The following is a 55,397-nucleotide window of genomic DNA, read 5'->3' on the forward strand; positions in this document are numbered from 1 at the left end:
GTTGCCGATCGATCGACAACACATGCGCACCGCCGCTGTACAACAATATTCTTGCGCGTGGCGATGGTCAAAAACTCCACTCACACGCAGCCTTCTGACCCAGCCATGCCCTTTGTGTCCTACGCCCAGAACTTTGAAGACGTGATGCTCTGGCGCGCGCTTGGCCAGGTCGAACGAGGCTTCTACATCGACGTCGGGGCGCAGTCTGCGGATCTGGATTCGGTCACGCGCGCGTTCAGTGAAAGAGGTTGGCGCGGCATCAACATCGAGCCGCATCCTCTCTACTTTGCTCAGTTGTCGGAACGGCGCCCGCTCGACATAAACCTCTGTACTGCGGTTGGTGACCGTACCGGCTCCCTGACCATGAACTTTGTCGAGGCCACTGGATTGTCCACTGCCGACGATCGGATCGCGGCCGGTCACGTGGCCGCTGGCTATACGTTGAACCGCGCGGAGGTAGGCCTTACCACGTTGGCCGCTCTCTGGAAGGAGCATGTCCCGCCACAGCAAGCGGTTCATTTCCTCAAGGTGGATGTCGAAGGATTTGAAGCGGCCGTACTGGCGGGCAACGACTGGGCCTGCAATCGACCCTGGATCGTGGTTGTAGAAGCCACCCTTCCGAACTCTCGGACGGAGAGCCATGCCGAATGGGAGGGCGCGCTTTTGAATGCGGGCTACGGGCATGTCTATTCAGACGGTCTGAATCGCTTCTATGTCGCTCAGGAGCATGCGGAGCTGTGTAGCGCATTTAGATATCCGCCGAACGTTTTTGACGGTTTCGTCGCCGCCGATCTGGAGGCCTCCCAGCAACGGGCGAGCGTGTTCGAGGCGCAATTGATCGAGTTCAAACAACGCACGGCGCTGGCTGAAAGCGAACTGGCGGAGGCTCGGGTGCGCATCGCCTTCACCGAGAGGGCATTGATCGAATCCCGACAACGTATTGAATTGTCGGAGGCGAGCGCTATTGAAGCGAGAGCACGCGAACGGCAAACGCGGGTGCAGAGCAATGCTGAAGCAAACGAATTGCGGAGAGCGATCAGCGTACGAGACAAGCTGGTTGTCGAGGTGAATCATCGGGCGGACGAGGTGGCCCGGCAGTACCACGCCTTACTGGCATCCAGCTCTTGGCGCGTCACGGCGCCTTTGCGCAAGGTGGTTGCAGCGGTTCCCAGCACAGCTTGGCGTCATGCACGTCGAGCAGCAAAAGCCGCTTGGTGGCTCATCACACCTTGGCATCTGCCGGCGCGCTTGCGTTTCATTCGCGAGCGAGATGAAATGATGCGGCCAGCTCACGATGGCAGCGATTTCAGGGCCTCGTCGAACCTTGACATTGCGGCCGATCAAGCAGTGCTGCAGGCTGCTGACCACTTGCGCGACGCAATACCGTGGCCTCCACAGTCTTCGCAAACCATCGTCGACAAGTGGTCGGCGGCGCGATTTTGCATTGACACGCTGCGGACTCGAGCCGATGTGCGCGCCCGGTTTCCCAAGGCACTTTCTGAGCCTGAGGCCAGTGGTTTTGCGCGGTGGCTGGTCGGCGATGACAGCAATCAACTGAATCTCTCGACGCGCGCGAAAACGGAGTTGCGAGAAGTTCTTTGCCAGGACATCGCTGCGTCGGCACGGCAGATGTTCCTGTTCCGTGCTGATGTCAGGGCTGCCCTTCCGCATGGACTGACGCCGCCCGGGCAGGCCGAGCTGTTCACATGGTTCATGCGCGACGGAGGGCGCGAGCTTAATTTGAAGGCTGAGGAGGTTGTTTGGTTATTTATACAGGCCACCGAAAACCCGGCCTTGGAACTGGTTCGGGCGTTCTTGTTTACCCCTGAATGGCAAAAAACCCACCCGGACGGGCTCACTGTGTTTGGGCGTAAAGCCTTCTCCGACTGGTTTGCATCGAACTATCAAGTTGCGCCGGCGAAATGGCTGGAGCCTTCCACTTGGCCCGTCGACATCTCGGCGGCGCGTCAATTGCGTGAGGCGTACTATGCTCGAGAGGAATGGCAAAGGCGACAGCCAGGCGCATTTGATAGCGTCTCAACGGCCATGTCCTTGCTCTCCTGGTTGCAATCCGGCGACGTTGCGTTGACGGAGGAAGCTCGGGCCTGGTGCGCCGCGCTCGACGTCCAGAGGGTCGCCGAGGAACTGGCCTCGTTGGGCGTCAACATGATCGGCCATTTCTGCTGCCCTTCGGGTGTCCGTGCGTCGGCGGAGGCACTGGCCGAAGGCATGGAAGAGCTGGGGGTCCAAACTTCGTTGCGCGATTTGAGAACGGACATCAAGGACGAACCGAATCACGTTCGCTTCCAGGGGTTGGAGGACTTCGATGCAACCATCATCCATACCCAGCCCGAGCCTTTTTTTAGCGACGCGTACGCGCGCTGTGATCTTCAAGAGCGATCGCCCAAAACTTATCGGATTGCGTACTGGTATTGGGAGTTTGACACTGTGCCGGAGAGTTGGATCGGGCATGCGGCGGGCGTCGATGAAGTCTGGGCTGCCACGGAGTTCGTCGCAAAAGGTTTGCGCGAGAGGCTCTCTGTTCCTGTCAAGACCTTGTTTCCTGGCGTGCGGCTAGGCACCTACACGCGTCGGGAACGGAAGTACTTCGGCATCCCGGACAACACCTTCATATTCCTGTTCAACTTTCATATGAACAGCGTCATGGAGCGAAAAAATCCGCTCGGACTGATTCGGGCCTTCAAGCAGGCCTTTCGGCCAGACGAGCCAGTATTGCTGGTGATAAAGACGATGTTCGGCCACCATCATCCGGCTCAGATGGATGCGTTGCTCGAGGCAGCAGCTGATTGCAACGTGCAAGTCATCGATCAGACGTATGACGCGGACGAGGTGCTATCGCTCACCGATGTTTGCGATGCTTACGTCTCGCTCCATCGAAGCGAAGGCCTCGGCCTCACTATGGCGGAGGCAATGCTGCTGGGCAAGCCGGTCATAGCGACGAACTATTCCGGTAACGTCGATTTCATGAACGACTCCAACAGCTTGCTGGTCCCCTATGAACTGGTCAAATTGGGCCAGGCGCTGCCCCCCTACGATGCCGCTCTGATGTGGGCGGAGCCCTCGATCGAGCAGGCGGCAGCCCTGATGCGCCGCGTCTTCGACGAGCCCGCTTGGGCTCGCGAACTCGGCGCACGAGCCAAGGCAAGTGCGGAAGCGAGCCTGTCCGTGCATGCTGCTGGCAGGAAGGTTGCACAACGGCTGGCGGAAATCAAAGCGCAAAGGGTCGCCGTGATCCACGCCTGACAGAAGGCAGCGACTCGGATCCTTGCTGACGTAGGCGTGCGTCCTTGTCCTGCTACTGTTGTCGTTGTAACCAACTTGAATTTGATGATGAGTGAGTCGAACCCGCGCTTGGCGCTAGATATGTATGTGCTGGCGCAAGGGGTCAAAACCGGCGTCTATCGCGTCTGTGACGAGTTGTTTCCCTTGCTTGCGCATTCACACAGATTCAGGCCCAGGCTTTTCTATCGCCCCGGGGATGAAGCACGCGCGGCCGAATACGTTCTCGAAAAGCGCTTGCCTGCGCAGCAGCACGCTTCCCTCGACGCGGAGCCTTCCCAGGACGCCGACATTCTCTTGTCTCCATTCGGCGTCGCGCCTCGGAAGTGGCTGCTCGATCCGCGACTGCTGCACGCCCATATCGTCTACGACCTCATCGGCATCAATCGACCCGACTTCTTCTCGCCCGAGGCTGCAGCAGAGGTTCGCAGCATTGTTGACAGTCTGGATGAGCACACCGTCATCTTCTCTATTTCGGAATTCACGAAAAGGGATCTGCTGGCCTGTAGGCCGGATCTGAGCCCGAGGCAGGTCACTGTCATCCCTCTCGCAGCCGGTCCTTCCTTCAGACCCTGCGACGACGCAAACACGAAGAGCAGGGTGCGCGAAAAGTATGGAATTCCTCCGCAGGTTCCATTCGTTCTCAGCCTGGCCACTCTTGAGATACGCAAGAACCTCGACCAGGTCGTCAATGCCTTCGTGTCGTATCTGGAGCAGACTGAATCGAGCCCGTTGCACCTCGTGCTCTCCGGTATGTCCGGCTGGAAATTGGAGCAGTTGCAGGGTGCTCTGGCGGCGGCTGGGCGGTGGCGACATCGCATCGTACTCACCGGCTTCGTCGAGGACGAGGATCTGTCGGCGCTCTACAGCGACGCGTTGTGCTTCGTCTATCTGTCTCGGTACGAAGGTTTCGGCCTGCCGCCTCTGGAGGCGATGGCTTGCGGCACGCCCGTTGTTTGCGCTGACAACTCGTCGCTTCCCGAAGTCGTCGGCGAGGCGGGGCTGCTGCTGGACGCCGATGACGTGCAGGGCGTGGCGGACGCGATACGGAAGATCTCCGCGTCGGAAGAGTTTCGGAGGGAGCTTTCGCTTGCCGGCGTCGAGAGGGCCCGGCTGTTCAGCTGGGAGCGTTGCGCGGAGATCGTTGGCGAGACGCTTTGTTCCGCCTATGCGCGCCATGCGGAGCGCCCTGTAGATCGCCGACCACGCAAGCTGGCTCCGGGCACTCTGGCTGCGAAGTACGCTCGCCCCGATGGCATCGTCGAAGCCAACTTCCTCGACTATCAGAACGGCAGCCATGGTCCACGCTTCCCGCTGCACGAGAGCCGCCGTCCGCAAACACATCGCGCTGGTTGGCCTTACTGGACCGACGCCCTGCCTGCCAATAGTTCGAGACTGGAAGAAGGCGGCTTGCGAACGAGAGGACGCTTCAAGACAGGCACCGCCTCCATGCCTCTAGTGACATATGTCACCGTGGTCCGCAACAACACGGCGACCTTGTCACGAACGATCGAAAGCGTCCAGAACCAAACCTATCCGAATGTAGAGCATGTTGTGCTCGACGGTGCCTCTACGGATGGGACCCTTGACCTGATCCGACAGTACGCGGACAGGATCGACTACTACGCTTCGGAACGTGACAAGGGTCTTTATGACGCGGTGAACAAGGCCATACCGCTCGCAAGAGGTCAGCTTATCTGCGTTCTCAATTCGGACGATTGGCTCCAACCGGACGCCGCTGAAATTGCTGTGCACCGGATGGGAGATTGCGGGGGATCTGCGATCTTGTTGACGGCTGCAAATGTTGTGCAAGGAGGCCGGGTGGTTCAGGAGTGGTATCCGGCATTCGTCCACCCGGGCTGCTACTTCATGTGTGCCAACGACTGTCACAATGGAATCTATGCGACTCGGGCGGCCTACGAAAGTTCAGGCCCTTACGATGACTCGTACAAGATCGTCGCCGACTTCAAATGGATCATGACTTGTCTCGAGGCTGCCGTGACCTTCACGTACACGAGAGAAGTGTCTGTCAACTATTCGCTCGGAGGCACTTCCGGTGACGTACGCCAGCACAGCATGGAGTGCATGCGGGTGGTCGGCGAACGCTTTCCCTTTCTGACGCCGACCGACATCTCCGGGCTCTATCATTGCTTCTTCCTGTTTGCCGGCGCGGCAAACCTGCCCGATCACCCGGCGAACCGCACTGAGTTTTTGCGAGATGTATTTGCAAGGCACTCGTCGAATCCCGATTTCCTTAGTGCGCTCAGTTGGGCTTCCATCGAAAAGCTTCAGCATCCCGCCGATAACCAGCCTATCGCACTTCCCCCAGGCAAAGCGCACATCCCGCCGGTCAACGCATCCGCCAAAGAGGCCGTGAAGGCGGCGCCGGGCAGATATCCGGGCGCATACACAGTCGTTCAACGCCTTTACTCATCGATGCTGAAAAGATAACGCTGTGGCAAGAATCGCATACCTGGATCATTCCTTTCATCGAACTACCAAATCCACGGCTTTCCTGCCTGAGATCCTGAGCCGGCACGGTCACAGTGTCGACTTCTTCTGGGACGACGCGTGGCAGGGCGGCACCCCGGTCGCATGGGCAGACGTCCGATCACATGACGTTGTGATCATGTTCCAGTCCTTCTGCTTGTCAGACCGTCAGCATTTTCGCGAATCACATCCGAATGTCGTGTACATCCCGATGCTCGATCAATTCGGCATCTGGCAAGGCCCTATCTTCAATTTGTCTGCGTTCTGGGAGCCGTTCCAGGGATCCAAGGTATTGAATTTCTCGAGCGCGGTGCACAGCATGACGACAGGCTTCGGCATCGTGAGCCACTTTGCCCGCTACTATCAGCCCGTCACGAAACTGTTGCCGCCGCCCCCGCAAGGTCTGCACGGGTTTTTCTGGCTGCGTCGTGAACTGCAGCTCCCTTGGCGAGTGATCCGAAAGCTTATCGAAAACACGAAATTCGATAGCTTCCATATCCACCTCGCAACCGACCCGGGTACGGTTGCGCCTGAACTCCCCTCGGCGGATGACATCGCCAGGCACAACATCACGACTTCCACGTGGTTCGAGAACAAGGCCGACCTGAACGCGTTGATGGAGCGCGCGAACGTCTACTTTGCACCTCGACTGGAGGAAGGGATTGGGCAGTCCTTCCTCGAGGCAATGTGTCGCGGCCAGTGCGTTGTAGCGCCCAATCAAGGGACCATGAACGAGTACATCGTGCCTGGCGTCAACGGATTGCTCTATGACAACCACAACCCGCGGCCGCTCGATTTTTCTGATGTGGGCAGGTTAGGAGCTCGGGCGAGGGAAGGCGCTTTGGTGGGCCGTGCTCTTTGGGAGCAAGCTGAGCAAGACCTCGTGCGCTTCATTCTTGCGCCGAGCGAGGCACTTTATGTTGGCAAGTATCAGCACGCCCTTTGGAGTGCGGACGCTTCGCCGCATTCCGATGCGACTCTCGCGCCTGTTGCGACGTCAGTCCAGCCCCAGGCGCCTGCCGGTACAGGGTTGCGTCGTTTTGCGCAGCGCTACGCGGTCTTCAGAACGACTCGGTTCATCTGGTATCCGATGATCAAGCTGGCCCGCCAGATCATGGGGCGTTGATCAGCTTGGTGCGCAACTTTTCATCGCATTCATTGCGAAGTTATTGAGGTTCTAGATGGAAACAAAGAAAGTATTCGTCGCTGGCCATCGCGGCCTCGTCGGTTCGGCAATGCTGCAGGCATTGAAGGGGCAGTCGGGCTATGAGGTTCTCACGCGCAGCCATGATGAACTGAACCTCGAGGACCGCGACGCCACGCGGGCCTTCTTTCTCGAGCACCGCCCGGATCACGTCGTCATGTGCGCGGCCAAGGTGGGCGGGATCCTCGCGAACTCCAATTTCCCGGTCGACTTTCTGCACAACAACCTGCGTATCCAGCTCAACGTCTTCGATGCGGCTCACGAGTCCGGCATCGATCGCATGCTCTTCCTCGGCTCCTCGTGCATCTATCCGCGGGACTGTCCCCAGCCGATCAAGGAGGAGTACCTGCTGACCGGTCCGCTGGAGGCCACCAACCGCCCCTACGCGCTGGCCAAGATCTCGGGTGTGGAATCGTGCTGGGCCTTCAATCGCCAGTACGGCACGCGCTATCTCGCTGCGATGCCGACCAACATGTACGGCCCTGGCGACAACTACCACCCCGAGCATTCGCATGTGCTGCCGGCGCTGATCCGCCGATTTCACGAAGCCAAGGTCAGGGCCGATCCCGCGGTGGTCGTCTGGGGCTCCGGCACGCCGCGCAGGGAGTTCATGTACTCGTCCGACCTCGGTGAAGCCATCCTGTTTCTCCTCGACCTTCCCGATGAATGCTTCGCCGCGCTCACTCACCCGGAGGTGACGCCCTTGATCAATATCGGCGTGGGCGAGGACGTGACCATCCGTGAGGTCGCCGAACTCGTGAAGGCAACGGTAGGCTACGAGGGCGAGCTCAAGCTCGACGCCAGCAAGCCCGACGGAACGCCGCGAAAGCTGCTGGATGTGGGCCGGCTCTCCGCGCTGGGGTGGAAAGCCCGTACCCCGCTCGGCCTCGGCCTCAAGAACGCCTACCAGGACTTTCTCCAACGCCATGTCTGAATACTTGCTGAGACGTTATGCGAGGCGCGTCGCCAAGGGCGCCTGGTGGCTTGCCACGCCCTGGCTCATGCGCGAGCGGCTGGAGTTCCTGCGCCGGCGCGCGGCCGAGCAGGCGCGTGCGACCCTGTTCACGGCCTTGGTCGAAGCCGAGCGAGATCGACTCGCATTGCGTGAGCGCGGAATGCCGGTGCCGGCCGTTGCGCCGCTCGACCTGTTCGACGATGCCGCCGTGAGCGAGGCCGCGGGCTTGCCGCACAGCGGCATTCTGTGGCCCGCCGTCGCGCCTCAAGACGTGGCGGACCGCGGCTCGGCCGCGCGATTCCTGATCGACCTGTGGCGCAAGCGCGCCGATCTTCGTGCGCGCTTCCCGCTGGCGCTCGAAAGCGGGCGCCACGGCGGGCTCGCGCAATGGTTGCAGAACGAAGGCGCTGCCGAGTTGCACCTGGGCGATCCGGCCCTGCAGCTGGTGCTCGACGCGCTGGATGCCGGCATCGCCGATCCCGCTCGGCAGGCTCTTCTCACGAACAAGCTGTTGTGGCCCTTGTCGCCGCATGGCTTGACGCCGGCGGGCATGCCCGGCCTCTTTCGATGGCTCATGCAATACGGCGCGAGCGAATCCAGCTTGCCGCAGGAGGCGCTCTGGTGGCTCTTCCTGCAGGCGGCCCAGAACCCCGCGCGCGAGCTCATGCTGGCCTACGCGTTCACACCCGCGTGGCAAGAACTGCATCCCGACGGGCTCACCGTCTTCGGCCGCGAGGCCTTCTGCGCCTGGTTCGCCGCCGAGTACGGCGCGTCGGGCCGCTGGGTGGATCCGTCGACCTGGCCGAACTGGGAAAGGCCGGCCTTGCAGATTCGGAGTGGCTACTGGGCCCGCAGCGCGTGGCGCGCCGCGCATCCCGACGCGCTGGCCGACGAGGAGCATGCGCGCGCGCTGCTGGCCTGGCTGTCGACCCCCGCGGCCGGCCTGCCCGAAACGGCGCGCGCCTGGTGCAGCCGGCTCGATGCGGCATCCGTCGCTCGCGAGGTCGCGCAGCCGGGCGTCAACATGATCGGCCACTTCTGCTACGCGTCCGGTCTGCGCGTCTCCGCCGAATCCATGATCGAGGCCATGGGGCGTGTCGGCGTTTCAGCGTCGCAGCGCGATGTGTGGACCGATGCCAAGGACGATCCTCACCATGCGGACTTCCGCGGCATGGAGTACTACGACGTCACCATCGTCCACACGCAGCCTGAGCCCTTCTTCGACGAGGCTTACCAGCGCACGCATCTGTTCGAACGCAGCCCTCGCAGCTACCGCATCGGCTATTGGTATTGGGAATTCGACTCCATCCCCGATGCATGGGTGAAGCATGCCGAGAAGGTCGATGAGGTCTGGGCCGCCACCGAATTTGTCGCCAAAGGCTTGCGTGAAAAGCTTTCTGTCCCCGTCCGTACGCTGTTCCCCGGCGTCAAGCTGGCGCCCTATGAGCGGCGGAGCAAGTCCTACTTCGGACTGAGCGAGGAGTCGTTCACCTTCCTTTTCACGTTCCACATGATGAGCGTGATGGAGCGCAAGAACCCGTTGGGCCTGATTCGTGCGTTCAAGGAAGCGTTTCGCGAGCGTGATGCCGTTCAGCTCGTCCTCAAGACCTCCTTCGGCGATCGGCATCCGGCCCAGATCCAGGAACTGCGCGACGCTGCCGCCGGCGCCAACATCACGGTCATCGACCAGGTCTACAGCCCCGACGAGGTGCTGTCGCTCATGGACGCCTGCGATGCCTATGTGTCGCTCCACCGCAGCGAGGGCCTGGGCCTCACGATGGCCGAGGCGATGCTCATGGGCAAGCCGGTGATCGCCACCAACTTCTCAGGCAACGTCGATTTCATGGACGAGAGCAACAGCCTGCTCGTGCCCTACAAGCTGGTGAAGCTCGGCAAGCCGATCCCACCCTATGACGCCAAGCTCGAATGGGCTGAACCCTCCATCGAGCATGCGGCGCAGCTCATGCGGCGCGTCTACGACAACCAGCAATGGGCGCGCGAGGTCGGGGCGCGCGGCAAGGCGAGCGCCGAAGCCAATCTGTCGCTGGATGCGGCGGGCCGAAGAATCGCCGCCCGCCTCGAGGAGATCAAAGCGCTGCGGCGAGCGGCAGGCTGATCTCTTCGGTCTTCGCGACCTCGACGATCCGCCCGTGCTCCAGGTGGATCACCCGGTTGCATTCCTTGGCGATCAGGTCGGGCGAATGCAAAAGGCCAGTCACATGAGCGTGCCGATCGGACAAGTGCCACGGTACTCGCCCAGTTCGCTGGCACGCTGGGGGGCTCGACACGCCTCGTAACAGGTCGCGAGCAGGCAAAATCCCTACCCTTCGACTTGTTCATGCTGCTCTCGTGCTCATCGGAGGCCGTCGCGCATACCAAAGCAAACATGCCTTTCGTTTCCCACGCTCAAAACTTCGAAGACGTCATGCTCTGGCGTGCGCTCGGCCACGTACAGAACGGCTTTTATGTCGACGTCGGCGCCTGGTCGCCCGATCTGCACTCGGTGACCAAGGCTTTCAGCGAGAGAGGATGGCGGGGCATCAACATCGAGCCCAACCCCTACTACTTCGCTCAGCTTGTCGAGAAAAGGCCGTTCGACATCAATCTTGCGGTTGCCGTCGGCGATCGCGTCGGCAACGTCTCGATGAATTTCATCGAAGATACCGGCCTTTCCACCGCGGACTCAAGGATTGCTGAGGCGCATGTTGCGGCGGGATGGGCGGCAAGACAAGAACAGGTCAGGATGACGACCTTGGCAGCAATTTGGAGCAAGCACGTTCCAGCTGCGCAGCCGGTGCATTTTCTGAAGGTAGACGTCGAGGGCCTGGAGAAAGCTGCACTTGTGGGGAATGACTGGCAGCTCAATCGGCCGTGGATCGTCGTCGTCGAAGCGACGCGTCCCCTGTCGCAAATCGCGAACCACGACGAATGGGAGCATGTGTTGCGTAGCGCCCGGTACGCACATTGCTACTCCGACGGCCTCAATCGCTACTATGTCGCGGCGGAGCACGCGGATTTGCAGAAGGCATTTAGGTTTCCGCCAAATGTCTTCGACGGCTTTGTGCTTGCGGAGATTGTTCATCAAACTTCGCGTGCGGAGGCTGCCGAAGCTAAGGTACGCAGGGCGGATGCCGCATCGGGACAAGTCGGGTACCAACGGGTTCATTCCGATGATCGACTTTCGCAGATCGAGGCGCAATTGGCCCAGGCGCTGCAAGCGTTGGAAACCGCTGAAAGCCGGCGCATCGACGCGCAACGACACGCCAGCGAGACGCTCCACCTTGCGAAGGCACAGACGGCCAACCGGCGCGCCGAGACGGCAGGAGCCACTGCATCTCTCGCGCCATCATCCATACGGCGATACGGAAGACGTGTGCTTAAGGCCGCATGGTGGGCCGTAACACCCTGGCGCCTCCCACAGCGGCTGCGCTTCATCCGCGACAGGAGCGCTGCGATGGAGCTGGCTCTGCCGAAACAGTCTTTGCCAAAGCAGGGCCCGGTCTCGTCGGGCCTGCCACCTCCGCCAACGGGGCCGTACGCGCTATGGGTCTCTGGCGTCGAGAGTCGTTCTCCTCTGGTCGGGTTGCCCATCGGGGACGCTCCCCTTGTGAGCTTTCTGATCTGTGGTGCTGGGGATCGTGCGAACCTGCTCAGGACGCTGAAATCCATCCATGAACAACCGCATAGCGCTTGGGAAGTAGTGCTCTGTGCGACGGCTGAAGACTTCACGGCAAATGACGCCTTGATGATCGATTCACGGGTGTTGGTCGCGAAAACGGGGGAGGGCGACAAGCCCTCCCACTTGCACGCTGCTCTGGAGATGGCGCGCGGACAGTTTGTCGCCGTACTAGATTGCGGAGACGTGCTTGCTCCGTACGCGCTGAATGAATTCTCGGTGGCATTGGAGCGTCTTCCGGAGGCTGACCTCTTCTACAGTGATGAGGACGAGCGATCGAATGCCGGATTTCGCAATGCGCCTCATTTCAAGCCATCGTGGTCACCCGATCTTCTGTATGCCTTCAACTACTTTGGTCGACTGACGATATTGCGGCGGACGCTTGTTCTTGCGGCAGGTGGGATCGACACGAGCACCGGAGCGGCCGTCGAGTGGGACCTCAATCTGCGAGTCAGTGATCTGGCTCAGCAAATTCAGCGAATCCCCAAGGTCTTGTGTCATAGAAAACCGGGTAGCGACCGAGAACGTCCCGCTGCCTCTACGCGCGAGGCTGCCGACCATCGTGGAGTCATCGAAAAGTATTGGCGTGCGCATGAGTTTCCGGCGATGGCTGCAACGCAGCCCGATGGGACTCAGCGCACAACATGGACGATCGAAAAGTTGCCCCTGGTATCCGTCGTCATCCCGACCAAGGACAAGGTGCAACTGCTACGAATGTGCATCGACGGGTTGCTGCTCGGCACCGACTATGCCAACAAGGAAATCGTTATCGTCGATACGGGCTCTACGGAAGCGGAGACCTTGGCGTACTTCAGTGAACTGGGCGCGCATCCTGAGGTTCGCATCGTTCGATTCGAGAAAAAATTCAACTACTCGGCGGCGTGCAACTATGGTGCCTCATGCTCGCGCGGTCAGATGCTTTTGTTCTTGAACAATGACATCGAGGTGATCTCTCGCGATTGGCTGCAGGAGATGGTGCGTTTCGCGATGCGCCCCGGCGTCGGAGTGGTCGGCACCAAGCTGGTTTACCCGTCGCGCGAGTTGCAACATGGTGGCGTGGGCGTTGGTCCTCATCTCTGCGCATTGATGTATCGGAGTGCCCCCGAACACGAATGGGACGTGTTTGGCTCGCCGGACCATCCACGCAACTGGCTCGCGATCATGGGTGCTTGCCAGCTTGTCCGTCGTGATGCCTTCGAACGGGTAGGGGGCTTCGATGAGTCATATCTCGTCGCAATGAGTGATGTCGCCCTGTGCCTGCAGATTTGGCGAGCAGGGTATCGAACCGCATATGCGCCGAGTGCGTGCCTGGTACATCACGAAGGAGCCACGCGCGGAAACACGAATCCGGTTGAGGACGTGCGGCGCATAGCAGACGACATTCGCCTGTTGGGCATTGATGAAGATCCTTACCTGCACCCCGAACTGGACGGCAACTCTGCAATCCCGGCCTTGAGGGGGCGTGGTGTTCCTAGCGTGCGCGATGTACTGAGAAAGCGCGTTGACGAGGATGGTTCGTTTCCGGCGCCGGTAGTGCAGCTTGATCTCGCTGATGACAGTGCTTGCCTTAAGGTCACGGAGTTGCCGCGAGAGCTGGTGTTTTGGTCTCCTCAGCCTGCACATCGCGTTTGCGACAAATGGTCCGCCGCACGTTGGGTTCTCGATCTTCTCCGTACGCGCAAGGACATACGAGAGCGGTTCCCCAAAGCGCTCTCCGACGGCGCGGCGGGAGACTTTGCACGCTGGCTGACGAGTGAGGCTCAAGCGCATCTTGGCGTGTCCGAGACTCTCGCCGATGCCTTGGAACAACTCTTTTCCGAAGATATCTCGGCCAACGCAAGACAGACCTTCCTCTTTCGAGCAGATGTCCGAGAGCTGATGCCCCATGGCTTGACGCCAACCGGCCGCCTCGGGCTGTTTCGATGGTTTATGCAGAACGGCCGCAGCGAGGCTGGATTGCGCCTCGAGGAAATATGGTGGTTGTTCTGGCGGGCGGCTGAAAGTCCGGCCCACGAGTTGGTGCGCGCCTATCTTTTTACCCCTGCGTGGCAAAGGCTCTATCCGGATGCCATGACGGTGTTCGGCCGCCAGGCTTTTGCGGCCTGGTTTGCTGCGACATACCGCGCAAAGGGAGACTGGATCGAGCCCTCTCAATGGTCTCTGGAGGTGTTGCCTGCAAGCCAACTGCGCTTTGCTTACCATGCCAGAGAGCACTGGCGAACGCGGCATCCGCAAGCACTCGAAGACGTCGACAACGCCGTCATGTTGATTGACTGGCTGCAGTCGGATGACGCAATGCAATCTGCTGAGGTCAGAGCCTGGTGCGCCGAGCTTGACAAGCATGCGGTCGCTGCCAAGCTAGTTGCGCCGGGCGCGAACGTGATAGGGCACTTCTGCTATCCGTCGGGTCTTCGGGTGTCTGTCGAAGCGCTGGTCGAAGGACTCCAGCGAGCAGGGAACGCTGTCTCGTTGCGAGATCTGCGCACCGACAAGAAGGATGACCCTAATCACGCGGCTTTCGATGGGCTCGAGGATTTTGATGCCACGATCATCCATACCCAGCCCGAACCTTTCTTCGATCAGGTCTATGAGCGGGCCGATCTCGCTGCACGTTCGCCCCGCACCTACCGGATTGCCTATTGGTACTGGGAATTTGATTCGATTCCCGACTCCTGGGTAGCGCAAGCCGCGAAGGTCGACGAAGTATGGACTGCGACGAATTTCGTTGCCAAGGGCTTGCGCGATCGCCTGCGCATTCCGGTCCGCACGCTGTTCCCCGGCGTCAAGCTGGCGCCCTATGAGCGGCGGAGCAAGTCCTACTTCGGACTGAGCGAGGAGTCGTTCACGTTCCTGTTCACGTTCCACATGATGAGCGTGATGGAGCGCAAGAACCCGCTCGGCCTGGTCCGCGCCTTCAAGGCCGCGTTCGGCGCCGACGAGAACGTGCGCCTGGTCCTCAAGACCTCCTTCGGCGATCGGCATCCGGCCCAGATCCAGGAACTGCGCGACGCTGCCGCCGGCGCCAACATCACGGTCATCGACCAGGTCTACAGCCCCGACGAGGTGCTGTCGCTCATGGACGCCTGCGATGCCTATGTGTCGCTCCACCGCAGCGAGGGCCTGGGCCTCACGATGGCCGAGGCGATGCTCATGGGCAAGCCGGTGATCGCCACCAACTTCTCAGGCAACGTCGATTTCATGGACGAGAGCAACAGCCTGCTCGTGCCCTACAAGCTGGTGAAGCTCGGCAAGCCGATCCCACCCTATGACGCCAAGCTCGAATGGGCTGAACCCTCCATCGAGCATGCGGCGCAGCTCATGCGGCGCGTCTACGACAACCAGCAATGGGCGCGCGAGGTCGGGGCGCGCGGCAAGGCGAGCGCCGAAGCCAATCTGTCGCTGGATGCGGCGGGCCGAAGAATCGCCGCCCGCCTCGAGGAGATCAAAGCGCTGCGGCGAGCGGCAGGCTGATCTCTTCGGTCTTCGCGACCTCGACGATCCGCCCGTGCTCCAGGTGGATCACCCGGTTGCATTCCTTGGCGATCAGGTCGGGCGAATGCGAGGCCAGCACCAGGATGCCCGACTTGGACACCACGTCCTTCATCCGCTGCTCCGCCTTCTCGGTGAACTCGGCGTCGCCGACCGACAGCCACTCGTCCATCAGCAGGATATCGGCCTCGACGCTGGTCGAGATCGAAAAGGCCAGCCGCATCAGCATGCCGGTGGAATAGGTGCGCACCGGCATGTTGACGTACTCGCCCAGTCCGCTGAATTCGCAGATTTCGGGCGTGAGCGCGTCGATCTGCTTCTTGCTCATACCCATCACGAGCCCGCGCAGCATGATGTTCTCGATGCCCGTCGCATCGTGCTCGATGCCCAATGCCGGGTCGATCAGGCTGGAGACGGAGCCCTGGCGGACGAATTCGCCCGAGGAAGGCTCGTAGACGCCGGCCAGCGCGCGCAGCAGCGTCGACTTGCCCGCACCGTTGTGGCCGACGAGACCGAGGCGGTCGCCGCTCTTCAACTCGAGGTTGATGTTGCTCAGCGCCTGCACCACGTTGACGCCGGTCTCCTTGCCGAAGCGGCCGCCGGTCACGGATGCGGCGAGGGTCTTCTTCAGCGAGGCGGCCCCGGCCCCATAGATCGGGAAGTTGACCGAGACGTTCTTGAGGGAAATGAAAGCCATGGTTCCTTACAGCCAGTAGACGACGCGACGGCGGTACTTCGCGAAAAGCAGGGCCGAAGCGAGCACGCTCAGCGCCGTCCACCCCAGGATGCCCCACCAGTTGTGGGCGCCGGAGACGCCACCCATCAGGGGCGTACGCAGCAGATCAAGCATTTGCGCGAATGGATTCCACAGGATGTACTGGGCACGATCGGGCAGGCTTTCGGGCAGCCAGAAAACGGGCGTCAGGAACATCAGCATCTGCATCACGCTGGTGACGATCTGGGTCACGTCGCGAAAGCGCGTGCAGACCAGCCCGAGCGCCATGCCCAGCGCCTGGGCGTTGATCAGCGTCAGAAGGAAGGCGGGCACGAAGAGCAGCGCAGACCACGAGAGCGAGACGCCGGCCCACAGCGCCACCGGCACGTAGAGCACGATGTGGTGTGAGAACTGGATGAGGTTGCGCGCCATGCTCCGCCAGACGAACAGGCTGATCGGGAAGTAGCCCTGCTTGAGATAGTTGCTCGATCCGATGAAGGCGTTGCACGAGTCGGTCACCATGCTGGAGAAGAAGCCCCAGAAGATGATGCCCAGCGCCAGGTGAGGAAAGAACTTCGACAGCTCGTGGCCGAACAGCGAACTGTACAGCGGCCCCATGCCGCCGATCATGGCGCCCATGCTGAGGGTCAGCCACAAGGGTCCAAGCATCGAGCGCCGGTAGCGCAGCACGATGTCGAACCAGGCCAGCGTCCACCAGATGTCGGTCCGGCGGGTGCCCTCCCACCAGTCGGCCCACGCGTTGCGATGAAGATTGGAATGTGCCTGGCTCATACGCGTCCGTAGGTGTCCACCAGGCGCACGATGTCGTCTTCGCCGAGGTAGCTACCGCACTGGACTTCGATGAGAACCAGTTCGTCCTGTCCGATATTCGTCAATCGATGCTTCTCCTTGAGCGGGATGTAGCGGTACTCGCCGGGCAAGGTCTTGTGCTCCACATCGCCGATCTGGACGATCGCCGTGCCTTGCACGACAACCCAGTGCTCCGCGCGCTGGTGGTGGTACTGCAGCGAGAGCGCCTCGCCCGGCTTCACCGTGATGCGCTTGACCTTGTAGCCGTCTTCTTCCTTGAGCGAGGCGTAGGTGCCCCAGGGGCGGTGGACGACCGCAGGCAGATTCACCGTCTCATGCTTGCGCGCCTTGAGGATGTCGACCACCTTCTTGACCTGTTGCGCGCTGTCCTTGTGGGCTACCAGCAGCGCATCGGGCGTGTCGACGATCACCAAGTCGCGCAGGCCCAGGGCCGCCACGATCTTGGGTCCGTGGCTCTCGACCTGGATGTGGGTACCCGTGGTGTCCACGGCCACCACGTGGTCGTCCGGGAAGGTGTTGCCGCTGGCGTCCGAGATCTGAGCCTTGGCGACGGCGGGCCAGGAGCCCACGTCGCTCCAGGCGAACCGGGCCGGCACCACGCGCACGTTGTCGGCGTGTTCCATCACCGCGTAGTCGATGCTGATGTCGGGCTGCAGACCGAAGGCGTGCAAGTCGAAGCTGATCGCCTCGCCCTTGGTCTGCGCCGAGTCCATCGCATGGCGCGCTGCCCTCAGCACCTCCGGCGCATGCAGCTCCATCGCCGAGATGATCGCGGCCGCGGTGAAGCAGAACATGCCGCTGTTCCAGTAGTAGCGGCCCGTCGCCAGATACTCCTGCGCGGTAGGCAGATCCGGTTTCTCGACGAAGCGCTTGACCGGCTGGCTGTCGCGCGAGACGCGATCGACTTCCACATAGCCGAAGCCCGTCTCCGGCGCGGTCGGCGAAATTCCGAACAGCACCAGCGCCCCCTCCTGGGCCAGCCGGAACGCCTCGCTAGCGCTGGCGACGAAGGCTTCGACGTCCGGCACCAGATGATCGGCCGAGAGCACCAGCATCACGGTGTCGCCGCTGAACTGACGCTCGCACTGCAAGGCCGCCAGCGCGATGGCCGGCGCCGTATTGCGGCCCTTGGGTTCGAGCAGAAACGTGGCCGTGGGCGGATCGCTCATCTGGCGCAGCACGTCCTTGGTCAGGAACTGATGGTCCTTGTTGGTCACCACCATCAGGTCGCCCGTGCCGCAGGCCTGCCCTCTTTCGATGGCCTGCTGGAGCAGGGTCGAGTCGCCGAGCTTCATGAAGGGCTTGGGGAATGCCTGGCGTGACGCGGGCCACAGCCTCGATCCGGCGCCACCTGAGAGCACCACTGAAAGCAATCGCATGCCTTTTCCTTAGTTCTGAGAGCGACCGGCGATTTTACCGACCGGACCGGAGGTCGATGACCGGACCGGAGCAATGGCGCAAACCTTTAAGATGCGGCCCTCATCCGGTTTCGCCTTGATTTCAGTCGCTCTCTGCACCCACAACGGCGCTCGCTTCATCGGCGAACAGATACGCAGCATTTGTCTTCAGACGCTGCCGCCGGGGGAGATCGTCCTCTCGGACGACGCCTCGACGGACGACGGCATCGAGGTCGCGCGTGCGGCGCTTCGAGAATGCGAGCGGGCAAAGCCGGGCCTTTCGATCGATCTGCGCGTCATCGAGAATTTGCCGCCGCTGCGGGTGACCAAGAACTTCGAACAGGCCGCCCTGGCGTGCAAGGGCGACCTGATTGCGCTCTGCGATCAAGACGACGTGTGGCACCCCGATCGGCTGGCGCGCATCGCGGCCGAGTTCGAGCGGCGCCCGGAGCTGCTGTTGCTGCACACCGATGCGCGGCTGGTGGGGGCGGCGCGGCAGGACCTTGGGGGGTCGCTGTTCCACGCGCTCGAGGTCAAGCCCTTCGAACTCGATTGGATTCACGGCGGCCGCGCATTCGACGTCTTTCTGCGTCGCAACCTGGTCACCGGTGCAACGACGGTGTTCCGCCGGTCGCTGCTGGCGCAGGCGGCGCCGTTTCCTGTCGAATGGCTGCACGACGAATGGCTCGCGATCATCGCCGCGGCCATCGGTCGTGTCGACGTGCTCGAAGACGAGCTGATCGACTATCGGCAGCACGAAAGCAACCAGATCGGCGCGCAGCGCGACTCGTTCCGGCGCAAGGTGCAGAAGGCACTTGCTTCGCGAGGCGACACGCACGTCAAGCGCGCCTTCAAGGCGGAGCTTCTTCTCGCGCGGCTGCTCGCCCTCGGCGACCTGGTCGCGGCCGAAACCATCGGCAAGGTTCGAGACAAGCTGGAGCACCAGCGCTTTCGCGCCGCATTGCCGCCCAGGCGCGTGACCCGCGTCGTGCCGGTGCTCCGCGAGGCGCTGAAGGGCCGTTACCAGAAATTCGGACGCGGCGTGCGCGGCGTGGTGCGCGATCTGTTCGAGTCGGTGTAGTCGACAGATGACCCGCGCTTCATCATTCGCCGCGCAAGCGCACCGCATCTGGCGTCTGGTGCGCGTCCTTCCCGCTGCGGTCTACAAGGGCGGGGGCGTGGGAGGCATGCTGGGCCGCTCCTGGCTGATCTTCCGGCGCTCCGGTTTTCAGGGCCTGAAAACCTCGTTCGGCATCCTGCTGCGCGGCGAAGGGCCGCCGCGCATGGTCGATGCCGGCACGCTCGATCGCAAGCACTACAGCGAGTGGGTGAAGCGCTACGACACGCTGACCGATGCGCTTCGTGACGCGATGAGGCGACGCGTCGCCGCCATGGACAGGCCGCCCTTGATATCCGTGGTCATGCCCGCCTACGACACCGATGGAGCCTGGCTGCGGGAGGCGATCGAATCGGTGCGCCGGCAGATCTATCCGCATTGGGAGCTGTGCATTGCCGACGATGCATCTCCGACGGAAGCGACGCGGGCGGTACTGGCGGAATACGCTGCGCTCGATCCGCGCATCAAGGTCGTGTTCCGGCCGCAGAACGGGCACATCGCTGCCGCTTCGAACAGCGCGCTCGAGCTGGCCAGCGGATCGTGGGTCGCGCTCATGGACCACGACGACCTGATTCCCGAGCATGCCTTGTTCTGGCTGGCCGATGCGATCGATCGCCATCCCGATGCGCGCCTGATCTATTCCGACGAAGACAAGATCGACAGCCAGGGCGTGCGCTCCGCGCCCTACTTCAAACCCGACTGGAACTTCGATCTTTTCCGATCGCAGAACATGTTCTCGCATCTGGGGGCCTTCACGACCGACCTGGTCCGCAGCGCAGGCGGTTTCAGGCTCGGCATGGAAGGCGCGCAGGACTATGACCTCGTCTTGCGCTGCATCGAGCGCGTGGCGCCCGGGCAGGTGCATCACATTCCGCGGGTGCTCTATCACTGGCGTGTGCATGCGGCGAGCACGGCAGCATCGACGGAGGTCAAGCCTTACGCACAGCAGGCCGGCGAGCGCGCATTGAACGAGCACCTCGCCCGCACCCACGTGCGCGGACGCGTGGAGGCCACCGCCGACGGCTATCGCGTGCACTACGCGTTGCCCGACCCGCCGCCGCTGGTGTCGCTTGTGATTCCGACGCGGAACGCAGCCGGGCTGGTGCGCCAGTGCATCGAGAGCATTCAGCAGAAGACGAGGTATCCGCGCTACGAGATCATCCTGGTCGACAACGGGTCGGACGATCCGGGAGCGCTGGACTACTTCCGTCGATTGGGCGAGCAGTCCGGCATCCGTGTCGTCCGGGACGACAGGCCGTTCAACTTTTCGGCGCTCAACAACGCGGCGGTCGAACTGGCGAACGGCGAACTTGTCGCCTTGATCAACAACGACATCGAGGTGATATCGCCCGACTGGCTGTCCGAGATGGCCGGCATCGCCTTGCAGCCCGGTGTGGGCGCCGTGGGCGCGCGCCTCTGGTATCCGGACATGACGCTTCAGCATGGCGGCGTGATCCTTGGCATCGGCGGTATCGCAGGGCACTCGCACAAGCGGCTGCAGGCCGGCGATCACGGCTATTTCCAGCGGGCTGTCCTGACCCAGTCGTTTTCCGTGGTGACGGCGGCATGCCTGGTGGTGCGCAAGAAGACCTACAAGGAAGTGGGCGGTCTCGACGACGAACACCTGCAGGTCGCATTCAACGACGTCGACTTCTGTCTGCGCTTGCGCGAGGCGGGCTATCGCAACGTGTGGACGCCGTATGCGGAGTTGTTCCATCACGAATCCGCCACGCGGGGGGACGACGTCGCACCGGCAAGGAAGGCCCGCTACGACCGGGAGCGGCAATACATGCTCGGGCGCTGGGGCGCGGCGCTGAAGGAAGACCCTGCCTACAGCCCGAACCTCACGCTCGATTTCGAGGATTTCAGCTACGCGTGGCCGCCGCGCCTGCCGCCGCTCGCATAGCGCGCGTTCCGCACGCGCGGCGGTCAGGCGCGGTATCGCGCTGCGAGCTTCCTATAGCGCCAGAACGCCCCCGACAGCCACACCTTCAGCAAGCTCGTCACATGCCAGTACAGATGCCGCAGGCTCGTCCGGCTGGCGCGCTGCGCATCGTGCAGCGCCGTCAGGTCCTCCGCCACCTGCAGCCTCCAGCCCGCCAGCCGGGTACGCGCACAAATGTCGAAGTCTTCGCCGTACATGAAGAAGCGCTCGTCGAAGCCGCCGACCTGGCGGTAGGCCTCGCTGCGGAACAGCATGAAGAGGCCGGGGATCCAATCCGGCACCAGCGGCAGCTCATAGTCCGGCCGCTTGCGCCTGAGGATCTCCAGCGGCGTGATGATCGCGCGGTGCTGCTCCGGCGCGCTCTTGCCGGGCTCGAGAATTCGCGGGGTCAGCAGGCCGCTGTCGGGCGCCGCCTGCGCGATCAGCGGCGCCAGCACGTCGCGGTCGAAGCGGATGTCGGGGTTGAGCACTAGGAACCAGGGCGTGGTGCAGCGATCGAACGCCTGGTTGTGGTTGGCGCCGAAGCCCAGGGGGACCGCGTTCTCGATGCGTTCGATCTCGAAACCCCACTGGGTGCCCGCCAGCAGGTCGGGCTCGGCGATGTTCTGCGTCAGTACGACCTTCGCCGTGAGCGCGCGGCTGAAGCGGTCCAGCTGCTCGAGCAGCGGGCGCACCAGTTCGAGCTGACCGTGGCTCACGATCGAGACCGTGACGGCGGGCGAGGAGGAGGGGGATGTGGACATGGTCTAATTTCGCCCGGGGATTCTAGGGTTCCCGATTTCCATCCATGCTTACCCTGATCGTCATCAGCTTTCTCGTCTCCGCCATGTCGGTGCTGTTCTTCATGCGCCGGGCGCGCCGCCATGCGCGGCGCTACGGCTCCGACATGCCGCAGCGCTTCCACAAGGGCCACGTGCCGCGGCTGGGCGGCGCCGGCATCTTCCTCGGCACGGGAGCCGCCTGGCTGGTGGCGGGCATACCGTCCGATCCCTTCAACGTCTCGTGGCCGCTCAAGGCCTCCGCCTTCACGCTGCTGTGCATCGCGCCGGCCGTGCTGGGCGGCATCATCGAGGACCTGACCCAGCGGGTCTCGGTGCGCTACCGGCTCGGGCTCACCATCGGCTCCGCGCTGCTCTTGTGCTGGCTGCTCGGCCTCGGCGTCTCGCGCACCGGCATCGGCTTCGTCGACGGCTGGCTGCAGGCCTGGCCCTACGCGGCGATCCTGTTCGCGGCCTTCGCCATCGGCGGCCTGCCGCACGCCTTCAACATCATCGACGGCTACAACGGCCTGGCCGGCACCGTGGCCGTGCTGGTGTGCCTCGCGGTCTCGCACGTGGCGCTGCAGGTCGGCGACCGGCAGCTCGCCGCCATGGTGATCTGCCTGGTGGGCGCGACGGCGGGCTTCCTGGTCTGGAACTACCCGCGCGGCAAGATCTTCGCCGGCGACGGCGGCGCCTATGTATGGGGCATGGTCATCGCGATCGCCGTGGTGACGCTGGTGCAGCGGCATCGCGTCGTCTCGCCCTGGTTCCCCATGCTGCTCCTGATCTACCCGGTGTGGGAGACGGTGTTCTCCATCTACCGCAAGATGGCGCGCGGCCAGTCGCCGGGCGATGCCGACGCGCTGCATTTCCACCAGCTGATCTTCCGGCGCATCGTCCGGGTGGCTTTCGCGGACGACGAGGCCCGGCAGCTGCTGGCGCGCAACAACCGCACTTCGCCCTACCTTTGGATGTTCGCGGCGCTGACCGTGGTGCCGGCCGTGCTGTTCTGGAACAACACGCCGGTGCTGATGGCCTTCTGCGCGCTGTTCGTCGCCACCTATGTCGCGGCCTATCTCATGATCGTGCGCTTCAAGGTCCCGCGCTGGCTCCGGCCCTGAGTTCCGTCACAATCCGCCGCATCCGTCGTCTACTCCACCGCCGACCATGACCGATCCCGTCCTCAACATCCCGCCGCGCGACAAGGCCGAGATCCTGGCTCAGGCGCTGCCGTACATCCGCAAATTCCACGGCAAGACCATCGTCATCAAGTACGGCGGCAACGCCATGACCGATCCGGCGCTGCAGGCCGACTTTGCCGAAGACGTGGTGCTGCTCAAGCTGGTCGGCATGAACCCGGTGGTGGTGCACGGCGGCGGCCCGCAGATCGAGGCGGCGCTCAACCGGCTCGGCAAGAAGGGCCACTTCATCCAGGGCATGCGCGTGACCGACTCCGAGACCATGGAGGTGGTCGAGTGGGTTCTGGCCGGCGAGGTGCAGCAAGACATCGTCGGCCTGATCAACCAGGCCGGCGGCAAGGCGGTGGGCCTGACCGGGCGCGACGGCGGCCTGATCCGCGCGCAGAAGCTCAAGATGGCGGACCGCAACGACCCCAACCTGCATCACGACGTGGGCCAGGTCGGCGACATCGTCTCGATCGACCCGAGCGTGGTCAAGGCGCTGCAGGACGATGCCTTCATCCCCGTCGTGAGCCCGATCGGCTTCGGCGAGGAGAACGAGAGCTACAACATCAACGCCGACGTGGTGGCCGGCAAGCTCGCCACCGTGCTCAAGGCCGAGAAGCTCATGCTGCTCACCAACACGCCCGGCGTGCTCGACAAGAACGGCAAGCTGCTGACCAACCTGAGCGCGCGCGAGATCGACGATCTGTTCGCCGACGGCACTATTTCCGGCGGCATGCTGCCGAAGATCGAAGGCGCGCTCGATGCGGCCAAGAGCGGCGTCAACACCGTGCACATCATCGACGGGCGCGTGCCGCATGCGATGCTGCTCGAGATCCTCACGGACCAGGCCTACGGGACGATGATTCGGGCGAGATAGGGCTCGCCCCCAGGCTGCGCGCACTTCGGGTTGCGCGCGCCTTCCCCCTACCGGGGGCAACACCAGCGGCCCGGCGAAGCCGGTTCCGCGGTGTTCCACGCCTGAGTGCCTTAGCTCTCGTACCCGCGCGGGTTGCTTTGCTGCCAGCGCCAGCTGTCCGCGCACATCTGTTCCAGCCCGCGCTCTGCGCGCCAGCCCAGCGTGGCCTGCGCGAGCGAGGGGTCGCCCCAGTAGGCCGGCACGTCGCCCGGCCGGCGCGGGCCGATCTCGTAGGCGATGGTCTTCCCGCTGGCGCGTTCGAAAGCCTTCACCACCTCCAGCACCGAGGCGCCCCGGCCGGTGCCCAGGTTGAGCGTGACCAGTCCGGGCTGCTTCTCGGCATGGCGCAGTGCCGCCACGTGGCCTTCGGCCAGGTCCATCACATGCACGTAGTCGCGCACGCCGGTGCCGTCGGGCGTCGGGTAGTCGCCGCCGTGCACCGCGAGCTTGTCGCGCAGGCCCACGGCCACCTGGCTGACGAAGGGCATCAGGTTGTTGGGCTTGCCCTGCGGGTGCTCGCCGATCAAGCCGCTCTCGTGGGCGCCGACCGGATTGAAATAGCGCAGCAGCGCGACGCGCCAGGCCGGGTGCGCGTGCTGCAGGTCGGCCAAGGCCTGCTCGACCATCCGCTTCGAATGGCCGTAGGGATTGGCCGGCCGGAGCGCCGCGCTTTCCGGGATCGGCGAGCTGTCGGGGTCGCCATAGACGGTGGCCGACGACGAGAAGATCAGCGTGCGCACGCCCGCCGCCTGCATCGCTGCCGCCAGCACGAAGCTGCCGTGCACGTTGTTGTCGTAGTAGGTGATCGGGTCGGCGACCGAGTCGCCCACCGCCTTCAGTCCCGCGAAGTGGATCACGCCGCCGATGGGCTCCTCGCGGAACAGCTTGTCGAGCAGCGCGCGGTCGCGCACGTCGCCTTCGATGAAGCGCGGCGCGGTGCCGGCGATGCGCGCCAGCCGGTCGAGGACGCGCACGTCGCTGTTGCCGAGGTTGTCCAGAATCAGCGGCGTGTATCCGGCCGCCGCCAGTGCCACGCAGGTGTGGCTGCCGATGAAGCCGGCCCCGCCGGTCACGAGAATCGTCGAACCCATCGTTTTTCTTTCGCTGATTGTGTGAAAAAAGCCCACCCATTCTGCGCGACGTACAGTGCATGCCCGGTTGGCACGCGCTCACTGCGCTGTGCGAGAATCAATTTTTTACATTTTGCACGCGCCCATGCAGAACGATGAGACAAGCGCCTCGCGCGCTGAAGACAGCAGTTCGGATCCGGTGGCAGTACCGACGCGCAAACGCCCCAAGCCGGGCGAGCGGCGCGTGCAGATCCTCCAGGCCCTGGCCGCCATGCTCGAACAGCCGGGCGCCGAGCGGGTGACGACCGCGGCGCTCGCGGCCCGGCTCGACGTCAGCGAGGCCGCGCTGTACCGGCACTTCGCGAGCAAGGCGCAGATGTTCGAGGGTCTGATCGACTTCATCGAGCAGAGCGTGTTCACGCTGATCAACCAGATCACCGAGCGCGAGGCGCCGGGCCACGAGCAGGCCGCGCGCGTCGTCGCGATGCTGGTGCAGTTCGCGGAGAAGAACCCGGGCATGACCCGTGTGATGGTCGGCGATGCGTTGGTTTACGAGAACGAGCGCTTGCAGAACCGCATGAACCAGTTCTTCGACAAGATCGAGTCCACCTTGCGCCAGTCGCTGCGCGGCGCGGCGGCGGCCGACGGCTCGGCCACGCCCAGCGTCGATGCGCAGGTGCGGGCCTCGACGCTCACGGCCTTCGTGGTCGGCCGGCTGCAACGCTTCGCGCGCTCGGGGTTTCGGCGTGCGCCTTCAGAGCATCTGGAAGCTGCGGTCGCGCTGATGCTCTGACTCTCCCCAAAGGGAGAGCCGCCTATCGCCGAGATAGGGGGATGTCATACACGTGCAGGATGTTCATCGCCAGAATCGATGGCTCCTGAACACTGCACAAGGCCAAGCCCCATGACCGAACCCCGCAAGCTCACCACCGAGAGTGGTGCCCCCGTCGAGAACAACCAGCAGTCGCAGACCGCCGGCCCCAACGGACCGGTGCTGATGCAGGACCACCACCTGATCGAGAAGCTCGCGCGCTTCGATCGCGAGCGCATTCCGGAGCGCGTGGTGCACGCGCGCGGATCGGGCGCCTTCGGCACCTTCGAAGTGACGGCCGACGTCAGCAAATGGACCAAGGCGCGCTTCCTCGGCCAGGTCGGCAAGAAGACCGAGGTGCTGGCCCGCTTCTCGACGGTGGCGCTCGAGCTCGGCTCTGCCGACACGGTGCGCGACCCGCGCGGCTTCGCGCTCAAGTTCTACACGGAAGAGGGCAACTACGACCTGGTCGGCAACAACACGCCGATCTTCTTCATCCGCGACCCGCTCAAGTTCCCCGACTTCATCCACTCGCAGAAGCGCGACCCCTACAGCCACGTGCAGGAGCCCAACAACGCTTGGGACTTCTTCTCTCATTCGCCCGAGGCCACGCACCAGTTCACCTGGCTGTTCGGCGACCGCGGCATCCCCAGGAGCTATCGCCACATGGACGGCTTCGGCTCGCACACCTTCCAGTGGGTCAATGCCAAGGGCGAGGCCTTCTGGGTCAAGTACCACTTCAAGACGAATCAGGGCATCGACTGCTTCACGGGCGAAGAGGCGCAGCGCGTGGGCGGCGAGAACCCGAACCACCATCACCTCGACCTCCTGCATTCCATCGAGCGCGGCGAGTTCCCCAGTTGGAAGGTGCAGGTCCAGATCATGCCGATGGCCGAGGCGCAGAACTACCGCTTCAACCCCTTCGACCTGACCAAAGTCTGGTCGCACAAGGACTACCCGAAGATCGACATCGGCACCCTCACGCTCGACCGCAACCCCGACAACTATTTCGCCGAGATCGAGCAGGCTGCGTTCAACCCCGCCAACTTCGTGCCGGGCATCGGCCCCTCGCCGGACAAGATGCTGCAGGGACGCCTCTTCAGCTACGGCGACACCCAGCGCTACCGCCTGGGCATCAATCACACGCAGCTGCCCGTGAACTGCCCGCATGCCACGAAAGCCGCCAACTATGGCCGCGACGGCGCGATGCGCTACGACAACGGCGGCCGCGCGCCGAACTACGAGCCCAACAGCTTCGGCGATGCGCCCAAGCAGAGCAACGAGCCGGTGTACGCCCCGCTGGAGATCCATGGCTGGACCGGCAGCCACGCCTGGACCAAGCATCCCGAAGACACCGACTTCGTGCAGGCCGGCGACCTCTACCGCCTGATGGACGAAGCCGCCAAGAGCCGCCTGGTCGCCAGCATCGCCGGCAGCCTCGGCGCCGTGACGCGGCAGGACATCATCGACCGCGCGGTCAACCACTTCCGCCAGGCCGATGCCGACTACGGCGAGCGCGTACACAACGCGGTGCGTGCCGTGCAGGCGCGCATCAAGGGCGACGAAGTGACGATCCAGGTCGGCAAGCCGGCGCACGCCGAGAGCCGGAGCTAATCAGGGCCTGTTAACGCCATTTGCGGGCAACGCCGCAGACGGCCCCTTGGCTGGGCAACCCGAAGGGGAAGGCCTGCCAGGGCGCGCCACTCGGCGTTGCGCTCCTTGTGCGTGCCGACGCACGCACGGCGTCGCGCGCCTTGATTGGCCCGCCCTGGCGGGCCTTCGCGACCCCGCAAATGGCGTTGACGGGCCCTAGTTCGTCGCGGTCACCTCGAGCCGGTTGTCGACCGAGCTGACGCCCTTCACGCCGCGGGCGATGGTTTCCGCCCGCGCCTTGGCTTCGGTGTTCGGGGCGGGGCCGGCAAGCTGCACGGCGCCGGCATTGGTGCGCACGTCGATGCGCCGGGCGCTCAGCTCCGGATCGCGCGCGAGCGCCGCGGTGACCGATGCCGTGATCGCCGCGTCGTCCGCCTTGGCGGTCAGCGCATCGCCGGCGTTCTTCAGCGCATCCTTGGCCGCCTCGACGTCCCGCTTCACGTCGGGCGACTCGAAGTAGGCCTTGGTGTTGTCGCGCGCCTTCTCCGCCAGCTCGGCGGCCTTGCGCGCGGCGGCCGCGGTCGCGTCCTTGGTCTTCTCCACGGCGGAGTCGACTTGTCTTTCGGCGCTCTGGTTGCCGGCCTCGTCGCTGCACGCCGTCAGCGACAGGATGGCGCCTGCCACCACGCACAGCGCCAGGCGGCCCGGTTTCAGTGCTCGCGGATTCATTGTCGTTCTCCCTTGCTTCATCGGCCGCGCAGCCGGTGCAGCATCGAGGCGAGGCGCGCGACGCCACCGGTACCGCTCGCCGCGCGGCCGATGAAGGCGCCGGCCGCAGCGCCGATCAAGGCCCGCCCGAGGATCGAGCGGCTGCGCCCTGTTGCCATCAACAGCAGCAGGCCGGCGCCGAGCACGATCAGATGTTCACCCGGCAGATCGGGACGGCGCGCATCCGCGGCCCGGACCGCCGCGAGCCAGGATTTTCTTTCCATGAGGCATCCTCGTTCAAAGACCTCTTCATAGACGAAGTCTCCGAACGTGGATGTAGGCGTCCGTCCGCTCAGTTGATCAGAAACAGATTGCGGCGCGCTTCGTCCTGGCGGCGCTGGCGCAGCGGCTTCTTGCACTGCGAGAGCTGGGCGTTGCCCGGTTGGGCGCAGCGGTTGTTGACGCAGACGGCGTGCGCAATGAAGTTGCGTCCATCGCATGCCGCCAGCGGCCCCCGCGCCGAGCGCCGGAAGCTCGCCGCATGCGCTGCCGCGGACGGCGCCGAGGCCTTGCGCGCGGCCTGGGCGTGGGCGCGCGTCTCGCGCTTCGGCGCGGGGCTCGCCGCGGGCGCCGCCGGCCCTTCATCGACGAAAACCGCAGCCGTCGGCCTCTCGTTCGAGGCGGCGGCATGGAAGCTCGAACCCATCGCCGGGAGCGCGACGGGAACCACGCTGGGCGCAGCCACCGGCATCACGGTCGGGGCCGAAGTGGCCGTCGCGGCCAGCGGCGGCTCCACCGTCGCGCCGCCGCCGTACCAGAGCCCGAGCAAGGCGAGCATCGTGGCCAGCGCCGCGCTGAAGCCCAGCACCGAGATCGCGAGCGTCAGCACCGCAGGCATGCGCTCGTCGTCGATGCCCGGCGCGTGCGAAGCGTCATCTGCGACGGCACCGGTCGCGAAGAAGGCCGGCAGCTTGCCCGCGCAACCTTTGCAGAACAGCGCCGATTCGCGGTTGATGGTCCGGCAGGTCTCGCAGACCACGGTGGTCGACTGGTCGCTGTGCAACAGCATTCTCGACAAGTCGATCAAGCCGCCGAAGGCCTCTGCAGACACTGGCCTGGGTGAGGAGATGAAGTTTGCAGTGAGGGCGACCATGTTGAGCTCTTCGCGTCAAGGCATTGAATACCGGTTCCCGAAACGCCGATCTCCTTCTTCGCCGGAGCTCGACAATCGAATTAACGAAGCCTCGATGCGGTGCCCACTTCGGAGAACGGCCGCAGCAGATGTAGGACGAAAGGCTGCGGCGATACGCCCTGCAACAAGCGCTCTGCGCGCTTGCTTCGGCTAAGCTGCGCCGCATGAACACCGCAACCCTGCTCGTTTTCGCTTTCGTCGCGCTGGTGGCCATTGCCACGCCCGGTCCTACCGTGCTGCTCGCACTCGCCAACGGCTCGCGTTTCGGCGTGCGGCGCTCGCTGCCCGGCATGCTGGGCGCGGTCGCCTCCGACTTCGTGCTGGTGGGCGCGGTGGCGCTCGGCCTCGGCGCCTTGCTGGCAGCGTCGGAGTTCTGGTTCTCGGTGCTCAAGTGGGTGGGCGCGGCCTACCTGGCCTGGCTCGGCATCCGGCTCCTGCGCTCGCAGGGCGGGCTGGACCTCTCGCAGGAAGGCGAGGTGCCGAGCGGCGCGACGCCGCGCGCCATCTTTGCCAAGTCCTTTCTGGTGGCCGTGACCAATCCCAAGGGCTATCTCTTCTGCTCCGCGCTGATGCCGCAATTCATCGATCCGGGCGCAGCGCAATGGCCGCAGTACGCAGCCATCGGCATCGTGTTCGCGGGCCTCGACTTCTCGGTGATGCTGGCCTATGCCGTGATCGGCGCGCGCGCCGTCAAGCTGCTGCGGCAGCGCGCGGTGCTGTGGCTGGACCGCTGTTGCGGCGGCGCGCTGCTGGCGCTGGCAGGGTCGCTGGCCTTCTACCGGCGCAGCAGCACCTGATCAGTCGAAGTTCAGCAGCACCTTCATGGCCTGAGAGCGATCGGCCGCCAGCGCAAAGGCGCGCGCCGAGTCGCGGTAGGACAAGGTCGCCGAGATCAGCGGCTTCACGTCGACCAGCCCCTTGTTGAGCAGCTCCACCGCCACCGCGAACTCCTCGTGGAAGCGGAAGGCTCCGCGCAGGTCGAACTCCTTGGCCACGATGGTGTTGATCGGCAGCGTCATCTCGCCGCCCAGCCCCAGCTGCACGATGATGCCGCGCGGGCGCAGCGCATCGAAGGCGCCGACCAGCGCACGCTGGTTGCCGCTGGCCTCGAACAGCACGTCGAAGCGGCCCTTGTCGGCCGTGAAGCGCGCCAGGCCGTCGGGCTCCTCGGCCACGTTGACGACCTCGTCGGCCCCGACCTTCCGCGCCTTGCCCAGCGTGTGCGCACCGACGTCGGTGGCCACGATGTGGGTGGCACCGGCGCGCCGCGCCGCGATGATGGCCAGCGCGCCGATCGGCCCGCAGCCGGTGACCAGCACGCTCTTGCCCAGCAGCGGTCCCGCGCGGCGCACTGCGTGCAGCGCCACCGACAGCGGCTCGGCCATCGAGCCTTCGCCATCGCTTACCGTGTCGGCCAGCCGATGCGCTTGCCAGTGCTCCACCACGATCTGCTGGCGGAAGGCGCCCTGCACATGCGGCGTGCGCATCGCGCTGCCGTAGTAGCGCATGTCGAGGCAGTGGTTCTGCAGGCCCTGCTGGCAGTAGCGGCACAGCCCGCAGGGGCGGCTCGGGCTGATGGCGACGCGTTCGCCGGCCGCGAAGCCGCCCGCGCCGTCGCCCACGGCCTCGATCACGCCGGCCACTTCATGGCCCAGCACCATCGGCTCCTTGATGCGGATGGTGCCGAAGCCGCCATGCTGGTAGTAGTGCAGGTCGGAGCCGCAGATGCCGCCGCAGCGCACGCGCACCTGCAGCTGGCCCGGGCCGAGCTCGGGGGTGGCGACTTCTTCGACGCGCAGATCGCCGGGGGCGTGGATGATGAGAGCTTCCATGCTGGTTCCTTCTCTAGAGCGTGGCCGTCACGCCGCCATCGACGTACAGGACGTGGCCGTTGACGAAGTTGGAGGCGTCGCTCGCGAGGAACACCGCCGCGCCGACCAGGTCTTCCACATCGCCCCAGCGGCGCGACGGCGTGCGGTTCACCAGCCAGGCGGTGAACTCTTCGTTCCTCACCAGCGCATCGGTCAGCTCGGTCTTGAAGTAGCCCGGCCCCAGGCCGTTGACCTGGATGCCGTGCTGGCCCCAGTCGATCGCCATGCCCTTGGTCAGCATCTTCACCGCGCCCTTGCTCGCCGTATAGGGCGCGATGCCGGGACGGCCGAGCTCGCTTTGCACCGAGCAGATGTTGATGATCTTGCCGCGCCGGCGCGGGATCATCCGGCGCGCCACGGCCTGGCCGACCAGGAAGACGCTGTCGACATTGGTCTTCATCAGCTCGTGCCAGTGCGCTTCCTCGAACTGGTCGAGCGGGCCGCGGCGCTGCATGCCGGCGTTGTTGACGAGGATGTCGATGGCGCCGATGTCGGCCTCGATGCGCGCGATGGCCGCGCCCACCGCCTCGCCCGAAGTGACGTCGAAGGCGGCGGTGAAGACGCTGAAGCCTTCCTCGCGCAGCCGTTGCGCGGCCTGTTCGAGCTTGTCGGCGCTGCGCGCGTTGAGGATCACGCGCGCGCCGGCTCCCGCCAGTCCGCGCGCCAGGGCGTAGCCGATGCCGGCGCTGGAGCCGGTGATGAGGGCGGTGCGCCCGCTGAGGTCGAAGCTTTTGAGGACGGGATTCAAGGCAGTGACTCCATAGAGAGATGGGTATTGTGCGGTCGAGCCGTGCGCAGTATCGCGTCCGCCCATCCCCGCCCGCCCGATGGCGAGAGGTTGCTGGCAAACTCAGCTTCTTCTTCCTCTCTCAGGGCACCGGTATGCGCGTGAAACCTTGCTTCTTGGCCCTCGCGCTGGCTCTATCGATCCCCTCGATCGCGCAGCCCACGGACCAGGCGGACACCGCCGGTTGCAAAGCCGAGGAAGCCGCACTCGAGCGCGAGATCGATCTCGCTCGCTCCAAGGGCCAGATGCTGCGCCGGCGGCAACTGGCCGAGGCCCTGGTTGCACTGCAAACTCGTTGCAAGACGCTGGCCCCCGAGCAGAGTCGCGCGGCGAAAATTCAGCGGCTCGAGCAGGATATCCGCGAGCTTCGTCTGGAGCTCGAGCGTGCAGAGGAACAACTGCGCGAGCTGAAATCCGCGGCGCCGTGACGGCTCGCTCACATCGGTGGAGCGGAACTCAATGCGGGGCCGAGAGTTCGGTTGAAAGATTGCGCAACAGCGTCGCGCCATCTCCGTGCCACGCGCTCCCGTGCATGCATGCGAGCGTGCGGGGCTCCTGCTGTGCGAGCCCGGCCAGCAACGCGGCCGTTTGCGGTGCATGTGCGTAGTAGTCCATCTGGCGTCGAAACGCCTCGCTGGGTCCCAGGATGTCGGTATCGACCAGCGCCCGCTCACTGTTGCCCGGCTGGGTGAAGAGGTCGCCGCAGAAGAAGGTGCGCGTGTGCGCGTCCATCATCAGCCCGCACTCCCAGCCGTGCGGAAGATGAGGCGTGTCGAACCAGCGCATCGTGTGCGTGCCGAGCGCGAGTTCTTCTCCATCGGCGAGCGCGCGCGGCGGGCGATCGGCCATGTCGGCTATCGAGACCATGGCCGCGATGCTGCCGCACAGGGGCACGGCCTGCGGCGCCGCGGCCAGAAACAAGTTGAGCGCACCGCACTCGTCCGCCTCGACATGGGACAGCCCGATGTAGCGCAGGCCCTCGACCGGCATCACGCTTGCGATGGCTTCGCTCACCAGTGGGAAGAGCTGGCGCGGGCCGGAATGGAACAGCAACGGCTGGTCGTCGACCACCAAATATTGGTTGTAGCTGAACAGGTTGCCGTCGGGCAGCGGTACCGGGGTGTTGATGCGGAATATGCCCGAGGCGATTTCCTGCACGTTGGTGCCGGCTTGCGGATTCGTGATCATGCGCGTCTCCTGTGCCAAGCCCGCCACCTTACTCCGATTCGGCAAGTGCAGACACCTTCGCTACTACGGTTGAGCGTGACACGGCACCGTCGCTAGACTTGGGAATGTCCAGAGCACTGTTCGCCCTCGTCCTCTTGCTGCTCGCCTGCAGTGCGCAAGCCCAGCGCGAGCCTCCTTCCAGCATCGAGATCCGATCGGCGTATTGCATCAGCGTGCTGAACGGCCGGGCCAGGGATGCGCAAATGCACGCTTCTCTGCCCGCGCCCAGGTCGCTGCAGGAGAGCTTCCGGGAATTGCAGGCGGGCTACGAACAAGACGTGCGCCGCCTCCGAAGTTACCTCGTGCCCCGGATGAAGCATCTGGACGGAGAGGCGCTGCTGGCGGCGGCCGACCGAGGGCAGTCCGACGTGAACTCATTCCTGCGGACGCAGCTTGCTTGCAACACCCGCTGCGACGCGAAGCCGGCACCCGTTCCAGACGCCAGCGCAAAAAACAATGCGTGCCTCGGCGCTTGCTCAGCGGAGGACCCCGCGGCCGATCGGGTCAAGGCATGCAGCCCGGTGAACTGGTTGTGATCTCGACCCTTAACAGGCCCTAGTCGCCCGCCACCCACTCCACCGTCGCGCCGAGCGCGTTGAGGTTCTCGACGAAGTGAGGGTGTGCACGCCGTATCGGCAATGCATTCAAGATGGTCGAGCGGCCTTCGATGCTCGCGGCCAACATGAAGAGGGCAATCGCGACGCGGATGATGTAGGGGCTCTCGACGGTCGCGGGCACGAGCGGCTTGCCGCCATAGACGATGAGCCGGTGCGGATCGCACAGCACCGCGTGCGCGCCGAACTTGCCGAGCTCCGAACTCCAGCCGAGCGCGCCTTCATACACCTTGTTCCAGAACATCACCGAGCCTTCGGCGCGCACGCCCAGCGCGACGAAGATCGGCAGCAGGTCGGCTGGCACGTAGGGCCAGGGCGCCGCCTCCACTTTCTGGAGGATGTTGGTCGTGAACGGCGGGCGCACCCGGAGCGGCCCGCCGACATGCGCCCGGCTGAAGCCGTCGCGGTGCTCGAGCTCCACGCCGAATTTGGCGAAGGTCCGGTCGAGAAGCGGGAACTGCGCCGATGCGCCATTGCGCACCGCCACGTCGCCCCCAGTGATTGCGCTCAACGCCAGGAAGGTGGCGACCTCGTGGAAGTCGTCGGCGAAGGTGTACTCGGCGCCGCCGAGCGAATCCAAGCCCTCGACCTGCAGCTGAGAGCCGCCGGTGCCGGCGATGCGGGCGCCCATCGAGGCCAGGAAGGCGCAGAACTCCTGCACGTGCGGCTCGCACGCGGCATTGGTGAGCCGCGATCGGCCCTGCGCCGTCACGGCGCAGAGCACGAAGTTCTCGCTCGTGGTGACCGAGGCGTAGTCCAACCAATGGTCCGTGGCCACGAAGCGGCGGGGCGCCCTGATCGTCACCGCCCCAGGCTCCATCGCCACCTCTGCCCCGAAGGCGCGGAAGACCTCGATGTGCGGATCCATCTCGCGCACGCCCAGCGTACAGCCGGTGACGTCGTCCTCGATCCTGGCGACGCCGAAGCGATGAAGCATCGCCGGCACGAGCATGATCGAAGAGCGCATGCCCGCCGGCACGCGGGCCCGGCTGGCATCCAGCAACGGGCCATGGCGCAGCTTCAGCGTGCCGCCGGCGCCCATCTCGACCGTCGAGCCCAGCTCGCGGAAGAACGCCAGCAGCTTGCTCACGTCGGTGATGTCCGGGACGCCGTGAAGAACCACCGGTTCATCGGTGAGCAGCGTGGCGCACAGCACTGGAAGCACCGCGTTCTTGTTTGCCGACGGCGAGACGGTGCCGGCGAGCGGACGGCCGCCGTGGACGATCAGATGGCTCATGACTGATGCTGCTTCCTGGCAAAAAGTGCCAATGATGCCCGCTTGGGCGATGCTTCCAGGTCGTTTCAAATAAGCCGGGACGTGGCAGCATGCGCCGACAGCAAGAAAGAGAGGCACAACGTGGCATTGCACGAAGCGATGGTCGTCAGCCAGGCGGTCGACGTCTCCGCGGAAGCCGTCTACGCCTTCGCCCGGCAGATGGAGAATCTGCCGCTCTGGGCGTCCGGCTTGGCCAAGGGTATCGAGCAACGTGGCGGGGAATGGTTCGCCGACTCGCCGATGGGCCAGGTCAAGGTGACGATGGCTCCCGCCAATTCGTTCGGCGTGCTCGACCATGACGTCACGCTCCCGGATGGCGTCAGCGTCCACAACGCGTTCCGGGTGACACCCTGTGGCAATGGGAGCTTGTTGACATTTGTCGTGCTTCGATCGGCCGGCGCCAGCCAGGAGAGCTTCGACGCTGACGTAGCGCATGTACGTCAGGACCTCCTGGCCTTGAAGCAGCAGCTCGAGCAGCAAGCTGCTTGACGACGCCTGCTATGCGGCCCGGTCTTTCAGGGCCCTGACAGCTCGGCGATAGATCAAGATCATGGAAACCAGGCCAAAGAAGGATGCCATGGTCGAGGCCAGCGCGATCGCAAACAGTACCCCTGGCACCGCATCGTCCGTGGCAAGGAGCGCGAGAACCAGGCAAGCCGCCCACAGTGCACCCCAGCGCAGGATGTAGATGTCCATGTACGTTGTCAGCCAGACGTAGTTCCGGCTCCTGATCGCGGCACGCTCGGGCGCGCTTGCGTGGGCCGGAGTCGGCTCCAAAGCGGAGATCGGCCACCAGAACCGGATCCAGACAGAGCCGGCATTGGCGTTTTCCTTGGGGGGTGTCATCAGGCCTCCAGCCTAACCCTTCGCGCCAGCCTTCCCGACAAGGCGGCCCGGCCCGATGCCGGGCTGGCTCAGTCGTCCTTGCCGCTGGAGCGGTCGTTCAGGAACTCGAAGGTGGCCTGCCAGGTCTGCGGCGAGTTCAGGATGCCGAGGTGCCCGGTGCGCAGGATGGGATCGTAGGCGCCCTGGCCCGTGAACACGATCTCGCGCGCGCCGCGCAGGCTGGCGCTCCTGGAGAAGTCCGTCGGCCTGCCGAACGAGTCCACGGCGGGCACCGGCGCAATCGAGCCGTCCTGCACCGGGAAGTAGACGAAGCTGGCATCACCGTTGCGGATCACCAGCACGCGCGTGGGTCCGTCGTTCTCGTTGCGCCCGTTGCGCCCATTGAGCAGGCGCAGGAAGGGCGTGTCGGGCGAGCCCAGCTCCTGGCACACGTCGCTCGCCGGCGTGAAGCCGCCCGCCGCCGGCGCCTGCCAGTAGTTGGCGGGGTCGGGCGAGCAGTTGACGATGCCGTGGTTGGGCCCGTCGATCGCGACGAAGCGGCGCACCATGTGGTGCGCCTCGTCCTGCCGCATCCATTCGCGCGCGAGCGTCACGCCCAGGCTGTGCCCCACGATGTCCACCCGCCTGGCGCCCGTGAAGTCCATCACCGCGCGCACGAAGCGGCGCAGGTCGGGCACGTTGGCCGCATTGGTGTGGGCGATGCTCGAACGGCGCGTCTGGTCCGCGGCCAGGTCGCATTGGTCGCCCTGGTAGCCCACGCCCCAGAGTTCGCTGGTGGAATAGCCGTTGTCGGCAAGGTACTGCGCCATTGCCTGAACGCGCCCGTAGGGATTGCAGGCGGTGGCGAACGGTGTGTCGTTGTTGCCGTGAATGAAAATGACCGGCGTTCGCGTCACCGGCCCGGCGGCGCCGAAGCCGATGAGCGGCCGGGCGAGCGAGGTGTCTTCGATCGAAGGAAAGCCCGGTGGCAGCGTGTTGCCCACGAGACCCGCTGCCTGCGCGACGGCGGCCGCGGTCACGAAGGTGGCGAGAGCGGCGGCATGGCGAATCCACGTTTTCATCAGCGGGCTCCTTCTTTGGCGCTCGCGATGATGCCGACCAAAGCCATCGCTGGCAAGGTTCGCCGCGAGACGGCGCTGAAATGCGCAGGCGCGGTCGACATGTCTGCGGCCTGAGCGCTGAAAGTCCATGCCATGCCATGCCATGCCATGCCATGCCATGCCATGCCATCGACCAGCGGTGCGCGCTGAGGCGATGAGTGCGCGGAGCTAGGCATGCCGCTGCGGTGCGCTCCTACATGCATCGCCGAGAGATGCGATGTACGTTGTCATTCCAGCCGAAGGAGACACGTCATGGCCGCTCAGCAGACTCCATCCCGTTCACGGACCCCCGGCAAACCGAGGGTTCTTCCCGAGTGCCCTGCAACCGTTGTTCCTGCGGAAGCCGATAGCGACAGCGAGTATGCGGACGCGACCGAATCCACGGGCGGCAGCGCCGCCGACCAGGCGGACGCGGTCAAATCGGTCGGGGATCAGAACGCCCCAGGTTCCGTCAAGCGCAAACAAGCCTCATGACCCGCCTTGAAGCAGTGGGGTGCATGCCGCTGATGCCGGGGATTGTCATCCGCCTCGGTGCGTATCTTGACTGCGAGAAGGAGCAATCCATGCCTTCACCCACAAGCTTCGCCCGAAGAGACAGTCGGGGCACGCCCCCGGTGCCCGCGAGCTCATCGAGCTACGCCGAAGCCATCGCGCCGCCATCGGATGCCGAGTTGTGCGAGCGCGCGGTGCTGACGATCTGGCGCAGTCTGGATGAGCACGATCTCGTGGACGAGCGGGTACGGGCCGAGCTGGCAGGCGTCCTCGAGCCATTGATCGTTCTTGAAATGGGAGACCGCCTGCAACGGTTGATCAACACGCTGCGGCTGCCGAACCCGATCGACGCGTCGCACCTGTATTGGCTCACTCGCCGGCTCCTGACTTTTGTTCCCGAACTGCAAGCCATGGCGGCCAAGCCGGGAGGCAATGGAGGGCCGCCCCTCGCCTGACGATGACGTTCGGCGCGAAGTGGGGACTGGCGCAAACCTGCCTGATCCTGCTGCTGCTGCTTGCCTCATGATTCGGCCTTCGCCTGGTGCTGCCGCAAGAAGCGGGAGCGGCCGAACCGGCTCACACGCTACGTCTGACCTTCTACCGCTTCGGCATCCCGGAGCCAGTTGTCGATCAGCGTGTATGACACCGCCAGCATCACCGGCCCCACGAAGATGCCGACCAACCCAAAGCCGAGCAGCCCGCCGATGACGCCCGCGAAGATCAGCACCAGCGGCAGGTCGGCGCCGCGCCGGATCAGCACCGGGCGCAGAAAGTTGTCCATGGTGCCGACGATCACCGTCCACACCAGGAGGAAGATGCCCCAGCCCGTCGATCCGCTCCAGAAGACCCAGATCACCGCCGGCGCCAGCACCAGCGTCGGCCCGACCTGCACGATGCACAGCATGAACATCACGGCGGTGAGCAGGGCCGCGAAAGGCACGCCGGCAATTGCCAGGCCGATGCCGCCCGCCACCGCCTGGACGAAGGCCGTCACGCCCACCCCCAGCGCCACGCCGCGGATCGCCCTGCCGGCCAGCACCACGGCATCTTCCCCGCGCTGGCCGCCGAGCTTGTGGCCGAAGCGCCGGACCACCGCCGCCGCCGATTCGCCGCCCGCGTACATCATCGCGGCGATGACCACCGTGAGCAGGAACTGCAAGGTCAGCGCACCCAGCACGCCGGCCTGCGCGAAGAGCCATCCGGTGACTTGCCGCATATATGGCGTCACCTTCGCCTCCAGGCCGGCCACGCCCGAGGCCACGAGATCGTTCCAGGCGATGGTCGCCCGCGGCCCGATGAAGGGCACGCGATCCACCCAGCCGGGCAGCTGCGGCGGGCCGCGGCTGATCAGCAGCCTGATCCATGCGACGACTTCTTCCGCGTTGGCGGCGATGGTCGAGATCGCCAAGGTCAGCGGCAGCACGAACAGCAGCAGCAGGATCAGCACCATCGCGAGCACCGCCAGGCTGCGGCGCCGCCACAGCCGCGCCTGGATCCATAGGAAGGCCGGCCAGGTCGCCACCACCACCATCGCGGCCCAGATCGTCGCGCCCAGGAAGGGGCGCAGGATCCAGAGCGAAGAGCCGATGAGCAGCACCAGGGTCAGGACGCCGAAGGTGGTCTTGGCGAGGTCGGGGCGGGGTTCGGACATGGTGGGGTCGGGTGAGGGGAAGTGCGCCTATTCTCCTGGCAGCCAAAAAATGGCATGCTGCCTTCCTTCGTTCGCCTCGAGGAAATCCCATGGCTGCTCGTTCCATAGCGTCGCTCTCGCTCGGCTTCGGACTGGTCTCGATTCCCGTCAAGCTGTATTCGGCGACGGAGAGCTCCGCAACCGTCCGCTTCAACCTGCTGTCGAAGGACGGCTCGCGCGTGAAGCAGCAATACATCTCCGAGAAAGACCAGACGGTCGTGCCGCGCACCGAGATGGTCAAGGGCTACGAGTTCGAGAAGGACCGCTACGTCATCTTCAAGCCCGAGGAGCTCAAGGCGCTGGAGGAGGGCGGCAGCCACGTGATCGACATCGTGTCCTTCATTCCCGAGCAGGCGGTCGACCCGCTCTACTACGACAAGGCCTATTTCCTCGCGCCCGACAAGCGCGGCGGCAAACCCTACAACCTGCTGAAAGCCGCCATGCAGGAGAGCGGGCGCTGCGCGCTGGCGCGCTGGGCCTGGAAGTCCAAGCAGTACGTGGTGCAGGTGCGCGCCAACGACGACGGCCTGGTGCTCCAGCAGCTGCTCTTTGCCGACGAGGTGCGGTCGATGAAAGACCTGGAGATCGAGCAGCTCCCGCCGCCCTCGGCCGCCGAGCTCAAGCTGGCGCTGCAGCTCATCGATCAGATCTCAGCCGACGACTACGACCCCACGCTCTTCGAGGACGAAGAGAAGAAGCGCATCCTGGCCGCCATCGACGCCAAGATCGCCGGCCAGGAAGTGGTGGCGGTCGAGCATCCGGAAGATGCCGCTGCCGGCGCCCAGGTCATCGATCTCACCGACATGCTGCGCGCGAGCCTCGGCCGCGCCGTCAAGCCCGGCGCGAAGCAGCCCGCACCCGCAGTCGAAAGCAAGGGCGCAAAGCGTGCCCCCAGGGCGGCAAAAGTGGCCGAGGCCGCCCCGCCGGCGCGCGCGCGCATGAAGAAGTGACGAACGGCGCCCCGCTGGCAAGCACGCACCCCTACACCTTGCGCGGCGTCCGGCAGATGCTGGGCCTGACGCGGCATGCCATCTCGAAGCTGATCGAGCTCGGATTCGTCGACCCCTCGCGCGGACCGGGGCGCGCCTTGCGCTTCTCGTTTCGCGATGTCGTGCTGCTGCGCTCGGCGCACGACCTGCGCGTGGCGCGCATTCCCACGCGGCAGATACTGCGCTCGCTGCGGCGGCTCAAGGACACGCTGCCGCCCGAGGTGCCGGTGAACGGGCTGCGCATCACGGCCGCCGGCGACCGCATCACGGTGCGCGAAGAGAACGCGCAATGGGAGCCCGACACGGGCCAGCTGGTGATGGACTTCAGCGTCGCGCCGGCGACCGGCTCGGTGAGCTTCATCTCCCAGCGCGCCCCGGAGCCGGCGACGCCCGAGTCCGACGACCTCGAAGACCTGTTCGAGACGGCGGAAGAACTGGAAGCCTCCGACCCCACTGCCGCCGAAGACACCTACCGCCTCATCCTCGAGCAGGACCCGGCCCACGCCCACGCCTACCTGAACCTCGGCTTCATGCTGTGCGAGGCCGGCCGCTGCCGCGAGGCCGTGGCGCTCTACGACGAGGGCATCGTGCATTGCCCCGACGACCCGCTGATGCACTACAACCGCGGCGTCGCCCTCGAAGACCTAGGCCGCGTGCCCGCCGCGCTCGCGAGCTACGAGGAGTGCCTGCGCCTGCAGCCCGACCTTGCCGACGCGCACCAGAACGCCGCGCTGCTCTATGCCCAGGCCGGACAGAAGCAGATGGCCATCCGCCACTTCAGCGCATTCCGGCGGCTGCAGCCGCGGGCCTAGCCGGCGATGTCCCGCGCCGCCGACCCGCTCAGGAAATACAAGGCCAAGCGCAACTTCGCGCTCACGCCGGAACCGGCCGAAGGCGGCACCGAAAGCACGCACGCGCGGCAGTTCGTCGTGCAGAAGCACTGGGCCACGCGCCTGCACTACGACGTGCGGCTCGAGCTCGACGGCGCGATGAAGAGCTGGGCCGTGCCCAAGGGCCCGAGCTACGACCGTCAAGTGAAGCGCATGGCCGTGCACGTCGAGGACCACCCGATCTCCTACAACAGCTTCGAAGGCACCATCCCGCCCAAGCAGTACGGCGCCGGCAAGGTCGTCATCTGGGACAAGGGCACCTGGACGCCGATCGGCGACCCGCACAAGGGCTACCAGGACGGCGACCTCAAGTTCGAGCTGCACGGCTACAAGCTGCGCGGCAAGTGGGTGCTGGTGCGCATCAAGAGCAAGGAGGAGAAGCAGAACGCGTGGCTGCTCATCAAGGAACGCGACGCCTACGAGCGCCCTTCGGCCGAGTTCAGCGTGGTCGACGAGTTTCCGGATAGCGTGGCCGACCTGCCCATGCCCGAGCCCGCGGAGGAAGCGGCCGCCGGCCCCGCGGCGACATCCGCACCGGCAAAGAAGAAGCGCGCCGGCACGCGCGGCAGCATGCCCGCCGGCGCAGTCGAGGCAGAGATGCCGCAGAAGCTGTCGCCGCTCCTGGCCACGCTGGTCGACGCGCCGCCGCCCCGGCCGAGCGAATGGGTCTACGAGATCAAGTTCGACGGCTACCGCATGCTGGCGCGCATCGATGCAAGCCACGGCGTGAGCCTCATCACGCGCAACGGCCACGACTGGAGCAGCCGCCTGCCGCACCTGGTGAAGGCGCTCGCGCGCATGAAGCTCAAGCCCGGCTGGCTCGACGGCGAGATCGTGGTGCTTGCCGAATCCGGCCGGACCGACTTCCAGGCGCTGCAGAACGCCTTCGAGAGCGCCAGGACGCAAGGCATCGAGCTCTTCCTGTTCGACGTGCCGTACTACGACGGCCACGATCTGCGCCGCGTGCCGCTGGTCGAGCGGCGCGAGTTCCTGCGCGGGCTGCTCGCCAAGGCGCCGGCCGGCATCCGCCTGAGCGAAGCCTTCGATGCGCCCCCGAAGGACATCATCGCCTCGGCCTGCAAGCTCGGGCTCGAAGGCATCATCGGCAAGCGCAAGGAGAGCGGCTACAGCTCGCGCCGCTCGACGGACTGGATCAAGCTCAAGTGCAGCCAGCGGCAGGAGTTCGTCATCGGCGGCTACACCGACCCGAAGGGCTCGCGCATCGGCATCGGCTCGCTGCTGCTCGGCGTGCACGACGACCAGGGCGAGCTGGTGTACGCCGGCAAGGTCGGCACCGGCTTCAACGAGCGCTCGCTCGCGGACATGCACCAGCGCCTGCAGAAGATCGCGATCGACCAGCGCCCTTTCAAGAACAAGACCGAGGACGAGCGCAACGCCCACTGGGTCAAGCCCACGCTGGTGGCGGAGGTCACGTATTCGGAGTGGACCGGCGGCGGCCACATCCGGCACGGCGTGTTCCAGGCGCTGCGCACGGACAAGCCGGCGCGGGCCATCGTGCGCGAGAAGCCCGTGCACTTGGCGGACGCCGACACCGGCCAGCAGCAGCCCATCGCGCACACGCTGCCGCCGACGCTCAAGGTCACTAACCCCGAGCGCGTGATCGACCCGAAGAGCGGCGTGACGAAGATCGAGCTGGTGCGCTTCTACGGCCTCGTCGCGCCGCTGATGATGGAGCACCTCAAGGGCCGGCCGGTGTCGATCGTGCGTGCGCCCACCGGCATCACGGGCGAGCTGTTCTTCCAGAAGCACCTGGACAAGGGCAGCATGCCGGGCATCCGGCAGCTCGACCCCGCCATCTGGCCGGGGCACGAGCAGATGCTCGAAGTCGCGACGCCGGAGGGGCTGCTGTCGGCCGCGCAGATGAACGTCATCGAGTTCCACACCTGGAACGCGGTCAAGACCGCGACCGGCAAGCCCGACCGCATGACCTTCGACCTCGACCCGGGCGAGGGCGTCGCCTGGCCGGCCGTGCAGCAAGGCGCCGAGGTCGTGCGCGTGTTCCTCAACGAGCTGGGCCTGGCGTCTTTCTGCAAGACCAGCGGCGGCAAGGGCTTGCACGTGGTGGTGCCGCTGCGCAAGCATCACGACTGGGACACGGTGAAGGATTTTTCGGAAGCCATCGTGCGCCACCTGGCCCGCACGCTGCCGAAGATGTTCGTTGCCAAGAGCGGCCCGCGCAACCGCGTGGGCAAGATCTTCATCGACTATTTGCGCAACGGCTTCGGCGCCACGACCGTCTGCGCCTGGTCCGCCCGTTCGCGGCCCGGGCTCGGCGTGTCGGTGCCCGTCGAGTGGGCGGAGGTGCAGCACCTGGCGAGCGGGGCGCAGTGGACGGTGCGCAACATCCACACGCGGCTGGACAAGGGCAACGAGCCCTGGAAGGACTATGCGAAGTCGGCGCAGGGGATCGGGCCGGCGATGAAGATGCTGGGCTTCCGCGGATGAGGGCCTCGCCCTACACGCGCTGCGGCCAAATGCCCACCATGGCGGCGGTGCGCCGCACCTATGAAGGGTCCTCGGTCAGTTCGACCGTCTTCATCCAAGGGGCTGCCATGGACAATTCTGATCAGGAAACTTTGACGCAAGGTTCAGCGCAATCGAACCCCACCGACGAGGGGGCCACCACCGCAGAACTCGCAAAGCGCGCAGCGCGGCAGGCGATGGACTCCGGAAAGGGCTACGCCCAGAACGCCATCAACGAGGCCGGCAAGAGACTGACGGCAGCGAAGGAGCAAGTGAGCCGAGCTGCCGACCAGGGGACGCACTATGTCTCCGAGCAACCCGCACGCGCCATAGCGATTGCAGCTGCCGGTGGCGCGATCCTCGGCGCTCTCCTGGTCACCGCGATGCGCGGTCGCCGCTAGTCCCGCACGCACCCGGAGAACAAGATGAACATCGTTATTTGGCTGGTGGTCGGCGGGCTCATCGGCTGGGTCGCCAGCATGATCATGAAGACGAATGCGCAGCAGGGTTTGATCCTCAATATCGTGGTGGGCATCGTCGGTTCGCTGATCGGGGGCTGGCTCATCGCGCCTCTGCTTGGCGCGGGCACCGTCAACCAGAATGATTTCAGCATCGGAGGACTGCTGGCCTCCCTGATCGGCGCAATCATCTTGCTCGCGGTGGTGAATCTTGTGCGGCGAGGGCGCGTACGGTAGCTCGGCTGGGTGGTGAAGCGACGGCCGCGCCGCAGGTCGTGGCTTGCCTGGCGCAGTATCGGATGCCGCCTATGCAGCGTGCCGCAGCCACGGCGGCATCGGCACGGCGTACGTCTTCGATGGGCGCTCCGAACACGGCCTCGATCTCATCGCCAATGAACTGCAGCACCAAGCCGCCGTGCGCGTGAATCGCGGCGTCCATCTCACTGAAATAAGCGTTCAGATCGGCCACCACCTCGGCCGGCGGGCTGGCCTCGACCCAGGGCGTGAAGTCGCGCAGGTCGGCGAAGAGGATCGGCACGTCGCGCTGCACGCCGGCTCCGCTCACCCGGCCGGCGAGGATCTCGTCGCGCACTTCGGGGCTGACGTACCTGCCAAATGTCTCGCGGATCGCCTCGCGTTCGCGCAGGCCCCGGACCATGGCTTTGAAACCTTCGGCAACGGCGCCGATCTCGTCGTTTGAGACCACCCCGCAGCGCGCGTCCAGCCCACCGCGCTGCACTTGCCATGGCTGCCTGCACCTCGCTCAGCGGTCGTGCCACGCATGCCGCGACCAGCAGGGCCAAGGCGACCGAAACCACGACCCCGCCAAGTGCGAGCACGATGATCACAAGATTGAGGTTGTGGATGATCGCCGCCGCTGTCGCCGCGTCGGCGGTCCGTAGCGCGTCAGCGGGCGGCATGGGGTGCGTGCCGGCTGCTTGGACAAGCAGGACCTTCCGCTGCCCTGTGGATGGCGTCAGAATTGCGGCGAACGCTCGCTTACAGGCGATGCGGTTCGGAGCCGAAGCCATGAGACGCTGGTTGACCGCCATCTTCGTGCTGCTGCTCGCCGGCTGCACAACGCTGCCGCCGCGCATCGCGCAGCCTGCGAGCAGCGCCATGGTCGCTACCGGCGTCACGCCCCTCGGGCGCATCGCTGCGGTGAGTCTGGCCGATGCACCCGGAGGCGACACGGGCTTCAGGCTGTTACCCAGCGGCGAGATGGCCTTCGATGCACGCCTTGCGCTGGCCGAGGCGGCCACACGCTCCATCGATGCGCAGTACTACCACATCCATGCCGATACCGCCGGCGCCGCGTTCCTCGCGGCGCTGCGGGATGCCGCGCGGCGCGGCGTGCGCGTGCGGCTGCTGGTGGACGACTACAACGCCGGCGAACTGTACCTCCTGCTGCGCGGGCTGGCCGCGTTTCCGAACGTCGAGGTGCGCCTGTTCAACCCGCTGCCGGCGCGCTACGGCACGCCGATCGGTCGCATGCTGATGTCGCTGCACGAATACGCGCGTGTCAACCACCGCATGCACAACAAGCTCTTCGTCGCCGACAACCAGTTTGCCGTCTACGGCGGGCGCAACATCGCCGACGAATACTTCACGCGCCACGGCCAAGCCAACTTCATCGACCTCGACGTGCTCTCCGCCGGCGCGGTCGTGCGCGAGCTGTCGGCGAGCTTCGACCGCTACTGGAACAGCGAACAGGTGTGGGCGCTGGAGCAGCGGCTGCATGTGTTGGAACGCGACATGGACCCCGCCGAGCGGCGCGCCGACTTCGACATGCGGCTGAAGGAGATCGCCGGCCCTCCGCCGAACGTGCCGCCGCGCGACCACCTGGGCCAGAGCACGGTGCGCGCGCAGATCGCGCAGGGCCGCTTGCAGTTGCTGCCCGGCACGGCCCGCGTGCACGACGACCCGCCCGACAAAGTGGTCGGGCCGGTGGACACGAACAAGGCCACCCGGGCGATGCGCGCCAAGCTCGACGTGATCGCCGGCGCGCGCGAGGAGGTGGTCGTCGTCAACCCCTATTTCCTGCCCGGCCCGGTCGGCCTGCGCATGATGCGGGAGGCCCAGCAGCGCGGCACGCGGGTGCTCATCGTCACCAACTCACTGGGCTCCACCGACGAGCCGCTTGTGTACCGCGCCTACTCGCGCTACCGCCCCGAGATGCTGAAACTGGGCGTAGAGCTGTACGAGTTCGGTCCCGAACTGGTGCGGCGGTCGGACAGATTCGGAGCCTTCGGCAAGTCCACGCCGCGCCTGCACGCCAAGGCGGTGGGCGTGGACCGGCGCTGGATGGTGGTGGGCTCGGTCAACCTCGATCTTCGCTCCGCGGTGCTGAACACCGAGTTGGGCGTCACCATCGACTGCGCGGCGCTCACGCGTCAGGCGCTCGGCCTGCTGCGCGCCGACGCCTTCGCCAGCATGTACCGGCTCCAGCTTGGTGAAGACGGCCAGACGATCGAATGGCATCTGCGCGACGACAGCGGCAAGACGCAGGTGCGGCGCGACGAGCCGCACGCGAGCCTATGGCAAGGCATTTCGCTGTGGCTGCAATCGTGGCTCATATCCGAGATCGACTTGTAGCCGGCCCCGACCAGGGTCCCTTGAATCCGAGGTTCATCAACGCGCGATGCGCACGATGCGCGCCGCGCCAACGGCCGTCACTGCCATCGCCTGCTTCGTATCGAAGAAGGCGGGCGCGCGCACGACGGTCGATGTGCCAACCTGCTCGATCTGCACGGTGCCCAGCAGCACGAGCAAGAGCTCGCCGGCGCTCACCTCGGCGCGCTCGCCGGCGGCCAGCGGCCGGTGCTGCCCCGCGTGGACGACCGCCAGCCGCGCCGCGCGCTCCATCGTCTTCCACGTCGGCAGGCCACGCACGCAGTCGTCGAAGCGCCGCGCCGCGAAGTTCTTCCAGAGGATCTCGCTCAGTTTCGGGTGCGCTTCGAGGATGGAGAACAACGCCGCGCGCGAAATCTGGATGAGCAGCGTGGCGGTGGCGGTGCGCAGCGAGGCACTGCGCCGTTCGCCGCTGAGCATGGCGATCTCGCCGAACATGTCGCCGCTGGCCAGCTCGTCGATGATGGCGTCTTCGCCTTCGCCTGCGCCCTCGCGATCGGCCAGCACATAGACGGCGCCGCGCGCAATCACGTAGAGCTCGTCGCCGGGGTCGCCGGCACGAAAGACGGTCCTTCCCGCGGGAAGCGCGACGATTTGCGCGCTGCGTGCCAGCGTGGCCAGGCTGGGTGCGTCGAATGAGCCGAACAGTGCGGTCGCCTCGAGGCGCCGCACGACCTCGGCCGGGCGCAGCAACTGGCCGCCGATGGGCAGGCGGTACAGCATCGCCGTCAATCCCTCCCTGCGCCGCGCGTAGCGCTCGGCGAAGAAGGTCGAGATCATGTGCCGGAGGTTGTGCGGGTCGAGCCTGACGAGGGTGACGAGTCCGTCGCCTTTGCCGTAGCCGGGGTTGGCCTCGATGAAGAAGCGCGCCGCGGGCTTGTCGCATTGGCGCCAGTAGTAGCGCTCGACCTCGGAGTCGCGCGTGATCCAGTGCACCCGGCGAGTAAGCGGGTTGTCGGAGGTCACGCGCTCGAGCCCGAACGAGTTCGCCAACTCGTCCATGACGTCGACCACGGCCGGCGGCGGCGGATGCCGGGTGCTCGGCCAGATCACGTCGAAGTGCTTGGCAAACAGGCAATAGCTCGAAGGGTGCACCAGCGAGCCGAGGTAGTAGACGCGCCGCCCGGGGTAGCGCAGCAGGTAAGGCACGCCGAGCTTGAGGCCGAAGCGTGTGTTGGTATTGCCACCCCGGTAAGCGCGCAGCATGCCGGCCTCGGCACGAAAGATGGCGCTCGCCTTGCCGGCCAGTTCACGCTCGAAGATGTGCAGCGCGAAGTAGCCGACGATCTCGCCTGCGTGGTTGCGGTGCACGTTGATCCAGGTGTGCTCGGCCGGGGACTCGACCACGTACTTCGCGAACGAGTCGCGGCTGACGCCGTCAAACACCTCGCAATGGACCTTGTAGAGCGCATCGATGAACTCCTGCCGCGCGGCGGGGTCGAGCTTGCTCGGGACGACGATGGCGGATTTGGCGATCTTCGGCATAGGTGTCGGGCGCTGCGGACCACCCGTCGAACCGCCGGAAAATCCGAAGGCCGGCGGGTTGCACGCGTGGCGGATAGGACGAACGATTTTGCTCCACGGCACGCCCGACCCGATCACCGAGGCGCCCTCGCGCCGCGGCATACTGGCGGCCATGATCGCCGAGCCGCCGCCCCTTTGCAGCCGCCGGACGCTTCCGGCCGAGGCGCTCGCAGTCCTCGCCGAAGGTTGCGGGTTCCTGCTGCTCGGCGTGCTCGCCGCGCCGATTGCCCTGCCGATCGAGAACGTCGCGCGCCGGGATGCCCTGGTGCCCGGACTGGCGCGATGACGCCTGCGCTCGCCCTGCACCCGCTGTTCGCCGGCATTTCGTCCGAGGCGCTCGCCTCCCTTGAACGATGCCTGCAAACGCGTCGCTTCGAAGCGGGCGACATCATCCTGCGCGCCGGCGTGCCGTCGGCCGAGCTGTTCGGGCTGATCGACGGCGCTGTGCGCGTCGAGCTGGCCGGGGGTGGCCGGCGGCTGCTGCTGTTGCCGCCCCAGTGCTTCGGCGAGCTGTCGGCGCTGACCGGCGATCCGGTCTCGGCCAACGTCGTCGCCCAGCGCGATGTGCGAACCTGGGTCCTCTCGGCCCCCGTTCTCTTAGGGGCGATGGCGCAGGAGGTCGCGTTCTTCCGCAACGTCGCGACCTTGCTGGGGCTGCGCCTTCGCGAGCGGACGCGCCGTGCGCCGGCGGCGCGGCCGCGCGTCGTGCTGGTGCCGACGGGGGAGGATGGCGACCCGATCCTGCTGGCGGCGCTTGCCCGCGGTTTGCAGCACTACGCGCCCGGCTCCGAGCACGACGAGTCGCGCGACGACGCGGCAAGCGGCGCGCTGCACATTCGCCGCTGGCGGGACGTTGGGCCGAGCGACGCAGTGCTGCTGCTCGGTACCGGCCAGGCCGGCAGCGCGGCGTTGCTGGCGGAGCTCGATGCCGATGACGCGTTGCTGGTCACCGCAGACGATCTGCGCCGCCTCCCGGATACGCACGCCGCCCCCGTCGTCTGGCGCCCGGGTGCGCTCTCCGGGGCGGCGGCACTGCAGCGCTGGTGCCACGCGGTGCCGCGCGACGAGATCGACGCTGCGGCATCGGGCGGCGACTGGTCGCGGGCGCGCCAGCCGGCGCTCGATCACCTCGTGCGGCGGCTTTGCGGCCGGGAGGTGGGCGTGGCCATGAGCGTGGGCGCGGCTGCCGGGCTGGCGCACCTGGGGGTGCTCGAGGTCCTGGAGAGCGACGGGCTGCCGATCGACTTCCTTTGCGGCTCGAGCATGGGGGGTGCTGTGGCACTGGCCTTTGCCCGATTCGGCAGCGCGCGCGCGGCGACCGAGAACGTCCTGCGCGTGGTCGCGGACTTCGCGCGCGCCAGGGGCATGCAATGGCTGCCACGCGCCTCGCTCATCTCCGCATCGCGCATGACGACGCTCACCCGCGAGCTGTATGGCGATGCCACGTTTGCGCAGTTGCGGTTGCCGGTCGCGGTCGTCGCGGCCGACCTGACGATGGGCAAGCGTGCCGTGCTCGACAGCGGCGCCGTGGCGCCGGCGGCACGGGCCACGGCGGCGATCCCGGGGGTGTTCGCCGCGGTCCGGCTCGGCGACTCGGTACTCGTCGACGGTGCGGTCGTGTCGCGCCTGCCGGTCGACCTGCTCGCCGCGCGCGGCTGCGGCTTCAGGCTCGCCGCGCTGGTCCGACCCACCTATCCCGAGGCGCCCCCCGATGCTGCGCGCGCCGCCGATCGCTTCGAACAGCGACTGCGTCGCCCGTTCGGCCTGCGCGCTGCAATGGGCGGTGCCTGGCGCTTGCAGGGCTGGTGGGACGCCGCCGCCCAGGCCGATCGCGCCGACCTGTCGCTGACCGTTCCGATCCCGGTCGGCGAAGGCTTCAACTTTGCGGCGGCCGAGGCCATGGTCGACTGTGGCCGGCGCACGGCGCTGGAGCGTCTGCCGCAGATCCGCCTGGCGATGCAGCAGGTGCTGGCGCCAGGGGTGCCTTGACAATACGCAGCCGGGCGTGGGTCACCGGCACCCAGTAGTTGACCTGCGCCATTGCGAGCGTGGACGATATCTTTGACTTCGCTGATCGCCTCAAGGCTTGTGTCAACGCGTACCTGAAGCCGACTTCGGTCAAGGAATCTGCTGAACCGGTTGTTGGTTGAAAAGCTCTCGACTCGAGGTGAGAGGTCATCCAGAACGCCGCGGCGCCCGTTCTGGCTTCGCGGAGGCAGTTCAGCCATGACAAGGAGACGCCGCGCCGCACGGCGTTCATCCCGGTTGCAGCAGGCAGCGCGGAAGGCGAATGCTGAAAACGCATCCGGTGCCAGGCACGTCTCGAACAGTCAGCGTGCCGGAGTCGGCTTCAACGCTCTGCCGGGCGATGCAAAGACCAAGACCCAGGCCTGACTTGTCATTGCTGCCTTGATGGAAGGGGATGAACATCTTGGCGACACTTTCGGGCGACAGCCCGCCGCAGTGGTCCTCGACTTCGATGAGGACGTGCTCTCCCACTCCGCGCGCCGTCAACATGACCCTTGTATGGGCGCGAGTGAACTTGAACGCGTTCTGCAGGAGGTTGGTCAACGCAGCGAGCAAGAGTTCGCGGTTCGCGCTGACGCCCAGAAGCGGGTCTACCGGTGCGACCTCGAAGACGCAACCTGCAGCGCTTGCATTGAGTCGGGCCGCGTTTTCGGCATCCATCATCAACGAGGCGACGGAGAATGCATGGCGTTGCTTCGGTGCGCCGCTGCGTACCTCGGCGAGCGACCGACTGATCAGGTTTCCAAGCGATGAAAGGCTGCGCTTCAAAACGGCTCCAGTGGCGCCGCTCACCGTCATGTTGCCCAACTCAAGGGCTCGGACCGCGAGAATTGCAGTACCCAAGGAGTTGCGCAACTCATGAACCAGGAAGCCGAAACGCTCGTGCGCGTCGGCGTCCTGCTGCCGGGCAATCTGCGTGTCGCGTTGAAGACTGAACTCCGTGACAGCGTCGGCGATGGCATTGTCCAGACACCGATTCAGGGTGCGGAACTCCCCGATGGCGAATGGCGCGTCTCTCTCGAATGCCAAATCAGTGATTGCCTGGCAGACGTCCCCGTAGTCGTGAACGACCTGGTCGACAGAATAGCCGAGCTTCAGCAGTTCTCTTCCATGCGCAGCGGCGCTCAAGCCTATTTCAGACAAAGCCAGCGAATCCCCGCCCGAGGCCCCCGAGATCCTGATGCCTTCCTCAGCTTCGTCGGCCTGTTCCGCTGCAAGTGTTCTTGTGAGTTGATCAAGAAACAATGGAACGCCATTTGCAAGCTGTTGTTCGGTTGCGGCTCGTCTGGGTCTTTGCGCAACCTTTGTCTTGCAGCGTGCGATCAGCTCATCGCGGTTGTTGATCAAGAATCTGTGCATCATGGAACGCCTCGCGAGCTTCTAACGTGCTTCATCTCGACGAACGCCGAGCTCTCGCTCTTCTCTTCTACGACTTCGAGCGCCATGAGTCCGTGCGCTAACGCACATAGAAGTTCCAGCTCGCGCAGTCCAGGCGCGTCACATGGGGGTTTCTTTCGGCGCGTTGCAGAAGTCGAAAAACCCGTCCAGTTCCGTGGATTTGTCGAAGACGGCGTCCGCACCCAGCGCCATGCATCGCGCACGGATGTCGGCCGTGCAGTAGTTCGTGAGGATGACCACGCGTTGGTGCGGCTGTCGGTGGTCGCACCCTTTCAGAACACCGAGCCCCGACCCATCCTTGAGAAAGAGGTCGACCACCGCCAAATCCCAGGAGCCGTCATGGCCGTCGAGCCACTCGCTCGCGTCGTGCTCGCCTTCGGCAAACCCGACAACCCGGCAGTTGGCAAGATCCTTCAGCGTAGGAATCAAGTTTTCCCTGATGGTCGCATTGTCCTCAACGAGATAAGTGATGGCTGCCATGGGTGCCCACATTGGAGAGAAGGGAGCCTAAGGCGCCGGACTCACGCAAGAGGGTGGGCATGCCGCCCGACTCCGTGTGGGACCGACACCTGCCATCCACCAAAAGGATGTATGGCCGGGCGCTCAGTCCGGCGTCAGGTTGCGATGCGCCGGCATCACCCGGATTTGCGCCGAGCGCTCTTCCTGTGGCCCTCGGCGCGCGGGCTGTCCGTACCCGCCGAGGCACCGCCGCCATTCGCCTGGTCGACCCACAACAAGGTGTCGACGTACGACATGAAGCGGTGGAGGTACTCCGGCGACAGCTCGCGCATCACGGTGAGCGATCGATGCACGAGGCGGTGCGAGTTGAGAGGGCCGGCGTTCTCCGGCACCAACGCTTGCGACTGCGTCAGCCGTCGATCGGCGCTGAGCCTCGACCAGGTGCTTCTGAAATAGTCGAGCGTCTTCGAGTCGAGCGCCGTGCCGTCCCCGCGCGATGACGACGCATGCCGGGCGACATGATCGACGAGCGCCGCGAGCGCGCCGCGCTGGGCCTGGCCCGGCTGCGCCGCAGCGTCGCCGTCCGCGCATCGAGCGCTTTCGAGATCCTCTCCGTAAGCCGCGAGCAGCTTGTGCACCTTGTCGTCCAGGACGCGTCGCGCCTCGCCGCTGTGGGCTTCCGCGCGTCCGGCCAGCACCTCGATGAAACGAAAGCGGACCGGATCGAAGCGATGGTCGCCGCGCTCGCGCCATGCATCGATCATGGCGCCGGCCGCGCGTACGCCTTTCCCTTCGCTGCTACCCACGGGGCTTCGTGCTTGCATTGGAGGGCCTCGGCGTGGGCGCCATCTCCACGCGCCGGTTCCTGGCGCGTCCGTCCGCCTCGGCATTCGATGCCACCGCCTGCTCGGACCCGAAGGCCGCGGCAAAGACCGAGGCCGACGGGATGCCTTCCTCGATCAAGGCGCGGGTCACGGTCAAGGCCCGCTGAGCCGACAGCTCCCAGTTGTCGGCGAACTGGCGGTTGCCGCCGCGCACCTGCCGGTCGTCGGTGAAGCCGCTCACCATCAGGATCTCGTCGCGGGCCTGGAGGTAGGCGGCCAGCGGTGCGCTCAGGCTCTTCAGCAGTTGCCGGCCCTCGGGCTCCAGTTCGGCGGAGTTGAGGGCGAACAGCACGCTGCCGCTGATGCCGATGCGCCCGTCGTTCAGCGTCACCCGGCCCGCCGCCAACGGGCCCGCCAGGGCTTGCTCGAGGGCCTGCAGCCGCTGCGCCGCCGCTTGCCGCTGCTTGACTTCGGCTTCCAGCTTCGTCGTGAGGTCCAGCTGCATGCCGACCACGCACACCAGGATCAGCACGAAGGCGCCCAGCAGCCCCGACATCAGATCGCCGAAGATGGCCCACACCGGCACCGTCGGCTCCAGGCCGGCGTCGACGTCCTCGCTCATCACGCTTCGCTGCCCACGGGCGCGCGGCTACTCGCGAGCTGCTGCAGATCCTCGACGATCTGCTTCTGCGACAGGATGCTGAGGTCGATGACTTCCCGGGCCTGCGCCACGTAGTAGTCCAGCTGCTCGTCGCTGCGCGCGATGGACTTGCCGAGCGCGCTTTCGATGCGCTGCAGATGGGCCACCAGCTTGTCGTTCGATTGGCTGAACAGCTGCACGGCGAAGCCGAATGCCTCGCCCAGGCTCGCCACCTCGACGGCGCTGCCGGTGATCTGCGCGGCGACGCCGGCCATCTTCTCGGTTTGCGCTTCGACCTTGTCCGTGAAGCGGGTGCCGACACGGTCCAGCACGTCGGCCGACGCGGCGACCAGTGCGTCGATCGCCGAGCGCTGTTCGGTGGAGGCATGGTTCACGCCGTCGAGCAGGGTCTGCAGCGTTTCCAGGATGCGGCTGCGTTCCTCCAGCATCGCGTTGTCGCGCACCATGCTGTCGGACAACTTCTGGCGCAGCTCGGCAATCACCTCGGCCGCGGCGCGCGGGGCTTCCGACGCGGCTTGCACGAGCTGGGCGATCTCGGCGATGGTGCTGCGCGCGTGCGCTTCGGTCTGGGCCGACAGCTCGCGCGCGGTCTCGGCCAACGTCTTGCAGATCTCCTGCTGCTGGCTCTCGCTGCGGGCACCCGCCTGCTGCCATTCCTGCTGCAGCGACGAGGCCATCGCCTCGAGCGCATCGGTCCAGGCCGCCAGTCGCTGCTGGTCTTGCGATGCCATCTTCGCCTGCAGCTCCGCCTGCGCCTGGCCGACCGTGCCGAGCAGCGAGGCCGAATGCTGCTCGAAGCGGGTCGACAGCCCTTCCAGCTGCCGCTGCACGCCGTGCTCGATGGTCTCGTGCATTGCGGCCGCCTCGCGCGCGATCCCGGCCATGGTCGCTTCGACGACCGGCTGGATCGCCGCGCCGGCCACGCGGGCGCTTTCGGTCAGGCTTTGCTTCAAGGAACGGTCGACGGAAGAGGCCAAGCCTGCATATGCGGCCTCGGCCTTGCTATGGAAGCCGTCCTGGCTGGCGAGCAGGCGTTCGTTCAAGGCCTGGCTCTGCCGTTCCATCGTCGCCATCATGGCCTGCAGCCGGTCGACCAGCTCGGGCATCGCATCGCCCTGGCGCTGCAGCAGCTTGAAGGACTCCTCGCGCTGATGGGCCAACGAGAAGACGCGCAAGGTGCTCGCGATCTTCGTGTCGAGCAGCTGTGCAGCCTGCAGCCTGTCGCGCCGGCACAAGGCGGAGACCAGGCCCAGCATCGCGGAGGCGGCCACGCCTGCGACCGAGGTGCCGAAGGCCAGCCCCAGGCCCTTGACCGGGGCGGCCAGCGAGGCGCGGATGGCCTGCAGGTCCGCCGCGCTCTCCAGGGCGATCCCGGTGCCGTTGAGCGTGACCACCATGCCGAGGAAGGTGCCCAGCATCCCCAGCAGCACCAGCAGCCCGGCCAGGTACGGCGTCAGGGCCGGGCCGGGCAGGCCGACGCGCTCGCCCTCGATGCGCAGGCGCACCGCGTTGCGCAAGGAAGGATGCAGCTGGTCGAGCCAGTGGCCCAGGCTCGCCGGCGGGCCGGGCATGTCCGCCAAGGATTGCGCGAGGGTGGCCGTGGCCTGGCGGAAGCGGTGCAGCTCCAGCGCGCCCATCAGGTAGAAGGCGCCGATGAGCAGTGTGATCGCCAGTGCCAGCGGGTTCGAGCCGATGTACCCGACGCCGACCCAGCACACGGCGGCCAGGCCGACAAAGAAAACAGCGTGATGAAAATATCTGGTCATGACCTTTTGCGAAGGGCTTCGAGCAGCC

General features: G+C 65.5%; 50 protein-coding genes (1 of these 50 running past the window's edge). 26 read left to right on the plus strand and 24 right to left on the minus strand.

The genetic code is table 11. The features are described from left to right. The first annotated feature begins 105 nt into the window (after positions 1-105). The 5 genes from EJI01_RS10460 (at position 106) to EJI01_RS10480 (ending at position 10,065) form a co-directional block, all read left to right on the plus strand. The gene (locus tag EJI01_RS10460; protein WP_126837293.1) at positions 106-3,264 is read left to right on the plus strand and encodes an FkbM family methyltransferase; all 3,159 of its coding nucleotides are present in this window, start codon (positions 106-108) and stop codon (positions 3,262-3,264) included. 87 nt (positions 3,265-3,351) lie between these two features. After that, on the plus strand, positions 3,352-5,751 hold the full coding sequence (locus EJI01_RS10465) for a glycosyltransferase (RefSeq protein WP_185878891.1): 2,400 nt from the start codon (positions 3,352-3,354) through the stop codon (positions 5,749-5,751). A 4-nt stretch (positions 5,752-5,755) separates the two neighbouring features. After that, positions 5,756-6,916 carry a glycosyltransferase gene (locus EJI01_RS10470; RefSeq protein WP_126837050.1) on the plus strand — a complete coding sequence of 387 codons (1,161 nt, stop codon included), beginning with the start codon at positions 5,756-5,758 and terminating at the stop codon, positions 6,914-6,916. Between the two features lie 55 nt (positions 6,917-6,971). Further along, a complete protein-coding gene (locus tag EJI01_RS10475; RefSeq protein ID WP_126837051.1) occupies positions 6,972-7,928 on the plus strand; it encodes a GDP-L-fucose synthase family protein in 957 nt (318 codons plus the stop codon). Continuing rightward, complete coding sequence (locus tag EJI01_RS10480; protein WP_126837052.1) at positions 7,921-10,065, plus strand: glycosyltransferase family 4 protein; 2,145 nt, start codon at positions 7,921-7,923, stop codon at positions 10,063-10,065. Before EJI01_RS10475 ends, EJI01_RS10480 begins: the two co-directional genes overlap by 8 nt. On the opposite strand, the gene EJI01_RS29275 is transcribed toward EJI01_RS10480, so the two are convergent. After that, positions 10,037-10,168 carry a hypothetical protein gene (locus EJI01_RS29275; RefSeq protein WP_260602402.1) on the minus strand — a complete coding sequence of 44 codons (132 nt, stop codon included), beginning with the start codon at positions 10,166-10,168 and terminating at the stop codon, positions 10,037-10,039. The two genes, EJI01_RS10480 and EJI01_RS29275, sit on opposite strands and share 29 nt — an antisense overlap. A gap of 119 nt (positions 10,169-10,287) precedes the next feature. Here EJI01_RS29275 and EJI01_RS10485 point away from each other — a divergent pair, with 119 nt between their 5' ends. Then, positions 10,288-15,096, plus strand: a complete 4,809-nt coding sequence (locus EJI01_RS10485; RefSeq protein ID WP_260602421.1) for an FkbM family methyltransferase — start codon at positions 10,288-10,290, stop codon at positions 15,094-15,096. Here EJI01_RS10485 and EJI01_RS10490 read toward each other — a convergent pair. The 3 genes from EJI01_RS10490 to EJI01_RS10500 are packed head-to-tail and all read right to left on the minus strand — an operon-like array spanning position 15,068 to position 18,039. Next, positions 15,068-15,811 (minus strand): ABC transporter ATP-binding protein, encoded by a 744-nt coding sequence (locus tag EJI01_RS10490; protein WP_126837053.1) that lies wholly within the window; start codon positions 15,809-15,811, stop codon positions 15,068-15,070. The two genes, EJI01_RS10485 and EJI01_RS10490, sit on opposite strands and share 29 nt — an antisense overlap. A 6-nt stretch (positions 15,812-15,817) precedes the next feature. Then, the gene (locus EJI01_RS10495; protein ID WP_126837054.1) at positions 15,818-16,621 is read right to left on the minus strand and encodes an ABC transporter permease; all 804 of its coding nucleotides are present in this window, start codon (positions 16,619-16,621) and stop codon (positions 15,818-15,820) included. Continuing rightward, on the minus strand, positions 16,618-18,039 hold the full coding sequence (locus EJI01_RS10500; RefSeq protein WP_126837055.1) for a mannose-1-phosphate guanylyltransferase/mannose-6-phosphate isomerase: 1,422 nt from the start codon (positions 18,037-18,039) through the stop codon (positions 16,618-16,620). Before EJI01_RS10500 ends, EJI01_RS10495 begins: the two co-directional genes overlap by 4 nt. A 115-nt stretch (positions 18,040-18,154) precedes the next feature. On the opposite strand from EJI01_RS10500, the gene EJI01_RS10505 reads away from it, so the two are divergent. Beyond that, a complete protein-coding gene (locus tag EJI01_RS10505) occupies positions 18,155-19,138 on the plus strand; it encodes a glycosyltransferase family 2 protein (RefSeq protein WP_260602403.1) in 984 nt (327 codons plus the stop codon). A gap of 106 nt (positions 19,139-19,244) precedes the next feature. Beyond that, entirely contained in the window at positions 19,245-21,080 is a 1,836-nt protein-coding gene (locus tag EJI01_RS10510) for a glycosyltransferase family 2 protein (RefSeq protein WP_221885665.1), read from the plus strand. A gap of 23 nt (positions 21,081-21,103) precedes the next feature. On the opposite strand, the gene EJI01_RS10515 is transcribed toward EJI01_RS10510, so the two are convergent. Continuing rightward, positions 21,104-21,862 (minus strand): glycosyltransferase family 2 protein, encoded by a 759-nt coding sequence (locus tag EJI01_RS10515; protein WP_126837057.1) that lies wholly within the window; start codon positions 21,860-21,862, stop codon positions 21,104-21,106. Positions 21,863-21,906: 44 nt separating this feature from the next. Here EJI01_RS10515 and EJI01_RS10520 point away from each other — a divergent pair, with 44 nt between their 5' ends. Beyond that, the gene (locus EJI01_RS10520) at positions 21,907-23,001 is read left to right on the plus strand and encodes an MraY family glycosyltransferase (RefSeq protein WP_126837058.1); all 1,095 of its coding nucleotides are present in this window, start codon (positions 21,907-21,909) and stop codon (positions 22,999-23,001) included. 46 nt (positions 23,002-23,047) lie between these two features. Continuing rightward, positions 23,048-23,941: an acetylglutamate kinase gene (argB, locus tag EJI01_RS10525; protein ID WP_126837059.1), complete on the plus strand. Its 894-nt coding sequence runs from the start codon at positions 23,048-23,050 to the stop codon at positions 23,939-23,941. Positions 23,942-24,051: 110 nt separating this feature from the next. Here argB and galE read toward each other — a convergent pair whose 3' ends face one another. After that, positions 24,052-25,071 carry a UDP-glucose 4-epimerase GalE gene (gene galE, locus EJI01_RS10530; RefSeq protein ID WP_126837060.1) on the minus strand — a complete coding sequence of 340 codons (1,020 nt, stop codon included), beginning with the start codon at positions 25,069-25,071 and terminating at the stop codon, positions 24,052-24,054. A 124-nt stretch (positions 25,072-25,195) separates the two neighbouring features. On the opposite strand from galE, the gene slmA reads away from it, so the two are divergent. Next, on the plus strand, positions 25,196-25,843 hold the full coding sequence (gene slmA / locus EJI01_RS10535) for a nucleoid occlusion factor SlmA (RefSeq protein WP_126837061.1): 648 nt from the start codon (positions 25,196-25,198) through the stop codon (positions 25,841-25,843). Positions 25,844-25,954: 111 nt separating this feature from the next. Then, a complete protein-coding gene (locus EJI01_RS10540) occupies positions 25,955-27,475 on the plus strand; it encodes a catalase (protein ID WP_126837062.1) in 1,521 nt (506 codons plus the stop codon). Between the two features lie 195 nt (positions 27,476-27,670). Here EJI01_RS10540 and EJI01_RS10545 read toward each other — a convergent pair whose 3' ends face one another. From EJI01_RS10545 to EJI01_RS10555, 3 genes are all read right to left on the minus strand, one after another. Continuing rightward, on the minus strand, positions 27,671-28,183 hold the full coding sequence (locus tag EJI01_RS10545; protein WP_185878892.1) for a BON domain-containing protein: 513 nt from the start codon (positions 28,181-28,183) through the stop codon (positions 27,671-27,673). Positions 28,184-28,200: 17 nt separating this feature from the next. Next, positions 28,201-28,446 (minus strand): hypothetical protein, encoded by a 246-nt coding sequence (locus EJI01_RS10550; RefSeq protein WP_126837064.1) that lies wholly within the window; start codon positions 28,444-28,446, stop codon positions 28,201-28,203. 68 nt (positions 28,447-28,514) lie between these two features. Next, entirely contained in the window at positions 28,515-29,231 is a 717-nt protein-coding gene (locus EJI01_RS10555; protein WP_126837065.1) for a hypothetical protein, read from the minus strand. Positions 29,232-29,518: 287 nt separating this feature from the next. On the opposite strand from EJI01_RS10555, the gene EJI01_RS10560 reads away from it, so the two are divergent. After that, the gene (locus tag EJI01_RS10560; protein ID WP_126837066.1) at positions 29,519-30,151 is read left to right on the plus strand and encodes a LysE family translocator; all 633 of its coding nucleotides are present in this window, start codon (positions 29,519-29,521) and stop codon (positions 30,149-30,151) included. Here EJI01_RS10560 and EJI01_RS10565 read toward each other — a convergent pair whose 3' ends face one another. Next, positions 30,152-31,186, minus strand: coding sequence for an L-idonate 5-dehydrogenase (locus EJI01_RS10565; protein ID WP_126837067.1), 1,035 nt, complete (start codon positions 31,184-31,186; stop codon positions 30,152-30,154). A 13-nt stretch (positions 31,187-31,199) separates the two neighbouring features. Beyond that, a complete protein-coding gene (locus EJI01_RS10570; protein WP_126837068.1) occupies positions 31,200-32,039 on the minus strand; it encodes a glucose 1-dehydrogenase in 840 nt (279 codons plus the stop codon). Between the two features lie 89 nt (positions 32,040-32,128). Between EJI01_RS10570 and EJI01_RS10575 the strand changes: the two genes are divergently transcribed. Beyond that, positions 32,129-32,440 (plus strand): DUF1090 family protein, encoded by a 312-nt coding sequence (locus EJI01_RS10575; RefSeq protein ID WP_260602405.1) that lies wholly within the window; start codon positions 32,129-32,131, stop codon positions 32,438-32,440. A 28-nt stretch (positions 32,441-32,468) separates the two neighbouring features. Here EJI01_RS10575 and EJI01_RS10580 read toward each other — a convergent pair whose 3' ends face one another. Continuing rightward, the gene (locus tag EJI01_RS10580) at positions 32,469-33,200 is read right to left on the minus strand and encodes an MBL fold metallo-hydrolase (protein WP_126837070.1); all 732 of its coding nucleotides are present in this window, start codon (positions 33,198-33,200) and stop codon (positions 32,469-32,471) included. A gap of 104 nt (positions 33,201-33,304) precedes the next feature. Between EJI01_RS10580 and EJI01_RS10585 the strand changes: the two genes are divergently transcribed. Further along, the gene (locus tag EJI01_RS10585; RefSeq protein WP_126837071.1) at positions 33,305-33,775 is read left to right on the plus strand and encodes a hypothetical protein; all 471 of its coding nucleotides are present in this window, start codon (positions 33,305-33,307) and stop codon (positions 33,773-33,775) included. Positions 33,776-33,794: 19 nt separating this feature from the next. On the opposite strand, the gene EJI01_RS10590 is transcribed toward EJI01_RS10585, so the two are convergent. After that, positions 33,795-35,090, minus strand: coding sequence for a UDP-N-acetylglucosamine 1-carboxyvinyltransferase (locus EJI01_RS10590; RefSeq protein ID WP_126837072.1), 1,296 nt, complete (start codon positions 35,088-35,090; stop codon positions 33,795-33,797). Positions 35,091-35,210: 120 nt separating this feature from the next. Between EJI01_RS10590 and EJI01_RS10595 the strand changes: the two genes are divergently transcribed. After that, positions 35,211-35,618: an SRPBCC family protein gene (locus EJI01_RS10595; protein WP_221885663.1), complete on the plus strand. Its 408-nt coding sequence runs from the start codon at positions 35,211-35,213 to the stop codon at positions 35,616-35,618. A 9-nt stretch (positions 35,619-35,627) separates the two neighbouring features. Here the strand turns inward: EJI01_RS10595 and EJI01_RS10600 are convergent, their stop codons facing one another. Both EJI01_RS10600 and EJI01_RS10605 read right to left on the minus strand, forming a co-directional pair. After that, positions 35,628-35,975: a hypothetical protein gene (locus EJI01_RS10600; protein WP_126837073.1), complete on the minus strand. Its 348-nt coding sequence runs from the start codon at positions 35,973-35,975 to the stop codon at positions 35,628-35,630. Positions 35,976-36,043: 68 nt separating this feature from the next. Next, positions 36,044-37,036 (minus strand): hypothetical protein, encoded by a 993-nt coding sequence (locus tag EJI01_RS10605; protein ID WP_185878893.1) that lies wholly within the window; start codon positions 37,034-37,036, stop codon positions 36,044-36,046. A 291-nt stretch (positions 37,037-37,327) separates the two neighbouring features. Between EJI01_RS10605 and EJI01_RS10610 the strand changes: the two genes are divergently transcribed. Continuing rightward, complete coding sequence (locus tag EJI01_RS10610; RefSeq protein ID WP_126837075.1) at positions 37,328-37,549, plus strand: hypothetical protein; 222 nt, start codon at positions 37,328-37,330, stop codon at positions 37,547-37,549. Next, the gene (locus tag EJI01_RS10615; RefSeq protein WP_126837076.1) at positions 37,546-38,022 is read left to right on the plus strand and encodes a hypothetical protein; all 477 of its coding nucleotides are present in this window, start codon (positions 37,546-37,548) and stop codon (positions 38,020-38,022) included. The genes EJI01_RS10610 and EJI01_RS10615 overlap by 4 nt, the downstream gene beginning before the upstream one ends. Before the next feature lie 128 nt (positions 38,023-38,150). Here EJI01_RS10615 and ydiK read toward each other — a convergent pair whose 3' ends face one another. Further along, entirely contained in the window at positions 38,151-39,218 is a 1,068-nt protein-coding gene (gene ydiK, locus EJI01_RS10620; protein ID WP_126837077.1) for an AI-2E family transporter YdiK, read from the minus strand. A gap of 89 nt (positions 39,219-39,307) precedes the next feature. On the opposite strand from ydiK, the gene EJI01_RS10625 reads away from it, so the two are divergent. From EJI01_RS10625 to EJI01_RS10645, 5 genes are read left to right on the plus strand one after another with little or no spacing between them, the layout of a single operon-like run. Then, positions 39,308-40,207, plus strand: coding sequence for a Ku protein (locus EJI01_RS10625; protein ID WP_126837078.1), 900 nt, complete (start codon positions 39,308-39,310; stop codon positions 40,205-40,207). Continuing rightward, the gene (locus EJI01_RS10630; protein WP_126837079.1) at positions 40,204-41,058 is read left to right on the plus strand and encodes a tetratricopeptide repeat protein; all 855 of its coding nucleotides are present in this window, start codon (positions 40,204-40,206) and stop codon (positions 41,056-41,058) included. Before EJI01_RS10625 ends, EJI01_RS10630 begins: the two co-directional genes overlap by 4 nt. 6 nt (positions 41,059-41,064) lie before the next feature. Then, positions 41,065-43,602 (plus strand): DNA ligase D, encoded by a 2,538-nt coding sequence (gene ligD, locus EJI01_RS10635; protein WP_126837080.1) that lies wholly within the window; start codon positions 41,065-41,067, stop codon positions 43,600-43,602. A gap of 38 nt (positions 43,603-43,640) precedes the next feature. Further along, a complete protein-coding gene (locus tag EJI01_RS10640; RefSeq protein ID WP_126837081.1) occupies positions 43,641-44,021 on the plus strand; it encodes a hypothetical protein in 381 nt (126 codons plus the stop codon). A 24-nt stretch (positions 44,022-44,045) separates the two neighbouring features. Then, complete coding sequence (locus EJI01_RS10645; protein WP_126837082.1) at positions 44,046-44,315, plus strand: GlsB/YeaQ/YmgE family stress response membrane protein; 270 nt, start codon at positions 44,046-44,048, stop codon at positions 44,313-44,315. Here the strand turns inward: EJI01_RS10645 and EJI01_RS10650 are convergent. Next, positions 44,266-44,817 (minus strand): adenylate/guanylate cyclase domain-containing protein, encoded by a 552-nt coding sequence (locus EJI01_RS10650; RefSeq protein WP_126837083.1) that lies wholly within the window; start codon positions 44,815-44,817, stop codon positions 44,266-44,268. The two genes, EJI01_RS10645 and EJI01_RS10650, sit on opposite strands and share 50 nt — an antisense overlap. A gap of 290 nt (positions 44,818-45,107) precedes the next feature. On the opposite strand from EJI01_RS10650, the gene EJI01_RS10655 reads away from it, so the two are divergent. Further along, positions 45,108-46,673, plus strand: coding sequence for a phospholipase D family protein (locus tag EJI01_RS10655; RefSeq protein ID WP_185878894.1), 1,566 nt, complete (start codon positions 45,108-45,110; stop codon positions 46,671-46,673). Between the two features lie 36 nt (positions 46,674-46,709). On the opposite strand, the gene EJI01_RS10660 is transcribed toward EJI01_RS10655, so the two are convergent. Further along, the gene (locus EJI01_RS10660) at positions 46,710-48,194 is read right to left on the minus strand and encodes a cyclic nucleotide-binding domain-containing protein (protein WP_185878895.1); all 1,485 of its coding nucleotides are present in this window, start codon (positions 48,192-48,194) and stop codon (positions 46,710-46,712) included. On the opposite strand from EJI01_RS10660, the gene EJI01_RS28750 reads away from it, so the two are divergent. Both EJI01_RS28750 and EJI01_RS28755 read left to right on the plus strand, forming a co-directional pair. Beyond that, positions 48,178-48,519 (plus strand): hypothetical protein, encoded by a 342-nt coding sequence (locus tag EJI01_RS28750; protein WP_185878896.1) that lies wholly within the window; start codon positions 48,178-48,180, stop codon positions 48,517-48,519. The two genes, EJI01_RS10660 and EJI01_RS28750, sit on opposite strands and share 17 nt — an antisense overlap. Next, positions 48,516-50,222 (plus strand): cyclic nucleotide-binding and patatin-like phospholipase domain-containing protein, encoded by a 1,707-nt coding sequence (locus EJI01_RS28755; RefSeq protein WP_185878897.1) that lies wholly within the window; start codon positions 48,516-48,518, stop codon positions 50,220-50,222. Before EJI01_RS28750 ends, EJI01_RS28755 begins: the two co-directional genes overlap by 4 nt. Before the next feature lie 267 nt (positions 50,223-50,489). Here EJI01_RS28755 and EJI01_RS10675 read toward each other — a convergent pair whose 3' ends face one another. The 6 genes from EJI01_RS10675 to EJI01_RS10700 form a co-directional block, all read right to left on the minus strand. Beyond that, positions 50,490-51,620, minus strand: a complete 1,131-nt coding sequence (locus tag EJI01_RS10675; protein WP_126837297.1) for a sensor histidine kinase — start codon at positions 51,618-51,620, stop codon at positions 50,490-50,492. A 138-nt stretch (positions 51,621-51,758) separates the two neighbouring features. Further along, positions 51,759-52,139: a response regulator gene (locus EJI01_RS10680; RefSeq protein ID WP_126837087.1), complete on the minus strand. Its 381-nt coding sequence runs from the start codon at positions 52,137-52,139 to the stop codon at positions 51,759-51,761. Between the two features lie 155 nt (positions 52,140-52,294). After that, on the minus strand, positions 52,295-52,924 hold the full coding sequence (locus EJI01_RS10685; protein WP_312846051.1) for a DUF2894 domain-containing protein: 630 nt from the start codon (positions 52,922-52,924) through the stop codon (positions 52,295-52,297). Continuing rightward, complete coding sequence (locus EJI01_RS10690; protein WP_126837089.1) at positions 52,917-53,564, minus strand: OmpA family protein; 648 nt, start codon at positions 53,562-53,564, stop codon at positions 52,917-52,919. The genes EJI01_RS10685 and EJI01_RS10690 overlap by 8 nt, the downstream gene beginning before the upstream one ends. Next, on the minus strand, positions 53,564-55,369 hold the full coding sequence (locus EJI01_RS10695) for an apolipoprotein A1/A4/E domain-containing protein (RefSeq protein ID WP_126837090.1): 1,806 nt from the start codon (positions 55,367-55,369) through the stop codon (positions 53,564-53,566). Before EJI01_RS10695 ends, EJI01_RS10690 begins: the two co-directional genes overlap by 1 nt. After that, on the minus strand, positions 55,366-55,397 hold the final stretch of the coding sequence (locus EJI01_RS10700; RefSeq protein ID WP_126837091.1) for a DUF3348 domain-containing protein. It continues 628 nt past the right edge of the window; 32 of the gene's 660 nt are visible here — the last part of the coding sequence; its start codon lies off the right edge, out of view — the gene reads right to left on this strand; the stop codon is at positions 55,366-55,368. The genes EJI01_RS10695 and EJI01_RS10700 overlap by 4 nt, the downstream gene beginning before the upstream one ends.

The sequence above is a fragment of the Variovorax sp. MHTC-1 genome (assembly GCF_003984645.1).
GTDB lineage: Bacteria > Pseudomonadota > Gammaproteobacteria > Burkholderiales > Burkholderiaceae_C > Variovorax.

What these genes read in the sequence shown, in the direction of transcription:
- EJI01_RS10645 (WP_126837082.1), top strand. Translation starts at nt 44,046, where the DNA reads ATGAACATCGTTATTTGGCTGGTGGTCGGCGGGCTCATCGGCTGGGTC.
- EJI01_RS10540 (WP_126837062.1), top strand. Translation starts at nt 25,955, where the DNA reads ATGACCGAACCCCGCAAGCTCACCACCGAGAGTGGTGCCCCCGTCGAG.
- EJI01_RS10510 (WP_221885665.1), top strand. Translation starts at nt 19,245, where the DNA reads ATGCTGGGCCGCTCCTGGCTGATCTTCCGGCGCTCCGGTTTTCAGGGC.
- EJI01_RS10465 (WP_185878891.1), top strand. Translation starts at nt 3,352, where the DNA reads ATGAGTGAGTCGAACCCGCGCTTGGCGCTAGATATGTATGTGCTGGCG.
- ydiK (WP_126837077.1), bottom strand. Translation starts at nt 39,218, where the DNA reads ATGTCCGAACCCCGCCCCGACCTCGCCAAGACCACCTTCGGCGTCCTG.
- EJI01_RS10485 (WP_260602421.1), top strand. Translation starts at nt 10,288, where the DNA reads ATGCTGCTCTCGTGCTCATCGGAGGCCGTCGCGCATACCAAAGCAAAC.
- slmA (WP_126837061.1), top strand. Translation starts at nt 25,196, where the DNA reads ATGCAGAACGATGAGACAAGCGCCTCGCGCGCTGAAGACAGCAGTTCG.
- EJI01_RS10550 (WP_126837064.1), bottom strand. Translation starts at nt 28,446, where the DNA reads ATGGAAAGAAAATCCTGGCTCGCGGCGGTCCGGGCCGCGGATGCGCGC.
- EJI01_RS10680 (WP_126837087.1), bottom strand. Translation starts at nt 52,139, where the DNA reads ATGGCAGCCATCACTTATCTCGTTGAGGACAATGCGACCATCAGGGAA.
- EJI01_RS10515 (WP_126837057.1), bottom strand. Translation starts at nt 21,862, where the DNA reads ATGTCCACATCCCCCTCCTCCTCGCCCGCCGTCACGGTCTCGATCGTG.
- EJI01_RS10615 (WP_126837076.1), top strand. Translation starts at nt 37,546, where the DNA reads ATGACCCGCCTTGAAGCAGTGGGGTGCATGCCGCTGATGCCGGGGATT.
- argB (WP_126837059.1), top strand. Translation starts at nt 23,048, where the DNA reads ATGACCGATCCCGTCCTCAACATCCCGCCGCGCGACAAGGCCGAGATC.
- EJI01_RS10695 (WP_126837090.1), bottom strand. Translation starts at nt 55,369, where the DNA reads ATGACCAGATATTTTCATCACGCTGTTTTCTTTGTCGGCCTGGCCGCC.
- EJI01_RS10565 (WP_126837067.1), bottom strand. Translation starts at nt 31,186, where the DNA reads ATGGAAGCTCTCATCATCCACGCCCCCGGCGATCTGCGCGTCGAAGAA.
- EJI01_RS10560 (WP_126837066.1), top strand. Translation starts at nt 29,519, where the DNA reads ATGAACACCGCAACCCTGCTCGTTTTCGCTTTCGTCGCGCTGGTGGCC.
- EJI01_RS10600 (WP_126837073.1), bottom strand. Translation starts at nt 35,975, where the DNA reads ATGACACCCCCCAAGGAAAACGCCAATGCCGGCTCTGTCTGGATCCGG.
- EJI01_RS10590 (WP_126837072.1), bottom strand. Translation starts at nt 35,090, where the DNA reads ATGAGCCATCTGATCGTCCACGGCGGCCGTCCGCTCGCCGGCACCGTC.
- EJI01_RS10690 (WP_126837089.1), bottom strand. Translation starts at nt 53,564, where the DNA reads ATGAGCGAGGACGTCGACGCCGGCCTGGAGCCGACGGTGCCGGTGTGG.
- EJI01_RS10520 (WP_126837058.1), top strand. Translation starts at nt 21,907, where the DNA reads ATGCTTACCCTGATCGTCATCAGCTTTCTCGTCTCCGCCATGTCGGTG.
- ligD (WP_126837080.1), top strand. Translation starts at nt 41,065, where the DNA reads ATGTCCCGCGCCGCCGACCCGCTCAGGAAATACAAGGCCAAGCGCAAC.
- EJI01_RS10475 (WP_126837051.1), top strand. Translation starts at nt 6,972, where the DNA reads ATGGAAACAAAGAAAGTATTCGTCGCTGGCCATCGCGGCCTCGTCGGT.
- EJI01_RS10570 (WP_126837068.1), bottom strand. Translation starts at nt 32,039, where the DNA reads ATGGGCGGACGCGATACTGCGCACGGCTCGACCGCACAATACCCATCT.
- EJI01_RS10675 (WP_126837297.1), bottom strand. Translation starts at nt 51,620, where the DNA reads ATGCACAGATTCTTGATCAACAACCGCGATGAGCTGATCGCACGCTGC.
- EJI01_RS10625 (WP_126837078.1), top strand. Translation starts at nt 39,308, where the DNA reads ATGGCTGCTCGTTCCATAGCGTCGCTCTCGCTCGGCTTCGGACTGGTC.
- EJI01_RS10500 (WP_126837055.1), bottom strand. Translation starts at nt 18,039, where the DNA reads ATGCGATTGCTTTCAGTGGTGCTCTCAGGTGGCGCCGGATCGAGGCTG.
- EJI01_RS10580 (WP_126837070.1), bottom strand. Translation starts at nt 33,200, where the DNA reads ATGATCACGAATCCGCAAGCCGGCACCAACGTGCAGGAAATCGCCTCG.
- EJI01_RS10640 (WP_126837081.1), top strand. Translation starts at nt 43,641, where the DNA reads ATGGCGGCGGTGCGCCGCACCTATGAAGGGTCCTCGGTCAGTTCGACC.
- EJI01_RS10610 (WP_126837075.1), top strand. Translation starts at nt 37,328, where the DNA reads ATGGCCGCTCAGCAGACTCCATCCCGTTCACGGACCCCCGGCAAACCG.
- EJI01_RS10605 (WP_185878893.1), bottom strand. Translation starts at nt 37,036, where the DNA reads ATGAAAACGTGGATTCGCCATGCCGCCGCTCTCGCCACCTTCGTGACC.
- EJI01_RS10555 (WP_126837065.1), bottom strand. Translation starts at nt 29,231, where the DNA reads ATGCTGTTGCACAGCGACCAGTCGACCACCGTGGTCTGCGAGACCTGC.
- galE (WP_126837060.1), bottom strand. Translation starts at nt 25,071, where the DNA reads ATGGGTTCGACGATTCTCGTGACCGGCGGGGCCGGCTTCATCGGCAGC.
- EJI01_RS10460 (WP_126837293.1), top strand. Translation starts at nt 106, where the DNA reads ATGCCCTTTGTGTCCTACGCCCAGAACTTTGAAGACGTGATGCTCTGG.
- EJI01_RS10480 (WP_126837052.1), top strand. Translation starts at nt 7,921, where the DNA reads ATGTCTGAATACTTGCTGAGACGTTATGCGAGGCGCGTCGCCAAGGGC.
- EJI01_RS10545 (WP_185878892.1), bottom strand. Translation starts at nt 28,183, where the DNA reads ATGAATCCGCGAGCACTGAAACCGGGCCGCCTGGCGCTGTGCGTGGTG.
- EJI01_RS10495 (WP_126837054.1), bottom strand. Translation starts at nt 16,621, where the DNA reads ATGAGCCAGGCACATTCCAATCTTCATCGCAACGCGTGGGCCGACTGG.
- EJI01_RS10660 (WP_185878895.1), bottom strand. Translation starts at nt 48,194, where the DNA reads ATGCCGAAGATCGCCAAATCCGCCATCGTCGTCCCGAGCAAGCTCGAC.
- EJI01_RS10490 (WP_126837053.1), bottom strand. Translation starts at nt 15,811, where the DNA reads ATGGCTTTCATTTCCCTCAAGAACGTCTCGGTCAACTTCCCGATCTAT.
- EJI01_RS10585 (WP_126837071.1), top strand. Translation starts at nt 33,305, where the DNA reads ATGTCCAGAGCACTGTTCGCCCTCGTCCTCTTGCTGCTCGCCTGCAGT.
- EJI01_RS28755 (WP_185878897.1), top strand. Translation starts at nt 48,516, where the DNA reads ATGACGCCTGCGCTCGCCCTGCACCCGCTGTTCGCCGGCATTTCGTCC.
- EJI01_RS10655 (WP_185878894.1), top strand. Translation starts at nt 45,108, where the DNA reads ATGAGACGCTGGTTGACCGCCATCTTCGTGCTGCTGCTCGCCGGCTGC.